59 protein-coding genes and 1 tRNA gene (2 of these 60 only partly in view) are annotated in these 56,872 nt (G+C 47.1%); 32 read left to right on the top strand and 28 right to left on the bottom strand.

The window, feature by feature from the left end; translation table 11 throughout:
* The 3 genes from ACKTRM_RS14685 to ACKTRM_RS14675 all read left to right on the top strand — a co-directional run.
* On the top strand, positions 1-231 hold the 3' portion of the coding sequence (locus ACKTRM_RS14685) for a histidine kinase (RefSeq protein ID WP_012118313.1). The gene continues 2,070 nt to the left of window position 1, outside the view; the window shows 231 of its 2,301 coding nt (coding positions 2,071-2,301); the start codon falls outside the window, past its left edge; its stop codon occupies positions 229-231.
* An 80-nt stretch (positions 232-311) separates the two neighbouring features.
* Positions 312-956, top strand: coding sequence for a response regulator transcription factor (locus ACKTRM_RS14680; protein WP_003152052.1), 645 nt, complete (start codon positions 312-314; stop codon positions 954-956).
* Positions 957-977: 21 nt separating this feature from the next.
* On the top strand, positions 978-1,361 hold the full coding sequence (locus ACKTRM_RS14675; protein ID WP_012118312.1) for a hotdog fold thioesterase: 384 nt from the start codon (positions 978-980) through the stop codon (positions 1,359-1,361).
* 39 nt (positions 1,362-1,400) lie between these two features.
* On the opposite strand, the gene mnhG is transcribed toward ACKTRM_RS14675, so the two are convergent.
* The 7 genes from mnhG to ACKTRM_RS14640 are packed head-to-tail and all read right to left on the bottom strand — an operon-like array spanning position 1,401 to position 7,170.
* On the bottom strand, positions 1,401-1,775 hold the full coding sequence (gene mnhG / locus ACKTRM_RS14670; RefSeq protein ID WP_003152056.1) for a monovalent cation/H(+) antiporter subunit G: 375 nt from the start codon (positions 1,773-1,775) through the stop codon (positions 1,401-1,403).
* The gene (locus ACKTRM_RS14665; protein WP_012118311.1) at positions 1,759-2,043 is read right to left on the bottom strand and encodes a Na(+)/H(+) antiporter subunit F1; all 285 of its coding nucleotides are present in this window, start codon (positions 2,041-2,043) and stop codon (positions 1,759-1,761) included. The genes mnhG and ACKTRM_RS14665 overlap by 17 nt, the downstream gene beginning before the upstream one ends.
* The gene (locus tag ACKTRM_RS14660) at positions 2,043-2,519 is read right to left on the bottom strand and encodes a Na+/H+ antiporter subunit E (protein ID WP_007408672.1); all 477 of its coding nucleotides are present in this window, start codon (positions 2,517-2,519) and stop codon (positions 2,043-2,045) included. The genes ACKTRM_RS14665 and ACKTRM_RS14660 overlap by 1 nt, the downstream gene beginning before the upstream one ends.
* Positions 2,520-2,524: 5 nt before the next feature.
* Positions 2,525-4,006 carry a Na+/H+ antiporter subunit D gene (locus ACKTRM_RS14655; protein ID WP_041482212.1) on the bottom strand — a complete coding sequence of 494 codons (1,482 nt, stop codon included), beginning with the start codon at positions 4,004-4,006 and terminating at the stop codon, positions 2,525-2,527.
* On the bottom strand, positions 3,999-4,340 hold the full coding sequence (locus ACKTRM_RS14650) for a Na(+)/H(+) antiporter subunit C (RefSeq protein WP_003152063.1): 342 nt from the start codon (positions 4,338-4,340) through the stop codon (positions 3,999-4,001). The genes ACKTRM_RS14655 and ACKTRM_RS14650 overlap by 8 nt, the downstream gene beginning before the upstream one ends.
* Positions 4,340-4,771 carry a Na(+)/H(+) antiporter subunit B gene (locus tag ACKTRM_RS14645; protein WP_007408670.1) on the bottom strand — a complete coding sequence of 144 codons (432 nt, stop codon included), beginning with the start codon at positions 4,769-4,771 and terminating at the stop codon, positions 4,340-4,342. The genes ACKTRM_RS14650 and ACKTRM_RS14645 overlap by 1 nt, the downstream gene beginning before the upstream one ends.
* The gene (locus ACKTRM_RS14640; RefSeq protein ID WP_012118309.1) at positions 4,768-7,170 is read right to left on the bottom strand and encodes a Na+/H+ antiporter subunit A; all 2,403 of its coding nucleotides are present in this window, start codon (positions 7,168-7,170) and stop codon (positions 4,768-4,770) included. The genes ACKTRM_RS14645 and ACKTRM_RS14640 overlap by 4 nt, the downstream gene beginning before the upstream one ends.
* Positions 7,171-7,413: 243 nt before the next feature.
* On the opposite strand from ACKTRM_RS14640, the gene ACKTRM_RS14635 reads away from it, so the two are divergent.
* Positions 7,414-7,632 (top strand): hypothetical protein, encoded by a 219-nt coding sequence (locus ACKTRM_RS14635; RefSeq protein WP_007408668.1) that lies wholly within the window; start codon positions 7,414-7,416, stop codon positions 7,630-7,632.
* A gap of 43 nt (positions 7,633-7,675) precedes the next feature.
* Here ACKTRM_RS14635 and nupQ read toward each other — a convergent pair whose 3' ends face one another.
* From nupQ to malK, 6 genes are all read right to left on the bottom strand, one after another.
* The gene (nupQ, locus tag ACKTRM_RS14630; RefSeq protein WP_003152071.1) at positions 7,676-8,635 is read right to left on the bottom strand and encodes a guanosine ABC transporter permease NupQ; all 960 of its coding nucleotides are present in this window, start codon (positions 8,633-8,635) and stop codon (positions 7,676-7,678) included.
* Entirely contained in the window at positions 8,636-9,682 is a 1,047-nt protein-coding gene (locus ACKTRM_RS14625; RefSeq protein ID WP_012118308.1) for an ABC transporter permease, read from the bottom strand.
* Positions 9,675-11,207, bottom strand: coding sequence for an ABC transporter ATP-binding protein (locus tag ACKTRM_RS14620; RefSeq protein WP_012118307.1), 1,533 nt, complete (start codon positions 11,205-11,207; stop codon positions 9,675-9,677). The genes ACKTRM_RS14625 and ACKTRM_RS14620 overlap by 8 nt, the downstream gene beginning before the upstream one ends.
* 141 nt (positions 11,208-11,348) lie before the next feature.
* Positions 11,349-12,422: a BMP family lipoprotein gene (locus ACKTRM_RS14615; RefSeq protein WP_012118306.1), complete on the bottom strand. Its 1,074-nt coding sequence runs from the start codon at positions 12,420-12,422 to the stop codon at positions 11,349-11,351.
* A 401-nt stretch (positions 12,423-12,823) separates the two neighbouring features.
* Positions 12,824-13,531, bottom strand: coding sequence for a response regulator (locus tag ACKTRM_RS14610; RefSeq protein ID WP_003152077.1), 708 nt, complete (start codon positions 13,529-13,531; stop codon positions 12,824-12,826).
* Complete coding sequence (malK, locus tag ACKTRM_RS14605) at positions 13,524-15,125, bottom strand: malate sensor histidine kinase MalK (protein WP_012118305.1); 1,602 nt, start codon at positions 15,123-15,125, stop codon at positions 13,524-13,526. The genes ACKTRM_RS14610 and malK overlap by 8 nt, the downstream gene beginning before the upstream one ends.
* A gap of 174 nt (positions 15,126-15,299) precedes the next feature.
* Between malK and ACKTRM_RS14600 the strand changes: the two genes are divergently transcribed.
* A complete protein-coding gene (locus ACKTRM_RS14600; RefSeq protein WP_007408662.1) occupies positions 15,300-15,857 on the top strand; it encodes a YufK family protein in 558 nt (185 codons plus the stop codon).
* A gap of 14 nt (positions 15,858-15,871) precedes the next feature.
* On the opposite strand, the gene ACKTRM_RS14595 is transcribed toward ACKTRM_RS14600, so the two are convergent.
* The 3 genes from ACKTRM_RS14595 to ACKTRM_RS14585 form a co-directional block, all read right to left on the bottom strand.
* Entirely contained in the window at positions 15,872-16,285 is a 414-nt protein-coding gene (locus tag ACKTRM_RS14595) for a thiol-disulfide oxidoreductase DCC family protein (protein ID WP_003152080.1), read from the bottom strand.
* Positions 16,286-16,306: 21 nt separating this feature from the next.
* Positions 16,307-18,181 carry a transglycosylase domain-containing protein gene (locus ACKTRM_RS14590; protein ID WP_012118304.1) on the bottom strand — a complete coding sequence of 625 codons (1,875 nt, stop codon included), beginning with the start codon at positions 18,179-18,181 and terminating at the stop codon, positions 16,307-16,309.
* Positions 18,182-18,270: 89 nt separating this feature from the next.
* A complete protein-coding gene (locus ACKTRM_RS14585; protein ID WP_007408659.1) occupies positions 18,271-19,515 on the bottom strand; it encodes a multidrug efflux MFS transporter in 1,245 nt (414 codons plus the stop codon).
* Positions 19,516-19,666: 151 nt separating this feature from the next.
* Between ACKTRM_RS14585 and kapD the strand changes: the two genes are divergently transcribed.
* Positions 19,667-20,284, top strand: coding sequence for a 3'-5' exonuclease KapD (kapD, locus tag ACKTRM_RS14580; protein ID WP_003152084.1), 618 nt, complete (start codon positions 19,667-19,669; stop codon positions 20,282-20,284).
* A 24-nt stretch (positions 20,285-20,308) separates the two neighbouring features.
* Here the strand turns inward: kapD and ACKTRM_RS14575 are convergent, their stop codons facing one another.
* The 3 genes from ACKTRM_RS14575 to ACKTRM_RS14565 all read right to left on the bottom strand — a co-directional run bounded on the left by ACKTRM_RS14575 (position 20,309) and on the right by ACKTRM_RS14565 (position 23,312).
* Positions 20,309-20,695 carry a kinase-associated lipoprotein B gene (locus tag ACKTRM_RS14575; RefSeq protein ID WP_012118302.1) on the bottom strand — a complete coding sequence of 129 codons (387 nt, stop codon included), beginning with the start codon at positions 20,693-20,695 and terminating at the stop codon, positions 20,309-20,311.
* Between the two features lie 47 nt (positions 20,696-20,742).
* Positions 20,743-22,026 carry a sensor histidine kinase gene (locus tag ACKTRM_RS14570; protein WP_012118301.1) on the bottom strand — a complete coding sequence of 428 codons (1,284 nt, stop codon included), beginning with the start codon at positions 22,024-22,026 and terminating at the stop codon, positions 20,743-20,745.
* 122 nt (positions 22,027-22,148) lie between these two features.
* Positions 22,149-23,312 (bottom strand): MalY/PatB family protein, encoded by a 1,164-nt coding sequence (locus ACKTRM_RS14565; RefSeq protein ID WP_012118300.1) that lies wholly within the window; start codon positions 23,310-23,312, stop codon positions 22,149-22,151.
* A gap of 86 nt (positions 23,313-23,398) precedes the next feature.
* Between ACKTRM_RS14565 and ACKTRM_RS14560 the strand changes: the two genes are divergently transcribed.
* Positions 23,399-23,659, top strand: a complete 261-nt coding sequence (locus ACKTRM_RS14560) for a DUF1871 family protein (RefSeq protein WP_003152094.1) — start codon at positions 23,399-23,401, stop codon at positions 23,657-23,659.
* Between the two features lie 24 nt (positions 23,660-23,683).
* Here ACKTRM_RS14560 and ACKTRM_RS14555 read toward each other — a convergent pair whose 3' ends face one another.
* Positions 23,684-24,505, bottom strand: coding sequence for an alpha/beta fold hydrolase (locus tag ACKTRM_RS14555; RefSeq protein WP_012118298.1), 822 nt, complete (start codon positions 24,503-24,505; stop codon positions 23,684-23,686).
* A gap of 152 nt (positions 24,506-24,657) precedes the next feature.
* Here ACKTRM_RS14555 and ACKTRM_RS14550 point away from each other — a divergent pair, with 152 nt between their 5' ends.
* From ACKTRM_RS14550 to yugI, 3 genes are all read left to right on the top strand, one after another.
* The gene (locus ACKTRM_RS14550; RefSeq protein WP_003152098.1) at positions 24,658-25,158 is read left to right on the top strand and encodes an Lrp/AsnC family transcriptional regulator; all 501 of its coding nucleotides are present in this window, start codon (positions 24,658-24,660) and stop codon (positions 25,156-25,158) included.
* Positions 25,159-26,328, top strand: coding sequence for an aminotransferase (locus tag ACKTRM_RS14545; RefSeq protein ID WP_023357106.1), 1,170 nt, complete (start codon positions 25,159-25,161; stop codon positions 26,326-26,328).
* Positions 26,329-26,524: 196 nt separating this feature from the next.
* The gene (gene yugI, locus ACKTRM_RS14540; RefSeq protein WP_007408653.1) at positions 26,525-26,917 is read left to right on the top strand and encodes a S1 domain-containing post-transcriptional regulator GSP13; all 393 of its coding nucleotides are present in this window, start codon (positions 26,525-26,527) and stop codon (positions 26,915-26,917) included.
* A 47-nt stretch (positions 26,918-26,964) separates the two neighbouring features.
* Here the strand turns inward: yugI and ACKTRM_RS14535 are convergent, their stop codons facing one another.
* Positions 26,965-27,201: a DUF378 domain-containing protein gene (locus ACKTRM_RS14535; protein WP_003152104.1), complete on the bottom strand. Its 237-nt coding sequence runs from the start codon at positions 27,199-27,201 to the stop codon at positions 26,965-26,967.
* Between the two features lie 230 nt (positions 27,202-27,431).
* On the opposite strand from ACKTRM_RS14535, the gene ACKTRM_RS14530 reads away from it, so the two are divergent.
* Entirely contained in the window at positions 27,432-28,595 is a 1,164-nt protein-coding gene (locus ACKTRM_RS14530; RefSeq protein WP_012118296.1) for an iron-containing alcohol dehydrogenase, read from the top strand.
* 86 nt (positions 28,596-28,681) lie between these two features.
* Positions 28,682-29,854 carry an iron-containing alcohol dehydrogenase gene (locus tag ACKTRM_RS14525; protein WP_003152109.1) on the top strand — a complete coding sequence of 391 codons (1,173 nt, stop codon included), beginning with the start codon at positions 28,682-28,684 and terminating at the stop codon, positions 29,852-29,854.
* Between the two features lie 296 nt (positions 29,855-30,150).
* Here the strand turns inward: ACKTRM_RS14525 and ycaC are convergent, their stop codons facing one another.
* Both ycaC and ACKTRM_RS14515 read right to left on the bottom strand, forming a co-directional pair.
* Positions 30,151-30,795, bottom strand: a complete 645-nt coding sequence (ycaC, locus tag ACKTRM_RS14520; protein WP_012118295.1) for an isochorismate family cysteine hydrolase YcaC — start codon at positions 30,793-30,795, stop codon at positions 30,151-30,153.
* 124 nt (positions 30,796-30,919) lie between these two features.
* Positions 30,920-31,486 carry an NADPH-dependent FMN reductase gene (locus ACKTRM_RS14515; RefSeq protein ID WP_012118294.1) on the bottom strand — a complete coding sequence of 189 codons (567 nt, stop codon included), beginning with the start codon at positions 31,484-31,486 and terminating at the stop codon, positions 30,920-30,922.
* A 397-nt stretch (positions 31,487-31,883) separates the two neighbouring features.
* Here ACKTRM_RS14515 and ACKTRM_RS14510 point away from each other — a divergent pair, with 397 nt between their 5' ends.
* The 3 genes from ACKTRM_RS14510 to ACKTRM_RS14500 are packed head-to-tail and all read left to right on the top strand — an operon-like array spanning position 31,884 to position 34,083.
* Positions 31,884-33,236, top strand: a complete 1,353-nt coding sequence (locus ACKTRM_RS14510) for a glucose-6-phosphate isomerase (RefSeq protein ID WP_007408647.1) — start codon at positions 31,884-31,886, stop codon at positions 33,234-33,236.
* Positions 33,237-33,257: 21 nt separating this feature from the next.
* The gene (locus ACKTRM_RS14505) at positions 33,258-33,656 is read left to right on the top strand and encodes a hypothetical protein (protein WP_012118293.1); all 399 of its coding nucleotides are present in this window, start codon (positions 33,258-33,260) and stop codon (positions 33,654-33,656) included.
* Between the two features lie 22 nt (positions 33,657-33,678).
* Positions 33,679-34,083, top strand: a complete 405-nt coding sequence (locus tag ACKTRM_RS14500; protein ID WP_012118292.1) for a YugN-like family protein — start codon at positions 33,679-33,681, stop codon at positions 34,081-34,083.
* Here ACKTRM_RS14500 and ACKTRM_RS14495 read toward each other — a convergent pair.
* Both ACKTRM_RS14495 and ACKTRM_RS14490 read right to left on the bottom strand, forming a co-directional pair.
* Positions 34,080-35,066: a potassium channel family protein gene (locus ACKTRM_RS14495; protein ID WP_012118291.1), complete on the bottom strand. Its 987-nt coding sequence runs from the start codon at positions 35,064-35,066 to the stop codon at positions 34,080-34,082. The two genes, ACKTRM_RS14500 and ACKTRM_RS14495, sit on opposite strands and share 4 nt — an antisense overlap.
* Complete coding sequence (locus ACKTRM_RS14490) at positions 35,063-35,317, bottom strand: atypical membrane-integrating protein (RefSeq protein WP_023357104.1); 255 nt, start codon at positions 35,315-35,317, stop codon at positions 35,063-35,065. The genes ACKTRM_RS14495 and ACKTRM_RS14490 overlap by 4 nt, the downstream gene beginning before the upstream one ends.
* Before the next feature lie 132 nt (positions 35,318-35,449).
* Between ACKTRM_RS14490 and ACKTRM_RS14485 the strand changes: the two genes are divergently transcribed.
* From ACKTRM_RS14485 to ACKTRM_RS14455, 7 genes are all read left to right on the top strand, one after another.
* Complete coding sequence (locus ACKTRM_RS14485) at positions 35,450-35,713, top strand: hypothetical protein (protein ID WP_015418085.1); 264 nt, start codon at positions 35,450-35,452, stop codon at positions 35,711-35,713.
* Positions 35,714-35,759: 46 nt separating this feature from the next.
* A complete protein-coding gene (locus ACKTRM_RS14480) occupies positions 35,760-36,437 on the top strand; it encodes a zinc metallopeptidase (protein ID WP_003152125.1) in 678 nt (225 codons plus the stop codon).
* 42 nt (positions 36,438-36,479) lie between these two features.
* Complete coding sequence (locus tag ACKTRM_RS14475; RefSeq protein ID WP_007408640.1) at positions 36,480-37,769, top strand: hemolysin family protein; 1,290 nt, start codon at positions 36,480-36,482, stop codon at positions 37,767-37,769.
* A gap of 89 nt (positions 37,770-37,858) precedes the next feature.
* Positions 37,859-39,517, top strand: a complete 1,659-nt coding sequence (locus ACKTRM_RS14470) for a glycoside hydrolase family 13 protein (RefSeq protein WP_012118290.1) — start codon at positions 37,859-37,861, stop codon at positions 39,515-39,517.
* A 121-nt stretch (positions 39,518-39,638) separates the two neighbouring features.
* Entirely contained in the window at positions 39,639-40,061 is a 423-nt protein-coding gene (locus ACKTRM_RS14465) for a secondary thiamine-phosphate synthase enzyme YjbQ (RefSeq protein WP_012118289.1), read from the top strand.
* Positions 40,054-41,085: a nitronate monooxygenase gene (locus tag ACKTRM_RS14460; protein WP_012118288.1), complete on the top strand. Its 1,032-nt coding sequence runs from the start codon at positions 40,054-40,056 to the stop codon at positions 41,083-41,085. The genes ACKTRM_RS14465 and ACKTRM_RS14460 overlap by 8 nt, the downstream gene beginning before the upstream one ends.
* A gap of 25 nt (positions 41,086-41,110) precedes the next feature.
* Positions 41,111-41,362 carry a hypothetical protein gene (locus tag ACKTRM_RS14455; protein ID WP_007408636.1) on the top strand — a complete coding sequence of 84 codons (252 nt, stop codon included), beginning with the start codon at positions 41,111-41,113 and terminating at the stop codon, positions 41,360-41,362.
* Positions 41,363-41,379: 17 nt separating this feature from the next.
* Here the strand turns inward: ACKTRM_RS14455 and ACKTRM_RS14450 are convergent, their stop codons facing one another.
* Complete coding sequence (locus tag ACKTRM_RS14450; protein ID WP_023357103.1) at positions 41,380-42,117, bottom strand: protein-glutamine gamma-glutamyltransferase; 738 nt, start codon at positions 42,115-42,117, stop codon at positions 41,380-41,382.
* Between the two features lie 145 nt (positions 42,118-42,262).
* Here ACKTRM_RS14450 and tlpB (ACKTRM_RS14445) point away from each other — a divergent pair, with 145 nt between their 5' ends.
* The 5 genes from tlpB (ACKTRM_RS14445) (at position 42,263) to ACKTRM_RS14425 (ending at position 51,246) form a co-directional block, all read left to right on the top strand.
* On the top strand, positions 42,263-44,248 hold the full coding sequence (tlpB, locus tag ACKTRM_RS14445; protein WP_012118286.1) for a methyl-accepting chemotaxis protein TlpB: 1,986 nt from the start codon (positions 42,263-42,265) through the stop codon (positions 44,246-44,248).
* 184 nt (positions 44,249-44,432) lie between these two features.
* The gene (gene tlpB, locus ACKTRM_RS14440; protein WP_012118285.1) at positions 44,433-46,421 is read left to right on the top strand and encodes a methyl-accepting chemotaxis protein TlpB; all 1,989 of its coding nucleotides are present in this window, start codon (positions 44,433-44,435) and stop codon (positions 46,419-46,421) included.
* Between the two features lie 127 nt (positions 46,422-46,548).
* Complete coding sequence (gene tlpB / locus ACKTRM_RS14435; protein WP_012118284.1) at positions 46,549-48,534, top strand: methyl-accepting chemotaxis protein TlpB; 1,986 nt, start codon at positions 46,549-46,551, stop codon at positions 48,532-48,534.
* A 19-nt stretch (positions 48,535-48,553) separates the two neighbouring features.
* On the top strand, positions 48,554-50,656 hold the full coding sequence (tlpB, locus tag ACKTRM_RS14430) for a methyl-accepting chemotaxis protein TlpB (protein WP_437339753.1): 2,103 nt from the start codon (positions 48,554-48,556) through the stop codon (positions 50,654-50,656).
* A gap of 65 nt (positions 50,657-50,721) precedes the next feature.
* Positions 50,722-51,246 carry a type 1 glutamine amidotransferase domain-containing protein gene (locus tag ACKTRM_RS14425; protein WP_003152143.1) on the top strand — a complete coding sequence of 175 codons (525 nt, stop codon included), beginning with the start codon at positions 50,722-50,724 and terminating at the stop codon, positions 51,244-51,246.
* A gap of 31 nt (positions 51,247-51,277) precedes the next feature.
* On the opposite strand, the gene ACKTRM_RS14420 is transcribed toward ACKTRM_RS14425, so the two are convergent.
* Complete coding sequence (locus ACKTRM_RS14420) at positions 51,278-52,264, bottom strand: Gfo/Idh/MocA family protein (RefSeq protein ID WP_012118282.1); 987 nt, start codon at positions 52,262-52,264, stop codon at positions 51,278-51,280.
* A 179-nt stretch (positions 52,265-52,443) separates the two neighbouring features.
* Here ACKTRM_RS14420 and ACKTRM_RS14415 point away from each other — a divergent pair, with 179 nt between their 5' ends.
* From ACKTRM_RS14415 to ACKTRM_RS14400, 4 genes are all read left to right on the top strand, one after another.
* Complete coding sequence (locus tag ACKTRM_RS14415) at positions 52,444-53,604, top strand: AI-2E family transporter (protein WP_007408629.1); 1,161 nt, start codon at positions 52,444-52,446, stop codon at positions 53,602-53,604.
* A gap of 91 nt (positions 53,605-53,695) precedes the next feature.
* The gene (locus ACKTRM_RS14410) at positions 53,696-54,526 is read left to right on the top strand and encodes an undecaprenyl-diphosphate phosphatase (RefSeq protein WP_007613337.1); all 831 of its coding nucleotides are present in this window, start codon (positions 53,696-53,698) and stop codon (positions 54,524-54,526) included.
* Between the two features lie 128 nt (positions 54,527-54,654).
* Positions 54,655-54,727 (top strand) — tRNA-Ala (locus tag ACKTRM_RS14405).
* Between the two features lie 112 nt (positions 54,728-54,839).
* The gene (locus ACKTRM_RS14400) at positions 54,840-55,160 is read left to right on the top strand and encodes a hypothetical protein (protein ID WP_012118281.1); all 321 of its coding nucleotides are present in this window, start codon (positions 54,840-54,842) and stop codon (positions 55,158-55,160) included.
* Between the two features lie 60 nt (positions 55,161-55,220).
* Here the strand turns inward: ACKTRM_RS14400 and ACKTRM_RS14395 are convergent, their stop codons facing one another.
* Entirely contained in the window at positions 55,221-55,862 is a 642-nt protein-coding gene (locus ACKTRM_RS14395) for a cupin domain-containing protein (RefSeq protein WP_012118280.1), read from the bottom strand.
* Between the two features lie 217 nt (positions 55,863-56,079).
* Between ACKTRM_RS14395 and hmpA the strand changes: the two genes are divergently transcribed.
* Positions 56,080-56,872: the 5' portion of an NO-inducible flavohemoprotein gene (gene hmpA / locus ACKTRM_RS14390; RefSeq protein WP_012118279.1), read on the top strand. Its footprint extends 383 nt past the window's final position; the window shows 793 of its 1,176 coding nt (coding positions 1-793); the start codon lies at positions 56,080-56,082; its stop codon lies beyond the right edge, outside the window.

Below are 56,872 nucleotides of genomic sequence, written 5' to 3'. Positions count from 1 at the left end.
AAGCATTCACAGGCGAATGAGGTGCTGATTATGCTGATCAGCATTCAAAATAAAGTGATTCTGCATTATGAAGACGACGGTGTCGGCTGCAATCAGGAAGAAGGCGGCGGGCAGTCGATGAGCATGGGTCTTTCGGGTATTAAGGAGCGCGTCCGTGCGCTTGACGGACGGATGAAAATCGACACAAGTGAAGGAAACGGTTTTAAAGCGGATATTGAAATGGAATTGTAACCAATTTATCACCAAATCGACTTGGCAGAAGCCAAGTCTTTTTAATAAAATGGAAATGAGTGAGTAAAAGGGAGGAAACCATGAAAAAGATACTAGTGATTGATGATCATCCGGCTGTCATGGAGGGCACCAAGACGATTCTGGAAACGGACACGAATCTTTCTGTCGATTGCCTCAGTCCTGATGCCAGTGAACAATTCGTTCTCCGGCATGATTTTTCAGCTTACGATCTCATATTAATGGATTTAAATCTGGGTGATGACATCAGCGGCATAGAGCTTTCCAAGAAAATCTTAAAAGAGAATCCTCTCTGTAAAATCATTGTCTACACAGGCTATGAGGTTGAAGATTATTTTGAAGAATCCATCCGCGCGGGCCTGCATGGCGCCATCAGCAAAACCGAATCTAAAGAGAAAATCATGCAATACATATATCACGTGCTCAACGGACAGATTTTAGTTGATTTCTCCTATTTCAAACAGCTGATGACCCAGCAAAAAACAAAAACGTCTTCTTCCCCTCAAAGTGAGCAGGATCGGTTAACCCCGAGAGAGCGCCATATTCTCCAAGAGGTCGAAAAAGGTTTGACCAATCAGGAAATCGCAGATGCGCTTCACTTAAGCAAGCGGTCGATTGAATACAGCCTGACGTCCATTTTTAACAAGCTGAATGTCGGCTCCCGAACTGAAGCGGTGCTGATCGCCAAGTCAGATAACGTACTATAAATCTTGAAGGGAGAATGACCTATGAATCTGAACAATACATTGCTCGGCGCACTCGGTATTGAAATCACTGAAAATACGCCGGAGAGATGCGTGGCGGTGATGCCGGTGGATAAGAGGACGGTGCAGCCTTTCGGATATCTGCATGGTGGCGCGTCAGCAGCTCTGGCGGAGACTGTTGCAAGTGTCGGGGCCCAGCATTTTATCGACCGGTCGAACCAGGCGTGTGTCGGGCTTGAGATTAATGCTAATCATTTAAAATCCGTGAAAGAGGGCGGGACGGTCACAGCGATTGCGAAACCCGTTCACACAGGCAGGGCAACCATTGTGTACGAGATTAACATTTTCGATGAACGGGAAAGGCTGATCTGTGTTTCCCGCTGCACACTGGCTGTTATAACAAAATAAACAAACAGCCGGAACCCTGAATCGTCCGGCTGTTTGTTTTTACAAATATGAATCTTCTTTTCGTTTGATCACAAAGTTTCTGATTCCTTTGTAATCATCCTGTACGCTTCTTTTATCAAGCGCCGCTCCCGAATTGTACGCGGCCCTGCATATGAGGTGCGCTCCGACCGGCGCCGTCAGCAGGATAAAAATGATGCCGAGCAGTATTTTTACAGAAATTTCTCCGGTCAGCATCCACAAGTAGCCTAACACCCCGAGCAATACCAAATTAACGCCGAGTGTCGAGCCTTTTGAAGAGGCGTGGGCGCGCGTATACACATCAGGAAGCCTGAGTGTGCCGAAAGACGCGACCAGGCAGATCAGCGATCCCATCAGAATACAAACGGCGACGGCCCATTTAACGATTTCGATCATTTTCGATAATCTCTCCTTTCTCCAAAAACTTAGCAAAGGCAATCGTGCCGATAAACGATAAAATGCCGAGCAGCAGAATGATGTCCAAAAAGGCCGATGTGTTTAAGAGAATGGATACAAGCGCGGTCATGGCAATCAGATTAATGCCGATCCCATCAAGCGCGACGACCCGGTCCGGTATCGTAGGCCCTTTTATGACGCGAATGACGTACAGAAGAGTCGAAACCGCCATAATGCCGAGTGATAATTGCAGAATAAACGTAAACATCAGCGGCTCACCTCCTGAATGGCTTTCTCAAAAGAGACGCGGATGTCATGGATCGCTTTCTCCGCATCTTCAATGTCCATGGCGTGTATATAGAGAATCGACCGGTCATCGGAGATATCCATCACGAGCGTACCCGGTGTTAAAGTGATTAACAGCGAGAGCAGCGTGATCTCCCAATCCTCCGTCAATTCCGTCTTAAACGCGAAAATGCCCGGGCGGATGTTCAGTTTCGGCGATATAACGGTTTTCAGCACGCTGACATTGGCCAAATATAATTCCTTTATAAAGATCAGCGCCAGTTTGATGACTGACCATATTTTCCAAATGTAAAACGGCCGCGAGAAGAAGCGCCGGAAAAAAAACAGCGCCGCCAAGCCCGCGATAAATCCGGTCATAAAACCCGCCGCGCTGAGGCTGTTTGTGAGAAACATCCAGCAAACAGCGAGAAGAACATTTAATAATAGTTGAAAAGCCATGCCATCTACTCCTTCAAAACAGCTTCAATGTATTTTTCCGGATTCAGCAGATTCTCAGCCGTCTGATTGACATACGGTGAAACCCATTCGGTTCCGAGCCCGAACAGAAGCGACAAAAGGAGAAAAGCGGCTGCCGGATAAAGAAGTCCTTTTGCGGACCGTCCGCCTGCGCCGGGGATTTCTTTTTCTTCCCCCCAAAAAGCCGTCGTAAAAACCTTCAGCACGGAATAGAGCACAAGCAGGCTTGATAAGAGAATCAATACGGAAAACAAAGTTTCCCCCTTATCGAACCCGCCTTCCGCGATCTTCAGCTTGCCCACAAATCCGCTGAACGGCGGGATGCCGGCCAGAGATATGGCTGAGATAAAGAACATCCATCCCAAAACGGGATAACGGGTGATCAGTCCGCCCATTTTATGCAGGCTGGCAGTGCCTGTCAAAGCGATAAGCGTGCCGGCGAGCATAAACAGCGCTCCTTTAATCAGCATATCGTGAATCAAGTAATAAACCGCTCCTTGAATGGAGGCCGGCGTGTTCATGGCAATGCCGAACAAAATCACGCCGACGGCTGTAATAATATTGTAGATGACGATTTTCATGACATCCGAAAAGGCGATAGATCCGATTACGCCGAATAACACCGTCAGCATCGCAAGCCACATCATCAATTGGTGGGTAAAGCCCGTATCGTGAATAAAGATCAGGGTGAATACTCTTAAAATGGCGTACAGGCCGACTTTCGTCAAAAGAGACCCGAATAAGGCCGAAATCGCAGCCGGCGGGGCGTAATAAGAGCCCGGCATCCAGAAATACAGCGGGAATATCCCGCCCTTTAAACCGAAAACGACGAGAAGAAGGACGCCGATGACGGTTATCAGCCCGGTCTGGCCCGATTCGCTTATTTTTACGCTTAGGTCAGCCATATTCAGCGTGCCCGTCACCGCATATAAGTAACCGACGCCGATGACAAAAAACGCGGATGACACAATGTTAAACACGATATACTTCAATGATTCTCTTAATTGAATTTTCGTTCCGCCAAGCACGATCAGCATGTAGGACGCGATAAGCAGAAGCTCAAAAAAGACGTACATGTTGAACAGGTCACCCGTCAAAAACGCTCCGCTTACGCCGGCCAGAAGAAACTGCACCCCTGAATAATAGAAAGCGCGCTCCCTTTTTTCTCCGATGGAGCGGAAGGAGTACAGGGTGACGAGCAGCCCGATTATGGCGGTTGTCAAAACAAGCAGTGCGGCAAGCTGATCCGCGGCGAGCACAATGCCGTACGGCGCTTTCCAGCCGCCGAGTGTCAGCGTCTGAATCCCGTGTGTGAAAACCGTCTGAACGAGAGCGGCGCTGATGACGATGGAGACACAGGAAGCGGCAGTGCTGAATACCCGCATCAGCATCACGTGCCTGTTCATAAAAATCAGCAGCACTGCGGCAAGCAGCGGCACCAGAATAGGCAATATCACAAAGTTATTCATGTTGATCATTTCCCCTCATTCGATCCATATCGTCCGTTTTCAGTTCCTGATAGGCGCGAAACGCCATCACAAGCAGGAAGGACGTGACGCCGAACGAAATAACGATCGCCGTCAGTATGAGTGCCTGCGGCAGCGGATCGACAAACGACGTGCTTTTTCCGCCCAGTATGGGAGGGGCGCCTTTTTTCAGTCCGCCCATGGTCAGAAGCAGCAAATGGACGCCGTGGCTTAAAAGCGCGGTGCCGATAATCACGCGCAGCAGACTTTTAGAAAGCAGCAGGTAGGTTGCCGCCATAAACAAAATACCGGCAATGACAGACATTAAGATTTCCACTATTCTTCCTCTCCAATCGTTTGAATAATGGTCATCGTCACGCCGACAACAACGAGATACACACCTAAATCAAACAAAGTGGCCGTCGCAAGCTCCGTATTCCCAAGCACCGGGAGATGAAAATGGCCGAATGTATGGGTGAGAAAGGGTGCTCCGAATAAGAACGAACCTGCACCCGTTGCAATCGCGATAAGCAGACCCGCGCCCGCCACATAAATAAAATTGACGGGCAAAATCGATTTGACGGTTTTTAAATCAAAGGCCAAAAGCAACAGCACGATGGCCGAAGACGTAATCAGTCCGCCGACAAATCCTCCGCCGGGAGCGTTATGCCCCGATAAAAATAAATAGAAAGAGAAAAGCAGAATGATAAAAGATACAAGCTTCGTTGCCGTCTGAAGGATGATGTCGTTTGTGTTTTGCTGTCTCAACGCTCTTCTCCCTCCTCTTTTACTTTCGTTCTGATCATGCCGTAAATCCCGAGTGCGGCAATCGACAGCACCGTGATTTCAAACATCGTATCAAATCCCCTGAAATCAACGAGGATGACGTTGACGATATTGTTTCCTCCCCCGAGCTTATGGCTGTAAGCGGTGAAAAAGGAGGAGATGCTGTCTTTTGTTTTTTCGCTGGAAGACGCGATTCCGAGCATTGTCACGATGACGCCGACACCGAGAGAAATGATAAAATTCGTCATCCGGAATGTTCTTGTCTTCTTTTTTCGCCGCATTTTCGGCAGATGGTAAAAACAAAGAAGAAACAAGGCGACGGATATCGTCTCAATGACGAGCTGCGTGAGCGCCAGATCGGGCGCTCTGAAAATCACGAAAAACAGCGCGAGTGTGTACCCGACAACACCGAGTGAGATAATGGCCGTCAGCCGCGATTTGGCGAACACAGTCGCAATCGTTGCGCTCACCATAACGAGGGACAGCACGATTTCATACAGGCCGATTTCAGCCATGCCTTTCGCTGTCATGGAAAAGCCGCCTTTTGTGACGAACGCCGTTCCGATGAGAATGATAAACGCCGCAAAGATATACAGCAGATAATCCCGCAAAAATCCGGTCATATACGATGACGTCAGCTGGTAAGATCTTTTTTCCATACTGCCCGTCACCGCATCGTAAAGCTTGTTCAGCGTCAGTTTTTTCGGAAACAGACCGTACAAACGCTCCCATTTAGACAGCGTTACGTAACCGATCGTGCCGACAATGATGATACCGAGGGTCATCATTAGCTCAGCCGTCACCCCGTGCCACTGGGAAATATGAACATGGAATGTATCTCCGCCGGTTAACAGAGCCGGATAAATGGAGTTCATCGCCGGTTCAATCAGGCTGTAAGACAAAACGTTCGGTGCAAAAAACAGACTGACGGCGCAAGCGGCAAGAATGACCGGCGAAATCAGCATGCCGAGCGGAGCTTCATGCGGCGTCTTTTCAAGCTGATCAGGTTTGCGCGCGCCGCTGAACGTTCTGAAAAACAGCTTCATGCTGTAGATGAAAGTGAAGACGCTCCCGATCCATGCGAGAACGGGGAACAGCACGCCCCACGTATCCAGACTGAAAATATCTGCATGAGCAATCCGCAGCATACTTGTAAAGAACATTTCTTTACTTAAAAAGCCGTTAAACGGAGGGAGGCCCGCCATGGAAAACGTTCCGATCAGTGAAACGGTGAACGTTACCGGCATAAGCGCCATCAGGCCGCCGAGCCTGCGGATGTCCCGTGTTCCCGTTTCATGGTCGATAATGCCGACCGCCATAAATAAACTTCCTTTAAAAGTAGCATGGTTAATTAAGTGAAACACAGCCGCGGTGACAGCCGCCGTAAAATACTCTGAATGCTGGTAATGAAGCGCGGCGGCTCCTGCGCCGAGCATCGATACAATCATACCGAGCTGGCTGACTGTGGAAAATGCCAGAATCGCTTTTAAATCGGTTTGTTTCATCGCATTAAAGGAAGCCCATACCATCGTGATCAGACCGACTGAGGCAACCGTCCAAAACCAGACGGGTGAAAATGCAAAAACCGGACTGAATCTGGCAATCACATAAATGCCCGCTTTCACCATTGTAGCCGAGTGCAGATAGGCGCTGACAGGAGTCGGCGCCTCCATGGCATCAGGCAGCCAGATATAAAACGGAAACTGCGCTGATTTCGTAAAAGCCCCCAATAACAGGAGAACCATCGCCGGAATAAAGAACGGATGGCCTGCGATAATATGCACCTGGTTGACCATTTCCCTAATACTGAAAGAATCCGTCATCAGATACAGCAGGATAAAGCCGCCGAGCATGCACAGCCCGCCGCCGACGGTAATCAGCAGTGACTTTTCCGCCCCGTAGCGTGATTTCTTCCGCTTATGCCAATACCCGATTAATAAGAAGGATGACAGGCTTGTCAGCTCCCAGAACATATAAAGCACGATGACGTTATCGACGAGCACAACGCCGAGCATCGCGCCCATAAACATCAGCAGGTACACATAAAAGGGGCCGAGCTTTTCTTTGTCCTTCGATAAGTAAAAAATACTGTAAAGCGTCACTAAAGAGCCGATGCCCGTAATCAATAAAGCGAATAACAGCCCGAGTCCGTCAAGATAAACGGTATAGTTAATACCGAGGGACGGAATCCATTCGGCCGCATACCGGACGGTTTCCCCAGCCATTGTTACAGGGAGCTTGCTGATAAAGTAAACAAACAGCACAACGGGCACTATCAGCACAAACCAGCCTGTATGGACTTGTTTTACCCGTTTATAAAGAAAGGGAACGATAAATGTAAATAAAAAAGGCGCCAAAATCGCGAAATGTAACAGCTGCAACAGAAGACCTCCTTTGCTTGTTTTTTCATCAAGCAACTGCTTTATGTAAGAGTGAATCAATCAATTCACGGTCATAGGACCCAGTACAAATTATATCGCACTTTTTTTTACCCTGCTACGGCATAATGTATTCCTTTCTGTGTTTTTGTGGTCTTTTGAACCTAAAATAAATTTATCAAATATCCTGATCTTTGTATATACATTTATCTTTCAGATCAAGCTTTTAAAAAAGGAGCTGGTCAGATGAAGAGAAAGGCGGCGGCCTGTATTGGAATATTTTGTTCTATTATTGCAGGAACATTCATAGCGGACGATTTCTGCAAAACGCGGCAGCAGACGGAGGCAGATAATTGGGAGCGTTTTTTTCTCGGTGCGGAATACGCAGAAGACAAGCTGAGTGCGGCTGAATCAATGCAAACACCGTTTCAGCCGCGTGAGTATATCAGAATCGTATATAGGTGAAAAGAGTTCCGGCACCAGGGTGCGGAACTCTTTTTTGTGGCAATCAGCGTTTTCCTTTAATGTAAGGGATGCCGTTGGCTTTAGGCGCATCCGCGCGGCCGATGAAGCCGGCAAGCGCGAGAATGGTCAGAATGTAAGGAGCCATCAGCATGTATACATTCGGAATGTCTTTGAACAGGGGCAAAAGCGAGCCGATAATGCTCAAACTCTGCGCAAATCCGAAGAACAGCGCAGCCCCGAGCGCGCCGATCGGATGCCATTTGCCGAAAACCAGCGCGGCAAGAGCGATAAAGCCTTGCCCGGAAATGGTGGAGTGCGTGAAATCAAGCGCGATCGTGGAAGCATATACACCGCCGCCGAGCCCGCCGAACAGCCCGCTGATCATGACGCCGATATAGCGCATGCCGAACACGTTGATTCCCATCGTATCGGCCGCCATCGGATGTTCCCCGACAGAACGGATGCGGAGGCCGAACGGCGTTTTGAATAAAATAAACCAGGAAACAAAGGCCAGTACGATGGCTAAAATCGACGTATAATATACGTCGGAAAAGAAAATCTTTCCTAAAACCGGAATATCGCTTAACCCGGGAATGTTCGTTTTGTAAAAGGGCTCCGGGATTTTATCAGTCTGGGCCTTTCCGTAGATCAGCTTGACGATAAACAGTGTCGCTCCTAACGCGAGCATATTGATCGCCACACCGGTTACCGTCTGATCGGCGCGGAAAGAAACCGCGGCGGCCGCGTGGATCAGTGAGAACAGTCCGCCGGCAATCATAGCCGCAGCCAAGGCGAGCCACGGAGCGGCGGCGCCAAGCTCGCGTCCGAAAAATAAGTTGAACATGACGCTTGTAAAGGCGCCGATAATCATCAGTCCTTCAAGACCGATGTTGACAACTCCCGATCTTTCAGAAAACACGCCGCCGAGAGCGGTTAAAATAAGCGGAGCCGCATATACGAGTGTTGCCGGGACAATAATGGATAAAATCTGCAGGAAGTCCACTTACTTCGCCCCCTTTTTCTTCAATTTATCAAGGATGAGACGGATGGCGTAGCTTGATGCCACAAACAAAATAATAATGGCGATGACGATGTCAACGACTTCAGAAGGCACCCCGGATTCAATCGGCATATTTAATGCCCCGACTTTAAGGCCGCCGAGAAGACATGCCGCCAGAACAACGCCGATTGCCGTGCTGCCGCCGAGAAGCGCAACTGCAATGCCGTCGAAGCCGACGCCGGTAAAGGCGCCCTTAACCGCCGCGTATTGAAAGGTTCCGAGTCCTTCCATCGCGCCGGCAAGCCCCGCGAAGGCGCCGGAAATCATCATGGCGTACATCATATTTTTTCTGACGCTCATTCCGGCGTATTGTGCGGCGTGCTGGTTAAAGCCGACAGCCCGGAATTCAAATCCGCTTTTTGTTTTATGAATGATAAACCACATGAGGACTGCCGCAAACAGAGCAATCAGAATGCCCCAGTGAAGGCGGGAGTAATCTGTCAGCTGTTCTAAAAACGGCGAGCGGAGCGACGCGCTTTCATGAATTTTGTCTGTTTTGTCCCGGTGGTCCGTCATGACATCGGAAATGAGATAATTGGTTAAATGAAGAGCGATATAATTCATCATGATCGTGACAATCACTTCGTGGACAAAAAAACGGGCTTTTAAAAATCCGGGAATCAGGCCCCAAATGCCGCCCGCAGCCGCAGCCGCCAATAACGAAAGCGGAAGGTGGATGTAAGCGGGGGCGTCAAAGGAAGCGCCGACCCACACCGCGGCGGTCCAGCCGACAAGGAGCTGTCCTTCAACCCCGATATTAAACAGGCCGGTCCGAAATGCGAATGCCACGGCCAATCCGGATAAAATATATGGCGTAATCTGCCGGATCGATTCCCCGATGTAATACACTTCACCGAAAATGCCGCTCCAAAGAGCCGAATACCCGCTTACGACATTGTAGCCGCTGGCGAGCATGATGACCGCACCCGCAGCTAATCCAAGGATGATCGCAATCAGCGGCACAGCCAGATGAGAAAGTCGATTAATCATGTGTTTTCCCCGCCTCCATTTGCTTACTTCCCGCCATTAAAAGTCCGAGCTCCTGCTCGTTTGTTTCAAGCGGATTGACGTTTGCGATGATGCTGCCTTCAAAGATGACGGCGATGCGATCGCTGAGATTCATTATTTCATCAAGTTCAAAAGATAACAGAAGCACCGCTTTACCGGCGTCACGCTGCTCAATGAGCTTTTTATGGACGAATTCAATCGCGCCGACATCGAGTCCCCGCGTCGGCTGGGCCGCAATTAAAAGATCCGGATTTCTGTCCACTTCCCGGCCGATAATGGCCTTTTGCTGATTCCCTCCGGAGAGAGCGCGCGCAGGCGTATATTCATCAGGTGTTCTGACATCGTATTCTTTAATCAGGTTTCGCGCTTTGTCATAAATCGTGTGTTTATTTAATATGCCGAAAGAAGAGTAGGGCTTTTGGTAATAACTTTGCAGCACGATATTTTCTCCGATCGGAAAATCAAGGACGAGCCCGTGTTTATGCCTGTCCTGCGGAATATGCCCGATGCCGGCTTCAGTGACTTTCCTGGGCGGCATGTTTTGCAGCTGTTTGCCGTTTAACGTGATCGTGCCGGCATTCGTTTTTCTGAGACCTGTAATGGCTTCAATTAATTCAGACTGGCCGTTTCCGTCAACGCCCGCAATGCCGACGATTTCACCGGCTCTGACTGAGAGGGAGAGCTGTTTGACCGCCTCAACGCCGCGCGCGTCTTTAACCGTTACATCAGAAAGTGAAAGCACTTCTTGTTTCGGATCGGCCGCTTGTTTATCCGTCTTGAATGACACTTCGCGTCCGACCATAAGGCTTGCCAGTTCATCTTGATCCGTATGTGCGACATCGAGTGTTGTAATGCCTTTTCCTTTCCGGATGATGGTGACACGGTCGCAGACTTCCATAATCTCTTTTAATTTGTGGGTGATGAGAATGATTGATTTTCCTTCATTTACAAGATTTTTCATAATCTGAATCAGTTCTTGAATTTCGTGCGGAGTCAGCACCGCGGTCGGCTCGTCAAAAATGAGAATGTCGGCGCCCCTGTAGAGGGTCTTTAATATTTCCGCCCGCTGCTGCATACCGACGGAAATATCGGCAACTTTGGCTTCAGGATCAATGTGCAGGCCGTAACGGTCGGAAATATCGCGCACGTCCCGGGCGGCGCGCTGTCTGTCAATTCGGCCGAAAGTTTTCGGCTCTTTTCCGAGAATGATATTTTCTGAGACGGTAAAGGTATCCACAAGCATAAAATGCTGGTGCACCATCCCGATGCCGAGATCGTTGGCTTTGTTCGGGCTGTTGATGTGAACGCGTTCGCCCCGCACCCGGATCTCGCCTTTTTCCGGCTGATACAGGCCGAATAAAACGTTCATGAGTGTCGATTTTCCGGCGCCGTTTTCACCGAGAAGGGCGTGTATTTCGCCTTTTTTCACTTGAAGCGTGACGTCATCATTGGCGACGATTCCGGGAAACTCCTTGCGTATATTAAGCATTTCAATGATATAATCCACCGATTTGACGCTCCTTTTCAGAGATACTTTGATGAGAAAGAGCTTGGCAAAAGAAAAGCTGCAAGAGATGCAGCTTTTCCTTCACCGCTCTTTTCATAAAAGAGAGGGGATCAGCACGGAAGTCTCCTTATCCCCTGGTTCTTACTCAGCCTTGAAGGATTTCAATTCTTTTTCAGTTGAAGGGATCTCGAGTCCGTCCGCGATTTTCTTCTTCCAATCGTCTGTTGCTTTGATGACGTCGTCAGAAAGGTTCTCCTTGTGTTCCGAGATGCCGACTGCATCTTGCGCCAAACCGTATGTTAATGTTTTGCCGCCCGGGAATTTGCCGTCACTCGCTTTTTTCGTTAAGTCCTCTACGGCTGTATCCACTTTTTTGACCATTGATGTGAGAGTGACATTGTCTTTTGTGCCTTTGACTTGACCTTCCGCGTACTGGTCTTTATCAACTCCGATGACCCATACGTTCCGCTTCGGATCTTCTTTTTTCAGATTTTTCGCTTCTGTGAAGACGCCCGTTCCCGTTGCGCCGGCCGCGTGATAAATGACGTCAACGCCTGATTTGTACATGCTTTCAGCCGTCGCCTTACCGACATCGGCTTTGTCAAATCCGCCCGCATATTTCACTTCGACGGTCGCTTTCGGATTTGCGGCTTGTACACCCGCGCGGAAGCCGATTTCGAATTTTTTGATCAATTCAGACTCCATTCCGCCCACGAATCCGACTTTTCCCGTTTTGCTCGATAGCGCAGCGGCCGCTCCCACGAGGAATGAACCTTCCTGCTCTTTAAATGTAAGGCTCGCCACGTTGTCTTTTTTGACAACGGCGTCAATGATCGCAAAATTGGTGTCTTTGCGCTGATCGGCGATTTCGCTGATGGAATCCTGCATCAGATACCCGACGCCGTAAATCAGGTCAAAGTGTTCCCGCGCTAATTTATTTAAGTTCGTTGTATAATCTGCATCTGATTTTGATTGAAGATAGTCAAAACCGCTTTTGCCTTTTGTAAGCCCGTTGTCTTTTCCGAATGCCTGAATACCTTCCCAGGCGGACTGGTTAAATGATTTGTCATCGACGCCGCCGATATCCGTTACCATGCCGACGGTAAAGTTTTTACTGCCGGAGCCGTTTGCTTTGTCACTTGAACCGCATGCGCTTAATATGGTTCCGGCCGCCGCGATGAGCGCCATCGCCATTCCGATTTTGCGTTTTTTCAAAGATATAACCCCCCTGTAAAATATGGCTGTGCCGTTCAATTCAGACTTGAGTCCCCGTACCGGATGCAGAATCGAAAAAACTTTCTGATAATAATGATGAGACGTCTCTCTTTTTCCCGCCTTGAGCGGCTGTCTCTTTCGGGTTCGGGACTTATGACTTATCTGAAAAGATCTGCTAACCAATCATAATTTATCATTTTACCCGCCATAAATAAATAGAAATTTGCTTATTTTTTAAAAAATATCAATTTTATGAATCGGCTTCCTCATCTGGATAAAACAGAGGAGGATCAGCCGGGTCATTATCCTTATATAGCATACAAAAAAGGAATCTCAAGCCTTTTGTCACGGGATATGACAGTAAAAAAGCACCGTTCACAGCGGAACGGCGCTTTTTGACATTATAAATATTGTTTGATGCTGCTGACATTGCCGGTGTTGATATGATATTGGAAGACGGGTCTGCCGATCGTGCCGTACGCCATCTCTACATTCAGCACTTGTATGTCTTCCAGAAATTTAAGGTATTTCCGGATGGAGACTTGCGAGATTTCAGTATGCTTGGCGAGATCTTCCGTGGTAAAAGAGCCGTCACCGAAAGACTCAATGCTCGCCCAGATGAGTTTAAGCGTGCTTTTTGTCAATCCCTTCGGAAGGTGAACCTTTTCCGCCGCTTCTTTCTTTTGAAAAAGCTCGGCATCCAATTCTTTCTGTGTCATGCTTCTGTGTGATTGATAAACTTTCTGCTTGCGTCTGTAGTCGGAAAGAGCGGTTTGAAAGCGGTCAAATTCAAATGGTTTGATTAAATAATCGACGGCGCCGTACCGAAGCGTTTTTTTGATGACGTCCAGCTCGCTTGCGGCCGAAATGACGATGACATCAACCGATTCATTTTGTTTGCGGATTTCCGTTAATAGCTCAAGCCCGTTTTTTCCCGGCATGTAAATGTCAAGAAGGATGAGATCGATATGATGCTCGCTCAGCACGTGCAGCGCGCTTTGAAAGGATGATGCGATCCCTTTCAGCTGAAATCCTTCAATCTGGCTGAGATAGCGTTTATTTAATTCACCCACCATGGGGTCGTCTTCAACTATGAGTACATTAATCATCATTTTCCTCCTTCGGTTCATACGGAATGCGAAGACTGAAAGTCGTTCCTTCATTCTTTTCACTTGTCACAATCATATGGCCTTTTAAATTTTCTGTTGCCTGCTGGGTGAAATAGAGGCCGAACCCCCGGTTTGTCCCTTTCGTGGAATAACCTTGTTCAAAAATACGGGCTTGGTCTGCCGCAGACATTCCGGCTCCCGTGTCCGTAATCTCTATATCAAGCTGGCGATCCTGAAACCGCATCGAGCACGTAATGTTTTTTTTCGGCATCTGCGCCACCGCGTCGAGCGCGTTGTTTAACAGGTTTCCGATAATCGTAATAAGCTCATGGATGACGGCCGGATCTGCCGCATTCGGGATCAGGCTGCCGAGCTGAATGTCCAGATCAGCGCCCTGTTCGCGTATGTAGCTTTGTTTTCCTAGAAGAAACCCTGCGAGAACCGGACTTTTGACATCACTTATAATCTCGCTTGTTTCCGTCTTCTGCTGAATGGCAATGTCTTTAATGTAAGTGCCGAGATCATCGTATTCTTTTAACTGGACAAGCCCTAAAATAACATGAAGCTTATTCATGAATTCATGAGACTGGGCTCTTAATGCGTTTGCATACATTTTAACACCGGACAGCTGTTCTGCTAAATGTTTGACCTCCGTTTTGTCCCTGAACGTGGCGATCGCTCCGACGGTTTGTCCTTTCAGATGAATCGGAACCTCATTAAAGACCAGCTCAAGCCCGTTAATGCGGATATCCCTGTCCTGAAGCGGTTTTTTCGTTTCAATCACTTGTTTCAGCCGGCTTTTCGGGAGAATATCGTTCACATCTTGATCGACCGGATTAGTCGGAATACCCATTTTAATAAAAAGCCGTTTCGCTTCCGCATTGGCGAGCTTGATTTTTCCCCGCGCGTCAACCGCCAGAATGCCTTCCTTCGTTGATTCGAGCATGGCGCTCCGCTCTTCGAGGAGGGTGGCGATCTCATAAGGCTCAAGACCGTACATAATGTTTTTGACGGTGCGGGCGACAATGACGGCTCCGATGACGCCGACAAAAATACTTACGCAGATGATGAAATAAAGCGGTCTCAAACTGTGGCTGACGACATCCTGTATTTTGTTAAGCGAAATTCCGACCGAAACGACGCCCACTTGTTTTTTATCTTTTCCATAGATCGGTACGAAGGCTCTCATGGATTTTCCGAGAGTTCCCGCTGATGTGCTCGTTTTGATATGCCCGTGCATCGCCGGCTGTTCATCTCCGCCGGTGAATTTCTTCCCGATTTTATTTGCGTCGGGGTGGGTGAGGCGGATGCTGTTCATATCCATCACCACGACAAATTCGGTTCCTGTCGTATGCTGGACGTCTAATGTATAATCCCGGAGCTCTTTCAGCCCTTTTCTTGTTTGCAATGCCCGCGCGACACTCGGTGTTTCCGCGACCAGCTTTGCGGTGCGCAGCGCGGTCGTCCGTTCTTCTTCTTTCACGCGGTCTGCTGTTTGGACGCTGATCGTGAAAAAGGTGATACAAAGTGCGATAAGGACGACAATACAGACGAAAATCGTTAATCGGGTTTGCAATTTTAATGTTTTTTTCATAACAGCCTTCCTTACGTTTATCATTCCCGCGTTCTACTTTACTCCGAAAAAGCCGGTTTGTGAAGATCAGGCCCTTATTTCGTAAAAGTGAGGAAAAATGGTATTTTTTATCTTGTCAATGTGTTTTAAGTCCTCCATAATAAGTGAGGTAGATTACAGAAAGGGACTTTTTATATGAAAAATACTTATTGGACGGGTTATTTTCCGCTCGTTGCGATTCTGCTTTTTAGTTCGTCATTATCCATTTCTACCTCGCTTTATGTCATGAAGATACTTCAGACGCTCGGCATGTATCAGGGGATGCTGGATTATTTCTCTGAGAAAGGGATCAGACTGGCGCTTTTTGCAGCGTTCGCCCTTGTGTATTTTATGCTCTTTTCGGCTTTGAAGCTGATTGCAAACACAGTGACAGAGCTGTCTCTTTTGTTTTTCACAAATGACCCTGAAGGGGACAATCTGAAAAAAATCAGATTAGGCTCTTTAATTTATGTAGGCGGAGGAATTCTTTCCTTTGCGCTCGTGCAGAATGGTTTTTGGATTGCGGCGTTATTTGCTGTTGTTACGCTCGTTTATTTGATTTTCATGGTGTACAGAATCTATTCGACACTCTCTATCGTTTCGCTGATCGGTTTTATATTGCTTGAGATTCTGTTTTGGTTTACTTTTGTTATCGGTATTTTGTACATCTTTATCAAGCTTTATAATAGCATAATGGCTAGCTTACCTGTGTAAGCTAGCCATTTTTGTTAAGACAGAAATCTGTTTTTGATCTCAGGGGAGGGGAGCATGCATGCTTCCCTTTTTCCGAACCATTTGTAACGGCGCCGGGCGATGAAAGAATAGGCTCTGTCCCTGAGGGGGCGGGGCACTGCGAAAAAAATCGCTGACAGCCGCCAGGCTCCGCGGAGATGACGGGAAACCTTTAACACGGCTGCGGATTTTTTGTATATCCGCCCGTTTTCGATAAAAATCATGCTGTCAAATTGTTCTGTCGGAAGTCCTTCTGATGCCAAAAGCTCCCGGGCGGTATCTGATTGCAATGAAGCAAATGAGATTTTGCCGGCCGGATCGCGTTTAATGATGAATTGAACGGCGCCGCTGCATAAGTTGCAGACGCCGTCAAACAAAAGCACGCGGTCCGGAAGCTGAGCTGGTTTCAAAGCGGATCCCCTCCGTTATCTTTAATAAGCTGCCTGCAGCGTGTTTTTCCAGATCGAAAGCTGAGGGCTTGCGTCATGAAGGTATTCGACGCTTGACGGTGTATCCTTGCCGACCCATACCCCCATCGTATAAGCGTCCGTCAGGCCGACAAACCACATATCGTGATAGTCATTTGACGTTCCTGATTTTCCGCCGACGTACGGAGCTTTAAAGTTCGCTTTCTTTCCTGTACCGCTCTTGACGACGGCTTTCATCATTTCTTTGATCTGCATGTTGGTCCGCACGCTGAATACCTGCGTCGGCTCATCTTTCCATTTTAATATCGTTTTTCCTTTTAAATCAGTCACTTTTGTAATCGCGTGACTCGGCGTATAAACGCCGTTGTTGCCGAACGTGGTGTACGCATTGGTCATTTCAAGCGGAGTCATGCCGTTTGTAAAACCGCCAAGCGCCGCAGGCAGACGGTAATCCGCGCTGACCAGCTTCGCGAAATGAAACGGTTCAAGGTAGCTGAACGCCTTATTGACGCCGACGCGGTCCATGATTCTGATGGCCGGTGTGTTGTACGAGTATTTAAACGCCGTTTCCAGCGTGACCGTACCGTACGTGCGGTTATTGTAGTTTTGCGGGCAGTAATCCGCACTGCAGAATTTGCTTGCGTCAATCTTGCTGTGTGGCGTTGCGCCGGTCTTTTCAATGTAAGGTCCGTAATCAAGCAGCGGCTTAATGGATGAACCGGGCTGTCTGTATGCCTGATAGGCACGGTTGAAATCATATTTATGGTAATCTTTCCCGCCTGAAAGCGCGATAATCTGATGTGTCTGATGATTAATCACGGCCGCTCCGCCCTGGACGCCTGCATACGGCAGATTTTGATTCACTTGGGCGACGACCTGGTTTTGCATATACGGATTCAGCGCCGTATAAATCTTCACGCCGTCTTTTAACAATGTGCTGACTCTGTCTGAAAGCTCACTCTGTATTTTTTGTTTCGCCTTTCCGGAAGCTTTTTCAAGACGTTTGTCATAGCCTTCGGATGATGAAACAAGCTGTGTGAATTCATCATTTACATAGGAAACATAGTCAGGATATTTATTTGTTTTTTCGTTTATATCAAGCTTGATCTTTTCCTTTTCGGCTTTTTTCAGCTGTTTCCCGGATATAACACCTGCTTTTTTTAATCCGTTAAGCAATCTGACTTGTCGTTTTTTCGTATAATCAAAATGCTTGAGAGGATCATATAATGTAGGGTTATTAGGGATGGCGCAGATAAAGGCCATTTCTCCCAAAGTGAGAGATTTCAGCGGCTTGCTGAAATAAAATTGTGCCGCCGAACCGACACCGTATACGCCGTTATTAAAATAAATCGTATTTAAGTAGCCTTCTAAAATCTCATCTTTGCTGTATTTTTTCTCAAGCTGATAGGAATAGGCCAGCTCCGTCAGTTTTCGGCTGAAGGTGCGTTCATGGCTTAAATACACATTCCTTGCCAGCTGCTGGGTGATGGTGCTGGCGCCCTGATCAATTTTATGATCTTTGAAATTGGAGGCGGCCGCCCTGACCATCCCCATAAAGTCAAACCCTTTATGCTCATAAAAATGACGGTCTTCAGAGGTTAAAAACAGTTGTTTTACCTCATTCGGTATTTTATTAAAGGGCACGATCACGCGGTTCTCATGATCGCTGACAATCTCAGAAACAAGGCTTCCGTCCCTGTCATACATGTAACTGTTTTGAACCAGGTTGATCGCTTTTAAATCAATATGTTTATCGAGCACCTGATCAAAAGGCTTGATTTGTTTTACCTCTTTGCCGGAAGCAATAACTGTAAATGCACACAACGGGATAATGCCGAGCAGCAAAATCCATCCGATTATTTTACGTACCATGGTCACTCTCTTTTCTCCTGATTTCTAGCCATATCGTATCATTCTTTTAAGAATACGAGAAGGTTAAATTTAGAAGAAATCGTGATCGCTGCCGGTCAGCCCGCATTTGACGCTGTATCCTTTTGCAGATGTCCCGCCATCCATAAAAGCCCCGCGCCTATTAAAAAGAGAAAGGCGGTGACGTAGAAAGCAGCCGAAATGGAAAAACCGCTTGAGACCGCACCTCCGAGCAGAGGGCCGAGCACATTTCCGAGAAAACGAAAGCTGACGTTATAGCCGAGCACCTCTCCCTGGATGCTGCCCGGCGCCCTGACGCGGATTGCGGCCGTAATGCAGGGGAGCGTGCCGCCCATGACCATGCCGAACAGAAATCTGAAGACTAACAGAATGGAGAGGGAGGAGGCGAGCGCCTGCGGAATGAAAAACACCGCTGAGGCAATCAAAAGCACGATTAAGATCCGGCTGTGGCCGAAGCGGTCGCCGAAGTCCCCCCATTTCCGGGCAAGCAGTAAGCTTCCGAGTCCGGTCGCTGAAAACGCCATTCCGGAGAAAAAGGCTAAATTAACAGGTCCGTGCAGCTCATTGACATATAAAGCGAGCAGCGGCTGGATGCTGAAATTGCCGGTCTGCACGATCATAGTAAGCACCATCATCGCCCAAAGCGCGGGCTGGTGAAAAATATAAGAGAGCACCTGTTTTCTGGAATAGGTTTTCCGCTTGTTTTGTTTCTCGCCGAGCGGCTGCTCATTGACCTGAAATAAAACGAGAAGCACGGATGCGAAAATGACAAAAGACGTAATAAAAAATGTGTACGTAAACCCGAAGCTGTCAGCGAGCAGCCCGCCCAGCATCGGTCCGAATAAAGTGCCTGACACCTGACCCATCTGCAGCGTGCCGAGCGTCTTCCCGGCAGTCTCTTTCGGCGTCTGCGCCGAAATCATGGCAAGCGATGTCGGAACAAAGCCTGTTACTAGACCCATAAGCAGCCGCAGGACAAACAGCTGATAAACGGATGTCACAAACCCCATCAATAAAATGCTGACGGCAATGCCGGTTCCTGTAATCAAGAGAATTTTTTTGTAGCCGCGCTTATCGCCGAATCTGCCCCAAAACGGGGAAATCACAAACGCCATTAAAAACGTGACGCCGAACACATACCCGCTCCATCTCTGCACATACCCGCCCGAATGGGGGCTGATCGTTTCGATATATAACGAAAGAAACGGAACAATCATGGTCATGCTGGCGGAAATAAAGAAATTTGTAATCCAAATGACGACGAAGTTCTTCTTACGGACAGAAATAACATCACCTTCTTTACTTTTCGTGTATCTAATCATTAGTATATAGGAATGAATCCGGTATTTGTATTTTCGATGCGGATATAGGAAAATTCATTATTTTTAGAAAATGAAGAAAGTTTCAGAGGGGAAACTGATATACTATCATAAAATATCATTTTTGATCGGAGGAAAGGCAGGTGTAAAAAAAGTGGATCAGCGCAGTCTGCTCATTATTGATTTTGAATTTACGATGCCTGACGGAAAATACAGCCCGCAAAATTTCTTTCCCGAGATTATTGAAGCGGGGATTGTCAAGACGGTGAATGATGAAGTGACTGAAACGTTTTCGAGTTATATCAAACCGAAAAAATTTCCGAAGCTGACGAAACGATGCAAAACCTTTCTGAATATCACCCAAAAAGACGTGGACGGCGGAATCACGTTTAATGAATTCATCCGCAAATTAAATGAGCTTGATCCTGATAAAAACTGTACGATCGTCACCTGGGGCAATATGGATATGAAAGTGTTAAAGCAAAATTGCATGTTTAACCACATCCCTTTTCCGTTCAAAGGAGAACTTCGGGATCTGTCCCTTGAATACAAAAACTTCTTCGGCGACAGAACATTGACCGGCCTTTGGAAAGCGGCAGAAGAGTATGGCGATAAAGGGACGGGCACGCATCATAAAGCGCTGGATGATGCGCGGACGACATACAAATTATTCAAGCTTGTCGAGCGGGATAAACAATATCTTGAAAAACCGAAACCTCCGACGATCGGTGATCGCGTCGATCTGACTGAACTGTTTCGCCGGGCCACATAAAAAAACCCAATCATGCCGACTGGGTCAAGTTCTTTTAAAATAGTCACGCTCTAACGCGGCCAAGTTGTCGAGCGAACGTTCCGCCCATTCTGAGCCGTCCGCTGTAAGCTGATCTTTCAGCCGGGCAGACGCCGCTTGTAAGGAAGCCGTATAATCAGGCACCTCGCCACCAAACGGTTTGACCATCTGATGCGGTATGTTTGTCTGTTCCCCGAATGCAAGCGCTCTTCTTTCATGAAAAAACGGAACATCCGCCTGCTTCGGATGATGAAGATCTCCTTGAGCGGGATGCGTCAGAACGGCTTTAATTTTCACTAAATAGTGATTGGGCCTGACGTCTGTCACTTCCCCTATGTATGCTCCTGTTTTATAAAACCCTTTTACGATTGTGCCGATTTCAAACGTATTCATAGCGTTCACCTCTCTCTAGTTATTCTATAAAAGATCAACGCGGTTGGCTAGTGAACAGCTGCCGGAAGCCTGACTGAGGCCGTTGTGCCCGAGTGCTCGCCGCTGGTGAAACAGACGGAGCCTTCATGATGCTGAATAATCGAGAATGTCACGGTAAGCCCGAGCCCGGTGCCGTTCGTTTTCAGCGTATAATACGGTTTGCCGAGTTTCTGCAGTTCTTCATCGGACATGCCGATTCCGTTATCCGTAATCTGAATGAGAATCATCTCTTCCTGTTTTTGGACGGAGACCTCGATTCGGCCGTTTTCAGAGGGCACGGCTTCAATACTGTTTTTAATCAGATTAATGAAGGCCTGTTTCAGTTTTTTTACATCGCCGAACACATATAAATCAGGCTCGCTTCGAACCGTAACGGTCACCGATTTAAAATTGGCATAAGACTCCATTAAGGAACCTGTTTCCTTTACGAGCAGAGAAATATCAAACTTTTCTTTTTCATAGTCATCCTGCTTCGCCATATCGAGATAATTCGTAATGATCGTCTGAGCCCGGTCGAGTTCGGACAGCACAAGTTTCTGATATCCGGAGTGGGATTTGTCCTGAAGCTGCTCGCCGCTGAACAGCAGCTGCACAAAACCTCTGACGACCGTAAGCGGATTGCGGACTTCATGGGCGACGCTTGCCGCAAGCTCGCTGACGACGGCCATTTTTTCTGAGTGAATCAGCCTTGCCCGCATGGACGCATTCTCATCAATGATCTCAATCAAATAAATGCACAGCAAAAGGGCGCTGACTTGAAAAAAAACAGATACTGCCGCCTCATAATAAACGGAAGATAGAGTTTGAAAATTGAAAATATTGGTCGCGGAATAGATGAAGACAGATGCGGTTAATAAGGCGGTTTCAGTGCAGCCGATGAGAAGAGCGAAAAGCAGTTTCTTCCGCTTTGAAAAAAAAGGCCATTTCGTTTGGAGCTGGATAGGGATGATGATTAAAAAAGGAATTAAGGATAAGAAAAAAAGAGCGGAAGGTTCAAACCATATGAGCTGAAAAAAAACGGATGCCGCCCCTGCGGCAAGTCCTGCGGCGGTACCGGAATAAAGCAGGCAGACGATAATGGGAATCAGCTGCAAACCGTAACGGACGGAATGAAGCTCCTGGATGGGAAAAGCCGTACATAATAAGGAAGATGACGCTGCAAATACGGCGACCAGCAGGCGGTTCGCTCTCGGCACAAGCAAATCGGGCTTGCTGAGCCAGAAGACTTGATAAAGAAAAATAGGGAATAAAATAAAAGAGAAGTGAAGCAGGTAATCCTTTACAATCTCCATTTATGCGAAATCCTTTCCTATGTAAATATGAATCTATTATAACATCTTTACCGGAAAAAAAAGTATATATTTCTCTAAAGCGAACGCCCTTATCTCATCTGATAAAGGCGTTCTTTCCGCTGCTAAGCGAGCGCTGCTTTCATTCTCTTAAGCCCTTCTTTTACGGCGGCGGCTGAACAGCCGACATTAAGTCTCATAAATCCTTCGCCGCCCGGTCCGTATTTTGTTCCCGGCTCTAATATGATTTTCCCTTTTTTGAGCATTCTTTCTTTGAGCTCGGCATCCGAAAATCCGTATTCGCTGAAATCCATCCAGATCAAATAGGAAGCGTCAGGCTTCATCATGCGGACTTTCGGCAATTCTTTTCTTAAAAAGTCCTCAGCCAATTTCATATTCCCTTCAATGTAAGGAATCAGCGCGTCAAGCCAAGGGCCTCCCTTTGTATAGGCCGCTTCGATTGCTGCAACCGCAAATGTGTTGAGGCTGGAAATTCCGTTCTGATGCAATGCGGCGGAGAATTTCGCCCGCTTATACCGATCGGGAATGATAATGGCGGATGCCTGAATGCCGGCAATATTAAACGTCTTGCTCGGCGCGACACAAGTAACGGAAATCCGCGCAAACTCCTCAGACAGAGAAGCGAAAGGCGTATGCGGCTTTCCGTACAGCATCAAGTCGGAATGTATCTCGTCAGAAACGACGGTGACGTTATGGGCGGCGCACAGCGATCCGAGCTTCATAAGCTCATCCCGGCTCCACGCTCTGCCGGACGGATTGTGGGGATTACAAAGAATCATCAGCTTGACCTCAGAATCGTTCAGCTTTTTCTCAAGATCCTCAAAATCCATACAGTAGACGCCGTTTTCTTCCCGTAACGGGTTATGTAAAACCTGCCGTTTGTTTTCCTTGATCATCTGATAAAAAGGCGTATACACCGGTGATTGAATCAACACCGGATCGCCCGGTTCGGTAAAGGCTTGTACGGCCATGCTGATTGCCGTGACAACACCGGGACTGAACGCGATGCTTGCGGGATCGGGCCGGTAGCCGTGCCGCGTCTCAAGCCATGAAGCGACGGCTTCTCTTGTGTTTTCGTCAGGAGACGTGTAACCGAATATGCCGTGGTCAAGGCGGGCTTTTAAGGCGTCAGTGACCGCTTCGGGAGCGCGGAAATCCATATCGGCAACCCACATCGGAAGCGCATCCGATACGCCGAATAACGCTTCCGCCTTGTCCCATTTCACCGATTGTGTGCCAAGACGGTTTTCTCGAAGATCAAAGTTCATGTATGTCACTCCTGTAGTATCATTATTTTGCACAGCGTATCTATGATAAAATAGAATTGCAAACTTTATTATAAGCGGTGATGAAAATGGAAGAAAGCCAAGCGGTCATGGAAATGATGAAAATCATTGCCAAGTGGGACCCGTTTAAATATGGAGAAGATTTTTATGAGACAGAAGCCGTCGACATCGTTCAGGCCGTCTACAGTGAAGACCGCGCCGACAAGCTGGCAGCAGCCATTCAGGATATCTTTGAAGCTTCATTTGAGCAAAAGCTTCCGATCGAAGGATGCCAAAAGGCCGCTGAGCAGCTTCTGTTTATAAAAGAAAGCAGCTCCTGCACCCCTTAAAAACCGGCGGTTCCGCCGGTTTTTTTATTGAATAAATTCAAAAATCCGCTCCGAAACAAACTCCGGGCGCTCTTCGGGTACGAGGTGCCCCGTATCCTTGAGTGAATACAGAATGGAATCCGGCAGGTCGTCATGAAGCCGTTTTCCGACTGAGACCGGAACGACCCGGTCTTCTTCTCCCCAGATTAAAAGAGCGGGGTTTTGCACTTTCTTCAAATCCTCGGGCTCTAAATCGCCCTCCCTATGTCTGATAAACCTTGTCATCGCTTTGAAAATCCGGCGGTCTGTAAATGGTTTTTCGTAACCGTCAATCATTTCCTGATCGATAAGCGTCCGGTCGTGAACGACATTTAACAGGTTGTTCAGCACGCCGTCTTTTGAAAGCCAATACTTAAGATACAGGTCAAAACAAGGGAGATGCGTCCCGAATATAATCGACGGGTGCGAGCGCTTTAAATACCCCGAGCTGCACAGCAGGACGATTTTAGAAAAAAGCTCGGGTCTGAGAAGAGACGCGGATAAGGAAATCTGGCCGCCCATTGAATGGCCGATGAGTGCGGCCCGGCTGATACCGAGCTTTTCCAGAAGTCCGATCAGAAGCTTGGCGAGGTTTGCGTAAGTATATACGAAAGTCCGTGACTTTTCCGATTGCCCGAAAGGAGGCAGGTCAACGGCGATAATATCATAATGGTTTCTGAGCAGCGGGATCAGTTTTCTGAAGCTGAATGCCGAAGATAAAAAACCGTGTACGCAGACGAGTGTCTGTCTGCCGGGATTTTCATAATGCTCGTAATACAGCTCAACTCCGTCTATCGCGGCCCGTTTAATCGGTGAAACAGCTTCCATGAGAGCCTTCGCCGTCCTTTCTTTGTTGTAATGTAAAGGCTTTTTTGATTGTCAGATTTTAGCTCTAGTTTCTTTCGGGTTTTTCTTAGCATTTGTCGAAAATCGTGATATAATGTCATGAAGATTTTTGATAATGCAAAGGTGTGAAACGTATGAAGCTGACCGAAAAAGAAACAGAAATATTAGAAATTTTAGACGAAAACAGCCGCGTTGATGCGGAAACGATTGCGAAAATGGCAAACATTCCCGCTGAAGAAGTCAAAAGCATCATTGAAAAGCTTGAAAAGGAAAAAGTCATCATTGATTATGCGGCGATGATCGACTGGCGCAAAGTCGACGGTTTGGAAGGCGTCACGGCGATGATTGACGTAAAAGTCACTCCGAAACGAAATGTCGGCTTTGATGAAGTCGCTGAGCGGATATACAGATTCCAGGAAGTTGAATCAGTGTACCTGATGTCAGGGGTGTATGACTTATCCGTCGTTATTCGCGGCAACACGATGTCAGACGTGGCAAGCTTCGTGTCTGAAAAATTGTCCACCCTTGAGTCTGTCGTTTCCACGACAACGCACTTCATCCTGAAAAAATATAAGCATGACGGCAAAGTCTTTGAAAGCGGAGACGATGACAAAAGAATCGTGGTGTCTCCGTAAATGGAAACGAAGACTTCTTATTTATCTGACTACGTGCAGCAGATTAAACCGTCAGGCATCCGCAAATTCTTTGATCTGGCCGCTACGATGGAAGGCGTCATTTCACTGGGAGTGGGAGAGCCTGACTTTGTGACGGCTTGGAACGTGAGGGAAGCGAGTATTCTTTCTTTAGAACAGGGTTATACGGCTTATACCGCAAATGCGGGTCTTTATGAACTGAGAGAAGAAATCAGCAGTTATTTAGATCAGCGGTTCGGCCTGAGTTATTCGCCTGACAGTGAACTGATCGTTACTGTAGGGGCAAGCCAGGCGCTTGATCTCGCTGTCCGCGCCATTATGAATCCTGGAGAGGAAATGTTAATTCCCGAACCGTGTTTTGTCGCATATGAATCACTCGTGACCCTGACGGGGGCGAAGCCGGTGCCGATTCAGACTGTCGCTGCAAAAGGTTTCAAAGCATCCCCAGCCGATTTTGAAGCGGCCCTGACGGACAAAACAAAAGCGCTGCTTCTATGCTCGCCGTCAAATCCGACAGGTTCCGTCTATTCGAAAGAAGAGCTTGAATCCATCGCTGCTTTCGCTGAAAAACACGACTTGATCGTGCTTGCCGATGAAATTTATGCCGAGCTGACGTATGATGAGCCATTCACGAGCATGGGGGCCATCCGCGGCATGAAGGAACGCACGGTTCTCATTTCCGGCTTCTCCAAAGCATTTGCCATGACGGGATGGAGACTCGGATTTACGGCGGCGCCTCCCGTGATCAGGGATGCCATGCTCAAAATTCATCAGCACGCGATGATGTGCGCGCCTTCCATGGCTCAGTACGCGGCGCTTGAAGGGCTGAAAAACGGCCAGGAAGACGTCGAAAGAATGAAGAAAAGCTATCGGAGACGCCGAAACCTGATTGTGGAGACATTGAACGAAATCGGACTCGGCTGCCACCACCCCGGCGGAGCATTTTACGCCTTTCCTTCCATTCAGTCGACCGGCATGAGTTCAGAAGAATTCGCGGAACAGCTGCTCATTGAAGAAAAAGTAGCCGTCGTTCCGGGGAATGTATTCGGCCCGAGCGGCGAAGGCTACATCAGATGTTCCTATGCGACATCCATTGAGCAGATTCAGGAAGCGCTCGTCAGAATTAAACGGTTTGTTGAAAAAGGGGCATAAAAAAAGATACGAACCCGGTTCGCATCCAAATAAAAGGGGGGAATACTAGAAAGCCTTCGTAATCATAGTATACCCCCCTTTATCTGTGCCTAAACATGATCATGTAAAAAAGTTCTCTTTGCGAAAAACAAACTTGTATGATATAATTTTAAATTGCGTATAATCTGTATTTAATTTAACTTAGGAGTTGTTATGAATGGCAGCAAAATTTGAAGTGGGCAGTGTTTACACTGGTAAAGTAACAGGATTACAAGCGTATGGTGCGTTTGTTGCATTAGATGAAGAAACTCAAGGACTTGTTCACATTTCTGAAGTCACTCACGGTTTCGTAAAAGACATTAACGAACACCTTTCTATCGGTGACGAAGTACAAGTAAAAGTACTTGCGGTTGACGAAGAAAAAGGCAAAATCAGCCTTTCTATCCGTGCGACTCAAGCGGCGCCTGAAAGAAAAGAAAGCAAACCAAGAAAACCGAAAGCGGCTCAAGCTTCTGAAGAAACATCTGCTCCGCAAGGTTTCAACACATTGAAAGATAAGCTTGAAGAGTGGATTGAACAGTCCAACCGCAAAGACCTTATCAAAAAATAATCATTAAAAAAAGCACCGGATATGTATGTTCGGTGCTTTTTTTATGTTTATCTGACTTCCGGATTTGCCGCTTCCTCGCGGGATGTTTCTTCGTTCGGCTTAAACAGCAGGCCGAGATTGATCAGACCGGCGATGCCGACAAGGCCGTAAATAATCCGCGACAGAGCTGATCCTTGGCCGCCGAAGATGGCTGCTACTAAATCAAATTGGAAAAACCCGATCAGTCCCCAGTTAATAGCGCCGATAATCGTTAATACGAGACAGATACGCTGAATAACACTCATGTAAACAACCTCCTCTATGAATTCGTGAAACAGTTATAGATTGTGACAAAGCAAAGAATCTATGCATACTACATTCTCCGCCGTGTAAATCACACACTGTTTCAAGCTGTACAAGTGCCTTTCCCGGGAAGCCGCTGTCTGTAAACCGTGTGATGTGCCGTCAAAAAAGCGGATTGCTTTACATTGAACGTCATCTTTCTGCATAATATAAATCCAAAGGAGGAGATGTCATGCAAAACTTTACATATTGGAATCCGACAAAATTGATTTTCGGAAAGGGAGAGGTTGAAAAACTTCCTGAAGAAATCAAACCGTACGGAAAAAACGTGCTGCTCGTATACGGAGGAGGCAGCATTAAGCGCAGCGGTCTTTATGATCAAGTAACCGAACTGCTGAAAAAAGCGGGAGTTACCGTACATGAATTGGCTGGCGTAGAGCCGAATCCGCGTGTCTCAACGGTGAACAAAGGTGTTGCGCTCTGTAAAGAAAACAGCATCGATTTCTTATTGGCCGTTGGCGGCGGAAGTGTCATTGACTGCACGAAAGCCATCGCGGCGGGCGCTAAATATGACGGCGACGCGTGGGATATCGTCACGAAAAAACACCAGCCGAAAGAAGCGCTGCCTTTCGGAACAGTGCTGACACTTGCGGCAACCGGTTCAGAGATGAACTCCGGATCAGTCATCACAAACTGGGAGACACAAGAGAAATACGGATGGGGGAGCCCGCTCGTTTACCCTAAATTCTCTATTCTCGATCCGGTAAACACATTTACCGTTCCGAAAGACCACACCATTTACGGCATGGTCGATATGATGAGCCATGTGTTTGAACAATATTTCCACCACACGCCAAACACGCCGTATCAGGACCGGATGTGTGAATCGCTTCTGCGCACGGTGATTGAAACAGCGCCGAAGCTGATCAATGATCTGGAGAACTACGAGCTTCGTGAGACGATTTTATATACAGGCACGATCGCATTAAACGGAATGCTGTCAATGGGCGCAAGAGGGGATTGGGCCACACACAACATCGAGCATGCGGTATCAGCGGTTTACGATATACCGCACGCCGGAGGTTTAGCGATTCTGTTCCCGAACTGGATGAGACATGTGCTCAAAGAAAATCCGGCCCGCTTTAAACAGCTTGCCGTCCGTGTCTTCGATATTGACGAGACAGGCAAATCAGATGAAGAGATCGCACTTGAAGGAATCAGCAGGCTGTCTGATTTCTGGACGAGCCTCGGTGCTCCGAACAGACTCGCTGATTATGATATTTCTGATGAGAAGCTGGATACGATTGCAGATAAAGCGATGGCAAACGGAGCATTCGGACAGTTCAAGTCACTGCAGAAAGAAGACGTGCTTGCGATACTGAAAGCATCATTGTAATAACATAAAGGGGGCGGCCGGATTGGCAGCTCCTTTTTTTCTGTGTTATAGTAATTCCCTTACGATTTTTTTGGAGGTTATGATAAATGGAGAACTTTACGTACTACAATCCGACGAAACTGATTTTCGGAAAAGGTCAAATCGACCAATTGAAAAAAGAGCTGAAGCAATACGGGAAAAACGTGCTGCTTGTATACGGAGGCGGCAGCATTAAGCGAAACGGCCTGTATGACCAAGTAACAGGCATCTTAAAAGAAGAAGGCGCAACCGTTCATGAGCTTGCGGGCGTTGAACCGAACCCGCGTCTGGAAACGGTAAATAAAGGAATTGAGCTGTGCAGACAGCATGAGATTGATTTCCTTCTCGCAGTCGGCGGCGGAAGTGTCATCGACTGTACAAAAGCGATTGCGGCCGGTGCGAAATATGACGGCGACGCATGGGACATTTACAGCAAAAAAGTAACGGCGCAGGACGCGCTCCCGTTCGGCACGGTGCTGACGCTTGCGGCGACAGGCTCTGAAATGAACCCTGATTCCGTTATCACAAATTGGGAAACAAACGAAAAATTCGTATGGGGCAGCAATGTCACTCATCCGCGTTTCTCCATTTTAGATCCTGAGAATACTTTCAGCGTTCCGGAAAACCAAACCGTATACGGCATGGTTGATATGATGAGCCACGTATTTGAACAATACTTCCACAATGTTGAAAACACGCCGCTTCAGGACAGAATGTGTTTTGCGGTCCTTCAGACGGTAATTGAAACAGCGCCGAAACTTTTGGAAGACCTTGAGAACTATAAGCATCGTGAAACGATTTTATACGCGGGTACGATCGCATTAAACGGCACGCTGCAAATGGGCTATTTCGGCGATTGGGCTTCCCATACGATGGAGCACGCCGTATCAGCGGTTTATGACATCCCTCACGCGGGAGGACTTGCAATTCTGTTCCCGAACTGGATGAGATACACGCTGGATACAAATGTAGACCGTTTTAAAAACCTGATGCTCAACATGTTTGACATTGATACTGAAGGCAAAACGGATAAAGAAATTGCGCTTGAAGGGATCGATAAATTGTCCGCGTTCTGGACAAGCCTCGGCGCACCGTCCCGCCTTGCGGATTATGACATCGGTGAAGACAAGCTTGAGCTGATCGCAGACATCGCTGCAAAAGAAATGGAATACGGCGGATTCGGCAATTTCCAAAAACTGAACAAAGATGACGTACTTGCCATCTTAAAGGCGTCGCTGTAAGATACATTCCCGGCCGGGGTGAAGATGAAATAGATTTTCAAGCTGCAGATGTAACCGTTTTGGGAGTCCCTTCATTAGTGCATCAAGAGCAAGTGAAACACCCCTTGCCATGAGACAACTATGGAAATCTCACATGATGCGGATTTGACTCCCTGTTTCTGTACATTTAGCAGAAAAGGATCAATTAACTTTGCGATTGCCGATCATCTATTTTCGCAAAATCTAAATCATGAAGATGAAGAGCCTTGCTATACTTCGAATTTAAAAAAGGGGCGCTGATTCAATCAGCGCTCCTTTTATGCATTTTGTGTACTAAGGTCCCGCTGAGCCCCCAAATAGCTTCCCATTAAGTTTTGATAACCGGGAAGATGACTGGAGATTAATGCGCCAAAACCTTCAACGTCGTTGCGCCAATCACGCTGTAACTCGCATGCTACGCTGAACCAGTTCATAAGCTGCGCGCCGCCATGAGCCATACGGGTTAATGATGCATCTGCTACTTGCTTATTAAACGTCCCCGAAGCATCTGTCACAACAAACACTTCGTAGCCTGCTTTAATGGCAGAAAGCGCAGGAAAAGCAACGCAGACGTCTGTTACCACCCCCGCGATAATCAGCTGTTTTTTGCCAGTTGCTTCAATGGCTTTAACAAAGTCTTCATTGTCCCATGCATTAATTTGTCCGGGACGGGCTATTTTTGGCGCATCAGGAAAGAGATCAACGAGTTCTTGCATGAGCGGTCCGTTGGGTCCGTTTTCAAAACTCGTTGTTAAAATAACCGGTAAATCAAAGAATTTAGCCGTATCACCGAGAGCCAATACATTGTTTTTAAATTCATCAACGCCATAGTCACGCACGAGACCGGAAATAAGGCCGGTTTGATGGTCAACTAAAAGCACGGCAGCATCATCTTTTGAAAGACGGGAATAAAGATCAGACATTTTATCATCCTCCTTGAATTAAGGCAAGTAAGTTTGTGAATTGAAAACGGTAAATCTATTCATATGCTGTATAGAAAGAAAGTTATGTCTGAGGTGACTTTTCGTGAGGGGGATGATCCTTCAATTAATTTGGAACGGGAACCGGAGCATGATCAATCCAATGGATGAACTGTTGTAAATAGCGTTGAAGATAACGTTTTGTTTGTTCATCCGTCAGTATGTTTTGAGCGGAATCAATTTTCTCATGGACTTGCGAAATCAGCATTTTTTGAAAGGGCAAAACATTGACTTGCATAGCTTCGAGTACTTCTCTCAATTGCGTTTGACCAAAGGCAGTGCCGAACCCTCCGGGGGTTGCTCCGATTAAGCCAACCGGTTTTCTGTTTAAAACAGAAGAGGTCCGCGGTCTCGATGCCCAGTCCAATGCATTTTTTAATACCCCCGGAATTCCGGAATTGTACTCTGGACTTACAATGATGACGCCGTCAACGTCTTGTATATCAGCTCTAAAGGATGTTACGGAGTCTGGTGCTCCGGCAATTTCTAAATCTTCGTTAAAAAAAGGAAGACTGTCTATTTCAACCCAGCGAAATTGAGCCGCATTATCGAAGTCAATCAATGATTGAGCAATTGCTCGATTATACGAGTTTTTTCGTAAACTTCCACAAATAAGACCAATGGTTTTAGTCATAAAATCACCTCCCGGTTTAAAATCACTTTCATCTTAACACGATACCCCAAATATAGACACTATTTTTAAAAATGTACATTTATGCCTTAATATGCCTGCATGACATCCTCTCAAGAGGAGTACTATATAAAAAGAACCGGCCCATCGGGATTGGCGATGGATGCCATCCTGCTCCAAAGTAAAGGTGATACGTTCCTGGATCACCAACATTCGATTCGTTATCCCTCTCACGATTATTACAAATATAACCATATCGAATCCGGGATATTGTATAAAAAATGAACGCATCTTTAGCGCAAATCCCGTATTCATCATGCCTTCTTCATGACTTGATTTAGCGGGTGAGTTCATATAAAGTGAAAGAGAAAACAATTCACCGTGATGGAGGGACAAGCAAATGACGCATGTACGCTTTGATTACTCAAGAGCGTTACCTTTTTTCAATGAACATGAACTTACATACGCACGTGATTTCGTAAAAACGGCACACCACAATATCCATGAAAAAACAGGCGCCGGAAGCGACTTTTTAGGATGGGTGGACCTCCCTGAAAACTACGATAAAGAAGAATTCGCGCGCATTAAAAAAAGCGCTGAAAAAATCAAATCAGATTCAGACGTGCTTCTCGTCGTGGGTATCGGCGGTTCATACTTAGGCGCCCGCGCGGCGATTGAAGCGCTCAATCATTCTTTCTATAACGTTCTGCCGAAAGACAAGCGCAAAAACCCTCAAGTTATCTTTATCGGCAACAATATCAGCTCAACTTATATGAAAGATGTTATGGATCTTTTGGAAGACGCTGATTTCTCTATCAATGTCATTTCTAAATCAGGCACGACGACGGAACCTGCAATCGCTTTCCGGATTTTCCGCAAACTTCTTGAAGAAAAATACGGAAAAGAAGAAGCGAAAGCGCGGATTTACGCGACGACAGATAAAGAGCGCGGCGCTTTAAAAACGCTTTCTAATGAAGAAGGCTTCGAATCATTCGTTATTCCTGATGATGTCGGCGGACGTTTCTCCGTTCTGACTGCGGTAGGTCTTCTGCCGATTGCGGTAAGCGGGGCTGATATCGATGAAATGATGAAAGGCGCTCTTGATGCAAGCAAAGACTTTTCCAGCTCGGAATTAGAAGAGAACGCGGCTTACCAATACGCCGTCGTCCGCAACGTTCTGTATAATAAAGGCAGAACCATTGAAATGCTTATCAACTATGAGCCTGCGCTGCAATACTTTGCGGAATGGTGGAAGCAGCTCTTCGGCGAAAGTGAAGGAAAAGATGAAAAAGGCATCTATCCTTCTTCCGCTAACTTCTCAACAGACCTTCACTCTCTCGGTCAATACGTGCAGGAAGGCAGACGCGATCTGTTTGAAACTGTATTAAACGTTGAAAAACCGAAGCATGAGCTGACAATTGAAGAAGCGGAAAATGATCTCGACGGCTTAAATTACTTAGCCGGCAAAACGGTCGATTTCGTCAACAAAAAAGCGTTCGAAGGCACGATGCTTGCTCATACAGACGGAAAAGTGCCGAACTTAATTGTCAATATTCCAGAGCTTAATGCATATACATTTGGATATCTCGTCTATTTCTTTGAAAAAGCGGTGGCGATGAGCGGTTATCTGCTCGGAGTCAACCCGTTTGATCAGCCGGGTGTTGAAGCCTATAAGGTGAATATGTTCGCGCTTCTCGGCAAACCGGGCTTTGAAGAGAAAAAAGCAGAGCTTGAAAAACGCCTTGAAAAATAAAAAGAAGGGCTGGCCCTCAGCATGATGGGTCAGCCTTTTTTAAACCGTGAAAGGTGTGATGATGAATTGATGCGACTCTTATGTAAGCATGCCGTCATTTCCGTCTGTTCCGCCGCTATTGTCTATTCGGCACTAAAACTGTCTCCTGAATCCCTCTTACAAACCATCCTGTTTTTCGCTTTCCCTCTCGGCTTGTTTACGGACATGGTCCGGCTGAAACTGAAGATTGGCCGGATGCAGTCGCTGATCACGAAGTGCTGTCTCTATGCCGCCGTTTTCTATATTTCAACGGAAGCCGTTCTCTCCGCAATTGTGACGTATGTTCTGATTGAATGCGCCGTTACCTCTTTCCAGCGTCTGTCTGCCGCTCCCGATTCTTCCCGGGCGCCGTATGAAGATGCCGCAGAGCGGGGACGCTAAAGACAAAAAGGAGCATATGCACATGATCAGCATACCATCTTCACTTGAGGGGCAATCGTTTTTACTCCGCGAACTGGAACAGGTGCTGAAACCGATCGGTTATACCATCGGAGGCGGCTGGGAGTATGACCGCGGGTTCTTTGATTACAAAATTTCCGATCAGGACGGCTATTTATTTCTCCGCATCCCTGTTGAAGCAAATAAGGGACACCTGGATGAACGGGGGGCCGCCGTTACAATCGGCACACCCTTTTTGCTGAGGCACGTCTATCAGGAGGAAACGGATGATCACGCAGGCGGCGGTGTTTTTGAGTCATTATTCAACCAATTCTCCGAGCCGAAACGGCGGGATGCAGCAATTGACCGCTCATATACAGATATCGGCATCTCGCTTGTGAAAGAGCTGGAAGACGTCCTGCTGCATTAAAGAGCCAAAAACAGATCAGTATCGAGCACCTGGTATGACAGGGGAGGGGTCAGCATCGGCCCCTCTTCTTTTTGTATGCCGATGATCGTGGTATTCCGTTTGAGATAATAGAGCGCACAGTCATGATAAGATGAGCCCTTTAATTCCTCGGGGACGGGAATGATGCGCACCTTTTTCTCCAGCGTCAGATCTGACAGCGTTTGCGGTTTGGCAAGCTGCAGCTTGACCCGGTAATGCTCAAACATCACCCGGCTCGACAGGCGTGATGTGCACAGAATCTTATTGGCTCCTGCGCGCTCGGCGTTTTTGACATACCGTTCCGTTAAAATTTCCACGATACAATAAACGGACGGATGCAGCCCTTTGATGGCGAGAAGCGTTAATACCGACAGCATATCAGCTTCGGATTCATTTTTCTGCTGGTCTGCTGTCAAAATGACGGTATCGGCTTCCGTAATATTCGCCTTATTGAGCGTACTGTCATCAGCGGCATGTCCGCGGATGAAATGGACGTTTTCAATAAGCGGCCCTTCCCTTAATGAATCATCAATCAGGACGACAGTTTTTGACGGCGCGATGTGCTGCAGTTCTTTCAGCAACATATGCGACTTCTCATTCCATCCGATAAGAATGACGTGCCCCTTGCCTTTAAAGGCGACCTTCCCTTCGACATAGCGATGCTGTTTGCTGAACACGGCTGAAGAAAGCGTGGCGAAATAGGCGGTCACAAAACTCGCTCCGCTTAATACAAGCACCATGCCGGCAATCTGCCCGAGCGGCGTCTGGGGAACGTAATCGCCGTAGCCGACTGTGGCCACCGTAATAACCGCCCACCAAATCCCTTCAAACACAGACGTGAATTGCTTCGGCTCAAGCATGTAAATGAGTTGGCCGAACAATAAAATCAAGGCGATAATGATCAGTCCGATCCGAACATATAACGGCCATCTCAGCCAGGAAATAAAAATACGGTTTGATTTCATTCGCCCGGCTCTTCTTTCGACAGAGAGATGGATAAAATCTGCTTAATAATGGTGTTTAGTTTTTCGTCCAGCTGTTCCTGGCCGTATGAGTCACGCGCATGTCTGATTAAATCGGCCGTCTCATCTTCAAACTGAATGAGAGGCTCGTCGTTTTCCGCTTCATTATAGAGCTGGATGAAGGCGTCAAGCCCTTCGTTCATTCTGTCTATCGCATTGCTCAGCTGTTCTTTCTCGCCATTTGTCACTTTCATGTCGATCACACCTGTATCTTTTTTTATACAGTATGTCCCAGTTCGTTTGATGTCTTTCAAAAATCGCCGAAAACATATTCACCCTTATTTTTTCATATGATAAAGAAAGCGGACCGAAAAAGGGTGAGTCAAATGACAGTCATTCAAAAATTGCTGGCAGCGCTGGCCGGAGCGCAGCTGCTCGCTTCGGCGGCCGTATTGCTTATTTTCGATTTGAATGGATACAATCATATGTCCGGCGGATTTTCATGGCTTGTTTTTGCAAAAGAGACCGCAGGCACGTTTCCGTTTTACATCGGATTGGCCGGGTGTATCCTCATCATGCTCGGAGGATTGATTCCTGTCAGAAAAAAGAAGCGGATTTCTGTACAGGAAAGCGGACAATCATTAAAATAATATATAAGCAAATCGTACGATATAAGAGAAAAAGGAAGAGGATAATATGCTGTTTATCTTTTTAACAATTGCTGCATTGGGATTGTCGTTTTGGGCACAATTTAAAGTGAAAAGCAATTTTCAGAAATACTCAGACGTAGAAGCTTCCAGTCAGCGGACGGGGGCGGAAACGGCAAGACGGATTCTTGATATTAACGGTTTATATGATGTGCCGGTAGAACCGGTAAGAGGCACTTTAACAGACCATTACGACCCGACGGAGCGGGTGGTGCGTTTATCTGAGCCGGTATATTACGGCCGCTCCATTTCCGCCATTTCCGTCGCTTCCCATGAAGTCGGACATGCTTTGCAGCATCAGGAATCATACGGCGCGCTTGTGCTGAGGCACAAAATTTTTCCGGTCGTCAATTTTGCCTCCGGGGTCGCCCCTCTGCTTTTCTTGGGCGGGATGCTCCTGGGCAGCTTGAACTTAATCGGACTCGGCATTATTTTGTTTTCGGCCGCTGTTTTTTTCCAGCTTGTCACACTGCCTGTCGAGTTTAATGCCAGCGCGAGGGCGAAGCGGATTATCGTGTCGGAAGGATTCATTCGCAACAGTGAAGAACACGGCGTGAATAAAGTGCTGAACGCCGCCGCGCTGACGTATGTGGCTGCGGCGCTCGTTTCATTATTCGAGCTGCTTCGTTTTGTGATGATTTTCTTAAATGGTCGTGATGAGAATTAACACGAAGGAGGTGGCCCCTTACCGTTTGCGGTAGGGGTTTTTTTGCTTATATTAAAACTGATTCTCATTATGCTGTTAATCGGATTAACGGCCATCTTTGTCGCTGCGGAATTTGCGATTGTCAAAATCCGCGGTTCAAAAATCGCGGAGCTGGTTGAAACCGGAGACAGCCGGGCGCTCGCGGCGCACAGGGTGATTTCAAATCTCGATGAATATTTATCAGCGTGCCAGCTCGGCATTACGATTACGGCGCTCGGACTCGGCTGGCTCGGTGAACCGACGATTCAGCGGCTTCTTCATCCTGTTTTCAGCCTGATCGGAATGCCGTCATCTATTACGCACGTCGTCACGTTTATTGCGGCGTTTATCGCCGTCACGTATCTGCACGTTGTTATCGGAGAGCTTGCGCCGAAAACGATATCCATTCAAAAAGCCGAAGCCGTCAGTCTGTGGACGGCAAAACCGCTCATTCTGTTTTATAAAGTGATGTATCCGTTTATTAAACTGTTAAACGGCTCAGCCGGATTTTTGGTCAAGCTGTTCGGTTTTCATTCGGTGAAAGAACATGAGGTCGTGGTCAGTGAAGAAGAATTGCGGCTGATTTTGTCCGAAAGCTATAAAAAAGGTCAAATCAATCAATCTGAATTCCGTTACGTCAATAAAATATTTGAATTCGATAACCGGGTCGCCAGAGAAATCATGGTGCCGCGCACCGAAATCGCCGCCATCTCGCTTGAACAGTCAGTTGATGAAGCCATACATTTGATCATCAACGAACGGTATACGCGATATCCGGTTATTAAGGAAGACAAAGATCACATTCTCGGCATTATTAACAATAAGGATTTATTTAAAGCGTATTTTCTCGGCCGCTCCATTGAATTAAAAGAAATTATGCGTCCGGTCATCAGAGTCATTGAAAGCATCCCCGTTCAGGAGCTTTTGATCCGCATGCAGAAGGAGCGGATTCATATGGCGATTCTCGTTGACGAATACGGCGGCACGGCGGGACTTGTGACCGTCGAAGACATATTGGAGGAAATCGTCGGGGAAATCCGTGATGAATATGACCAGGATGAAATGCCCCACATCGTCAAAAAAGGCGAACACCATTATGTGATGGACGGCAAGGCGCTTATAGAAGAGGTGAATGATCTCCTTGATATCGCCATTGAAAATGAAGACATTGACACGATTGCCGGCTGGCTCTTAACACAAAAAATGGAGCTGAAAAATGGTGATGTGTTTCATGCCGAAGGGTGTGAATTTAAGGTGCTGGAAGCGGAAGACCATCATATCCGCTTCGTTGAAATTAAAAAAACTGATTTCTGAGCCTCCTGCTTTTGCAATGAGGCTTTTTTTATGGAAAAAATGCTTCTTCGTCCCGCTCCTTCATATGATGTAAAGAAAGGAGTGTCGGTATGAAAACGGATTGGTGGAAAACGGCGGCCGTCTATCAAATTTATCCCCGAAGCTTTATGGATTCAAACGGGGACGGAATCGGCGACATGAACGGCATCAGAGCAAAGCTTCATTACATAAAAGAGTTGGGGGCGGATGTGATCTGGCTTTGTCCCGTTTTTGACTCGCCGGGCGCGGACAACGGCTACGATATTCGGAATTATAAACAAATTGCCGGCGAATTCGGGACGATGGAGGATTTTGACCGGCTCCTTGCGGATGTCCATGCGCTCGGCATGAAGCTGATTATAGACCTCGTCATCAACCATACAAGCGATGAGCACCCTTGGTTTATCGAATCACGCTCAGCGAAAGATTCCGAAAAACGGGACTGGTACATCTGGAGAGACGGAAAAAACGGCAAAGAGCCGAACAATTGGGAAAGCATTTTCGGCGGATCAGCGTGGGAATATGATCAAGAGACCGGCCAGTATTACCTGCACCTGTTTGACAAAAAACAGCCTGATTTAAATTGGGAAAACGAAGCGATGAGGCAGTCCGTTTATGAGATGGTCCGCTGGTGGCTTGATAAAGGCATAGACGGCTTCCGGGTGGATGCCATTTCTCACATTAAGAAAAAAGAAGGGCTCCCTGACATGCCGAATCCGGACGGTCTCCCGTACGTCCCGTCTTTCCCGTATCATATGAATGGGGAAGGCATAATGGATCTCTTAAGAGAGCTGAAACGGGAAACATTTTCGCGCTATCCGATCATGACGGTCGGCGAGGCGAACGGAGTGGCGGCTTGGGAGGCGGCTGATTGGGCCGGTGAAGAACACGGCGTCTTTCAAATGATTTTTCAATTTGAACATCTCGGCCTCTGGGATACGGAAGATGATCAAAGCATCTCCATTCCGGCGCTTAAGCGCGTCTTGTCCGGCTGGCAGAACAGTCTTGAAGGAAAGGGCTGGAACGCGTTATTTATGGAGAACCACGATCAGCCCCGCTCCGTCTCGGTATGGGGTGACGAACGGTTTTTGACAGAAAGCGCCAAGGCACTCGCCGCGATGTATATGCTGATGAAAGGCACGCCGTTTATTTACCAGGGGCAGGAGCTCGGGATGACCAATGTTTCGTTTCCATCCATTGAAGATTATGATGACGCCGCAATGAAATATCTGTATGAAAAAGAGACGTCCCGCGGCGTTCCGCATGAAAAAGTGATGAAGATCATCTGGAAGAAGGGCCGGGATAATTCACGGACACCGATGCAATGGAGCGATGAGGCGAACGGCGGGTTTTCTGATGCTTCTCCGTGGCTCGGAGTGAATCCGAACCACACATGGCTGAATGCTGCATCACAAATGGAGGATGAAACATCCGTATACCATTTCTACAGACGGCTGCTCGCCCTCAGAAAAGAACACAGCGTATTGATCAGCGGCACATATGAATTGCTGCTTCCGAATGACCGGCAGATTTATGCCTATCTAAGAAAAAACGGAACAAAAACCGCCCTGATCATCACAAATCTGTCCCGAACCCCCGCTTTATACAGGCATCCCGGTTATCCGCTTGACTCCGATTCTCTCGTGCTTGCAAACGTGGAAACAGAAGCGCACCGCCATGTGACATCCTTTCTTTTAAAGCCTTATGAGGCCCGCGTATATATATGGTGAAAAACTTCAGTCCCGAGGCTGAAGTTTTTTGTGATCTGCGTTTATCATCGCGATCCGACAGGAAAAGACAAATACAGAAACGAATATGGGAAAGGAAGAGAAAAAGAAAGGAGGCATCTATATGCTGAAAAAATTGCAGATTCAAACAAACAGACGGGATGAAATGATCGACATCACACATGAAGCCGAAGCGTTTCTCCGCAAAACAGGCGTGAAAAACGGTTTGGCGCTCATATACTGTCCCCATACAACCGCCGGCATTACCATAAATGAAAATGCCGATCCGGATGTGAAGAGGGATATGCTCAGAAGGTTTGATGAAATGTATCCGTGGGAGCACGAACTGGACCGGCATATGGAGGGAAATACGGCGGCACATATGAAAGCGAGTACAACCGGCGCCTCCCAGCATGTCATCATAGAAGACGGGCGCCTGATACTCGGAACATGGCAGGGCGTTTATTTTTGCGAATTTGACGGTCCGCGAAACAGAACCTGTTATATCAAAATACAGGCTGAACCGGAGGAAAACACAAATGAGTGAGTGGATGAGTGCATTATCATTAACAAAGCCCGTCATTCAGGCGCCGATGGCCGGCGGGCTGGTCACGCCGCGTCTGGCTTCGGCGGTATCAAATGAAGGGGCGCTCGGAAGCCTCGCTTCAGGATACGTCAGCCCGCAAGCGCTTGAAAAACAGCTTATCGAGATGAAAGAGCTGACGGACCGCTCCTTTCAAGTAAATCTTTTCGTCCCGGAGGAAAGACAGATGCCTGAGGCGGAACTTGTTGAAAAATGGAAAGCCCGCATTCCGAGGGCAAAAGACGCCAAGCCGTTCTCTGATCTGAAAGAAGAATGGAATGATTTCGAGGAAAAAGCGGAGCTTCTGATCCGTTACGGAGTCAAAGCGTGTTCATTCACCTTCGGCCTGCCGCCGGAAGAAACGGCGGAAAAGCTGAAGAAAAGCGGTTGTTTCCTTTTCGGCACGGCGACAACGCCGGAGGAAGCGAAGGCCTTTGAGGAACGGGGGATGGACGCCGTTATTCTTCAGGGAATAGAAGCCGGCGGACATCGCGGGTCGTTTCTGCCGGTTAAAGGAGAACCGGCTCTCGGCCTTATGGCGCTGATTCCGCAGGCTAAAGACGCGCTGAATATCCCGGTGATTGCGGCAGGCGGCATTTTTGACCGCCGCGGCGTGCAGGCGGCCCGATGTTTGGGTGCGGACGGCGTTCAAGTAGGAACACCGTTTCTCCTTTGTGAAGAAAGCAGCGCCTCACCGGCATATCAAAAAGCCATTGCCGAATCAAAAGGAGCCGACACGCGGCTGACCACCCTGTTTTCGGGAAAACAGGCGCGGGGAATCGTGAATCAGTTCATGAAAACATATGAAGCTGACGAGGGAAAAACGCTGCCTTATCCGCTGCATAATACGCTGACAAAGCCGATGCGCGGGCACGCGGCTCAATCAGGAGACGCGGAGTATATGTCTTTATGGGCCGGCCAGTCCGCCGCGAAACTTGAAGGGCCGACAGACGTGAAAACCGTTTTGGAAGAATTGTGCGAATCATAATCCAGAAATCGTGAGGTGATGGATGATGAAGATTCTTCAAATGTCCTATAAAAAAAGAGGAACTATTGAGTTTGTCTTTGAAGATTTTCCGCATTCCAAAGTCACCATGGCGCCGATTAAAGGGTATTACTTTGTCCGCGCCATTAAATGGAGCCGACGGGACAGAGCCGTCACCCGACATGATTTAGAGAAGTTTGAATGGGCTGCAAACCAAGCGCTCGGCACGACGGCTTTTTACCGAAAAAGAAAAGCATTTCGCATCCCATCGTCACAATGACAGACGATGGGATTGTTTTAATGCATGATCTGATAAAGCGCGGGTGCATCAAGCCTTGTTGCCTGGTTAAGCAGATAAGCCGGCTGCATGGCATTTTTTTTTCTTAAAGAATTCAATCTCTGGATGATTTGTTCAGCGGTCAGAATCCCGAGACCGTGGGCGAAATATTGATCATTCCCCATCACAATGACATTCTCTCCCCGCCACTGAGCCTTTGCAGGATTAAAATCAGGATTTTTAAAATATAAACAATCTCCCCGTAAAAAGTGGCGGCCGGTTTCCGTGTAGATCGGCAGATGCTCATAGTGCCAGTCATACAAAGTGATATCCCGGAAACGCCGGTTAAACCGTTCTTCACCGATTGTCTTTAAGACGGCCAGATAATAAATCACAACAATGGCGGTAGCGCATTCAAATGCGTAAAACGCCCCATTTTCAATAATGTCCCGAATCGCTTTTGAAGCGGGGATTCTGTACTTCAGCTCCAAGGCTCCTTCCGGCGTCACTCTCCAATAAGCCGTATTTCCGTATGTTTTGGCGAAAGTTGCAAATTTCACACCTGATCCGTGCAGTTCTCTTGCGGCTTCCACAATATGGCGGCGCAGCCGCACCTCGAACATCAGTTCAGCAATCGACCCGTAATCGAATTGTACGGGAGAATTGAGCAGTTCATTTATATACGGAACAAGGCTTTCTTCCGTCTGCCAGTTCGCGATGTCCTGAGGCCGAAGCACTTGGCCGGATATGATAATCATCTTCACGCCCCCCCCTTCTCTTTTTTTATAAGATATGCAGGAAGCTTGGGCAATGAAAATCAAGTCATAAAAAAGGAGGAAATGTTAACAAAATGTGAAGGCTGAGCCGATATATAAGGTATCACACTTGAGGGAGCAGCTTAATATGAAAAAATTCATCAATTGGTGCACAAAGGCATCGATTTCACGTAAATTAATCATTTCATTTATCGTGATCTTAATCATACCGATTCTCGTGTTAGAATTCAGTTCATACCATACGGCGAGCAATTCGCTGGATGATCAGATTTCAGGCAACGCGAAAAATAACATCGAATCTTTTAACACAACCATTACAAATGATATCGGCGCAAAAGCAAAGGCGATTGAATTTTTCAGTGAAACGTTAAAAGGGTCATCCTTCTCAAAGAAAAACATATCTGCTCTAGAAGAAAAGTTCGGGCAATACACGTCTATTCATAAGGACGTAGCCCGCATTTACGGAGGAACGGAAGACGGCGGCTACGCACAGGCGCCGAAGGAGAATACTCCGGCCGATTACGATCCGAGAACACGCACTTGGTATAAAGACGCTGTGAAGGCCGGCGGCACGCTCGTTGTCACCGACCCTTACACCGCGGCAAGCGACGGCAGCATGGTCGTCACCGTGGCAAAGCAGATGCAGGACGGAACAGGCGTAGTGGCCATGGATATTACGATTGACCAGCTGCTGAAGCAGATGCAGGGAATCAAAATCGGGCAAAAAGGATTCGTGTTTATCACGTCTAAAAATAAAACCTATGTCGCGCATAAAGACCACAAACCGGGCGATAAAGTTTCAACCCCGTGGCTGAATGAGGTATACAGCAAAGACAGCGGCATTATTTCATACACGCTCGATGATCAAAATAAAAAAATGGCGTTTACGACAAATAAACTGACCGGATGGAAAATAGAGGGGAGCATGGAGCTCAACGAAATTAAAGACGCCTCACAACCGGTGCTGACGATGGGAATGATCGTCCTTGCAGCATCCATTATCATCGGGGGAATTTTAATTCTGTTGATTGTCAGATCCATTACGTCACCGCTGAAACGGCTTGTCCGCTCTTCTAAACAAATCAGCGGCGGAGACTTGACTGAAACCATTGATATCCGCTCGAAAGATGAATTGGGCGAACTCGGCGCGAGCTTTAATGAAATGGGAGAATCTCTGCGCGGACTGATCAGCGCGATCCAAAACTCTGTCGACAACGTGGCCGCGTCATCGGAAGAGCTGACCGCTTCAGCTTCGCAGACAAGCAAAGCGACGGAACATATTACAATGGCCATTGAGCAGTTTTCAAACGGAAACGAAGAGCAAAGCGAAAAAGTCGATTCAAGCTCAGTCAAGCTGAATCATATAAATGACGGACTCGCCGCCGTTTCCCGCACATCATCATCCATTACGGAAGCATCTAAACAATCGAAGGAAGCTGCCGGCACCGGGGAAGAATATGTGCAGCAAACCGTCGGGCAGATGAATCTCATCAATCAATCGGTCCAGCAGGCGGAAGCGGTTGTAAAAGGCCTTGAGGCCAAATCAAAAGACATCACTCATATTTTAAGAGTCATCAACGGTATTGCCGATCAGACAAACCTGCTTGCGTTAAATGCAGCCATTGAAGCGGCAAGAGCCGGTGAATACGGCCGGGGCTTCTCAGTGGTAGCCGAAGAAGTGCGCAAGCTGGCCGTCCAATCCGCCGGTTCTGCCAAAGAGATTGAAAAACTCATTCAGGAAATCACGGCTGAGATTAATACATCGCTTCACATGTTCACATCCGTTAATGAAGAAGTTCAATCCGGACTTGCCGTAACGGACCGCACGAAGGAAAGCTTCCAGAATATCTTCGGCATGACAAACGACATCGCCGAGAAGCTTCAATCGATGAACGGCACGGTTGAACAGCTGTCAGACAGCTCTCAGCACGTTTCAGCCGCAGTGACCGATATTGCGGACGTATCTAGGGAAAGCGCAGCAAGCATTCAGGATATTGCCGCATCCGCAGAAGAACAGCTTGCATCAATGGAAGAAATCAGCACATCCGCCGATACTTTGGCGCAAATGGCCGAAGAACTGCGGGAATTAACGAAACAATTTAAAATCAACTAGTAAAAAAGGACGCTTTCCGGATGGAAGGCGTCCTTTTTTATAGTGACAGCCGGATAATTGAATAAAAAGTCTTGCATACAAAGGGAGTATATAGAACTATTTTTCATTTGTGACTTAATTTCCAATGTAATAAAAAGGGAGTCGGCCGATATAAACAGTAAATGATTGAAAGAGGTTTACAAAATTGAAAAAAACAGCAAAAAAAATCGCCAGAAAATCAATAGCCAAAAAACTGATCATTTCATTTTTACTGATCTTACTCATTCCGGTAGCAGTATTGGCTGCCGGCGCCTACCGTTCGGCGGCTTCATCCGTTGAAAAGCAAATGATGGAAAGCGCCGAAGGAAATGTGCAAATCTTAAACAATATGATTGATGACCGGATCGGAATGTTTACAAAAAGCTCAGCATATTTCAGCGAATGGGCGACAAGCGCCAAATTTAAAGAAAAAAACCAAACGGAAATGCAAGAAAGGTTCAAGCAGTTTATTGAAAGCAATGATAAAGCGTCCGCCGTATTTTCAAGCAGCAAGGAAGGAACGTTTACCCGTTATCCGCATGCCGATATGCCGGCCGATTTCAACCCGCTTGAAAGAAGCTGGTATCAGGAAGCCATGGAGAATAAAGGCCAAACCATCATCACAGACCCTTATGAGTCCATCTCAAACAAAAAGATGGTCGTCACCATGGCCCGCGCGGCGCAAGACGGATCAGGCGTCGTCGCCATTGATATAAAAATCGACGATCTCATCACGATGACAAAAGAAGTGAACATCGGAAAAGAAGGATACGCCTTTATCCTCAGCAAAAATAAAAAAGCCGTTGCCTACAGTGATGAAAAAGCCGGCGCGGCGGTATCGGGAAAATGGGTTGATACATTATTCAGCGGGCAAAAAGGCAACTTTGAATATACGCTGAACGGAAAAGCGAAAAAAATGGCGTACGTGACCAATGAAGCGACGGGCTGGAAGATCAGCGGAACCATGTCCGTGGAAGAAATCAAGGATGCGGCAAGACCGGTTCTGACTCTGGCCGTTATCATATTGGCGATAGCCATTGCCGCAGGGATGATTTTCATTTATTTTGTCATCCGCTCAATTACCAAACCGTTAAAACGTCTCGTAGCTTCAGCGGAAAAAATCAGCAGCGGAGATCTGACGGAAACCATTGATGTCAGCTCTCAAGATGAGCTGGGCGTGCTCGGTAAAAGTTTTAATCATATGACAGATTCACTCCGTTCGCTTATTCAGGGAATTCAGGACTCTGTTGAACATGTCGCTTCTTCCTCAGAGGAGCTGACGGCTTCGGCTGAGCAGACGAGCAAAGCAACGGAACATATCACCCTTGCGATTGAACAGTTTTCTAATGGAACGGAAGACCAAAGTGAGAGTATTGATAAAGCGACAGCCCAAGTGAATGAGATGAAAGACGGGCTCAGTGATCTGGCGGAAGCGGCAGCCGTGGTGACGGAAACGTCAATTGAATCGGCGGAGATATCCGGCGCCGGTGAGCGGCTTGTCAAGAAAACAGCCGGCCAGATGGGCGCCATTGACCAATCCGTAAGTAAAGCGGAGCAAGTCGTACAAGGGCTTGAACTCAAATCGCAGGACATCACCAGCATTTTGCGCGTCATTAACGGCATTGCCGATCAAACGAATCTCCTTGCTTTAAATGCAGCCATTGAAGCGGCAAGAGCGGGAGAATACGGACGCGGTTTTTCAGTCGTTGCCGAAGAAGTGAGAAAGCTTGCCGTCCAATCCGCCGATTCAGCGAAAGAAATCGAATCCTTAATTCATGAAATCGTCAAAGAAATTCATACTTCGCTCGGAATGCTGGAATCCGTCAATCACGAGGTGAAAAGCGGACTTCAGTTAACGGACGAAACGGAAAAAAGCTTCCGGGACATTTCCGTTAAAACAAATCAGATTGCCGGTGAACTGCAAAATATGAATGCAACCGTGGAACAACTTTCTGCCGGGTCTCAGGAAGTATCAAACGCTTCAGAGGATATCGCGGCCGTCTCCAGACAAAGCGCGGCCGGCATTCAGGACATCGCGGCTTCAGCTGAAGAGCAGCTTGCGTCCATGGAGGAAATCAGTTCCTCCGCCGTCACGCTGGAAAAAATGGCGGAAGAATTACGCGAACTGACAAAGCGTTTTAAGATAAACTCTTAATTAAGTCTAAAAGACTAATTTTAAGATAGGTAAAAAGTATGTTTCGTTATATTTCTTCTTTTTGGATGTGTATATTTACCCATAATTGCCGATATGAAGGGTAAACACGCAAGAGGAGATATAGCAGATGAAAAAAATTGTGCAAATCATCAAGCAGAGATCGCTTACAAGAAAACTGCTCATTTCTTTTTTGGCCATTCTCATTCTTCCTATTTCAACGTTGGCTTTTATCGCCTATCAATCGGCGGTAAGCACGCTTGACAGGCAGATGATGGGAAGCGCACTAGATAATGTGCAGCAGATTAACGATATGATCAACACAAGCATCAGCCAAAAGGAAGACGGAACGGCATATTTCAGCGACTGGCTCACCAAGGATCGATACAAGCCGAAAAACCAATCGCAAATTACCGATAAATTCACAGAGTACATGAAGATCAATAAAGACGTGGAATCCATTTATACGAGTGACACGGAAGGACATTTCACACGGTATCCGGATCTGCAGATGCCTAAAGGATATAATCCGATTGAAAGAGACTGGTATAAAAAGGCCGTGGAAAATAAGGGGAAAGTTGTTGTAACAGATCCTTACCGCACGGCTTCCACCAATACGATGGTCGTGACGGTCGTTCAGCAGACAAAAGACGGCTCAGGAGTCGTCGCCATCAATATGAAAATCGATGAGCTTCTGAAAACGACAAAGAAAGTGAACATCGGAAAATCAGGCTATGCTTTTATCCTGACGAAAGACAAAAAAGTGGTCGCCCACCCGAACCGCACATCAGGCACAGTATTAAACGGGGAGTGGGCTGAACAGCTGTTCAGCAGCAAAAAAGGTGATTTTCAATACAAATACGACGGCCAGGAAAAGAAAATGGCTTATGATACAAACGGGCTGACAGGCTGGAAGATTACCGGAACAATGTATCTGGACGAAATTCATGAAGCGGCCCTGCCGATCCTTCATCTGTCCCTGCTCGTTCTCGTATTAGCGATTGTGATCGGAACCATCGTCATGGTGCTGATTATCCGTTCAATCACAAAACCGCTCAAGCAGCTTGTGACATCATCGAAACAGATCAGTGAAGGCGACTTAACAGAAACGATCGAGATTCAGTCAAAAGATGAATTAGGCGAGCTTGGCAAAAGCTTTAACAATATGGCCGCTTCGCTCAGGTCTCTCATCCATGCCATCCAGGATTCCGTGAATAACGTCGCATCTTCCTCAGAGGAGCTGACGGCTTCAGCGGAGCAGACAAGCAAGGCAACCGAACATATCACACTGGCGATCGAACAATTTTCTAACGGAAATGAAAGCCAAAGTGAAAATATTGAAAGCGCGGCGGAACATATTTACCAAATGAACAGCGGGCTTAAAGATATGGCGAAAGCATCTGCCGTCATTACCGAATCCTCTGCCACATCAGCGGAAGTCGCCAATTCAGGCGGAAAGCTCGTCCACCAGACGGTCGGCCAAATGAACGTCATTGACCGGTCAGTGAAAGAAGCTGAACAAGTGGTGCGCGGACTTGAAACAAAATCAAAAGACATTACAAACATTCTCCGTGTCATTAACGGAATCGCTGATCAGACAAACCTTCTTGCGCTGAACGCGGCAATTGAAGCCGCGCGTGCGGGTGAATACGGCCGGGGCTTCTCAGTCGTCGCCGAAGAGGTCAGAAAACTTGCGGTCCAGTCTGCCGATTCAGCGAAAGAAATCGAAAGCTTAATTATAGAAATCGTCAACGAAATCAATACATCTCTCGGCATGTTCCAATCCGTCAACAAAGAGGTGGAGAGCGGACTGGATATTACGAATCAGACCGAAACGAGCTTCAAACGGATTTCTGAAATGACGAACCAGATCGCCGGAGAAATTCAAAATATGAATGCGACGGTAGAACAGCTGACAGCAGGATCTCAGCAGATTTCAGGAGCTTCTGAGCAAATCGCGTCCATCGCAAAAGAAAGCTCCGCCAGCATTCAGGATATTGCGGCCTCTGCCGAAGAACAACTGGCTTCAATGGAAGAAATCAGTTCGTCTTCGGAAACGTTATCCCAAATGGCGGAAGAATTACGTGATATGACGAAACGATTTAAAATAGATTAATAGGTCATAGAACACCCAAATGTGCTGTTTGGGTGTTTTTTTTAGTTTTTTTAATAAATCTTTTGTCCTATCTGACGATATTAGATTTAGCTTTTCAAAGAAGGAGACTGAAAAAATGAAACAACTGATACATTGGATCAAACAGCCATCCATCAGCAAACCGCTGATCGCGGCATTTTTAGCCGTATTGGTGCTTCCGGTCGGCATACTCGCCTACTTCAGCTACCAAACGGCGGGGAATTCACTAGAAAGCGAACTGACCCACAGCGCCCAGGGAAATGTCAGCGAACTGAACAGCGTGCTGGAAAACATGCTTGAGGGTAAGCTGAAAGCAATTGACTACTACAGCGAATCAATCACAAAGGAAAAACTGGAGACGAAAAATAAATCGGTACTGCTTGACAAAATGAAGCAGTATGTCACCGTAAATGACGATGTCGCGTCAATTTACGCCGCGTCTCGCGACAAAGCGTTCGTGAAATATCCGTCCGTTGACATGCCGTCCGATTATAATCCGCTCACGCGCGAGTGGTATACAAAAGCGGTTGAAAAAAGCGGACAGCCAGTGTTTACCGAGCCTTATAAAGACGCTGCAACCGGACAGACGGTCGTTACGATTGCCCAGCAGACAAAAGACGGATCAGGCGTTGTGGCGCTTGATATTAATCTGGGCGACCTGCTGAATGCCTCCCAACGCGTCCAGATCGGTCATAAAGGATTTGCCTTCATTACAACGGGAGATAAAAAATACATCGCGCATCCGACTATAAAAGCGGGAACGGAAGGCTCCGGAGAGTGGACGGAAGAAGTATTTTCCAAATCAAGCGGATCGTTTGAATACATGTTTGAAGGACAGCAGAAGAAAATGGCCTTCACGACAAACAAACTGACGGGTTGGAAAATCGCCGGCACATTTTTTGTCAGTGAGATCCATGACGCAGCCTCGCCTGTCATGAAAATGGCGCTGATCATCCTGGCGGTTTCTCTTATCGTCGGCGGTATTTTAATCGTTTTTATCATTCGCTCGATTGCAAAACCGCTCAAAAAACTTGTTTCGACATCAGCTAAAATCAGTGACGGCGATTTAACGGAAGTCATTGACATCAAGTCAAAAAATGAATTCGGGCAGCTCAGCCAAAGCTTCAATGAGATGTCGGCATCACTCCGGTCTGTCATCGGCGTCATCCAGTCATCCGTCGAACATGTCGCTTCTTCATCCGAAGAGCTGACGGCATCCGCCGGACAGACAAGCAAGGCGACAGAGCATATTACACTGGCGATTGAACAATTCTCAAACGGAAACGAATCACAAAGCGAGAAATTGGAAGAAAGTGCTGATCACCTTTCCCAAATGAATGCGGGCATTGCCGAGACGGCGAATGTATCGGCGGAAATCACTGAATCCGCCATCCAAACCTCTGAAACGGCCGGAAGCGGAGAAGAATTAGTGGCGAAAACGGTCGGCCAGATGAAAACAATTGATCGTTCCGTACAGCAGGCGGAAGCGGTTGTAAAAGGGCTGGAAACGAAGTCGCACGACATTAAGAGCATTCTCAACGTCATTAACGGCATTGCCGATCAAACAAATCTGCTTGCCTTAAACGCTGCCATTGAAGCGGCCAGAGCAGGCGAATACGGGCGGGGCTTCTCCGTCGTTGCGGAAGAAGTGAGAAAGCTTGCCGTACAATCAGCCGGCTCCGCGAAGGAAATCGAAACGCTGATTCAGGAAATCGTCAAAGAAATCGCCACATCGCTTTCCGTATTCCAAGCGGTGAATCAAGATGTGAAGGAAGGCCTCGATATTACGGATCAAACGGCCGAAAGCTTCAAAAAAATCTCAGAAATGACGACTCAGATTTCAGGCGCCTTGCAGCATATGAACGGAACGCTTGAGAAGCTTGCAGCCGGGTCGCAAAATGTGACAAACGCGGTGGAGGACATTACCTCAGTCGCCAAAGAAGGGTCCGCCGGCATTCAAGACATCGCCGCCTCAGCTGAAGAGCAGCTGGCCTCCATGGAAGAAATCAGTTCATCCGCCGAAACGCTTGCGCATATGGCTGAAGAACTGCAGCAGGTCACACGGAAATTTACGATTCAGTCTGAAGACGAAGAACAGCTGTAGCGAGCTGTTTCTTTTCCTCATTTTAAAAAAGCGATACACTAGTATAAAAGAAGGGAGTGGCAGTGATGAGATTAGAAGGCAAAAAAGTCATAGCGCTTGTCAGTGACGATTTTGAAGACTTAGAGCTTTGGTATCCCGTCTACCGGCTGAGAGAGGAAGGCGCGATCGTTCATTTAATAGGAGAAGAAGCGGGCCGTTCATACAAAGGAAAATACGGCGTGCCTGCGACGGCGGATTACGATTTTAAGAGCCTGATTATTCAGGAGTATGATGCCGTGCTCGTGCCCGGCGGCTGGGCTCCTGACAAACTGCGAAGATATCCCGAAGTTTTGGACATCATCCGTACGATGAACGAGCAGAAAAAGCCGATCGGCCAGATCTGCCATGCGGGCTGGGTGCTCATATCTGCGGGAATTCTCGCAGGAAAAAAAGTAACGAGCACGCCCGGCATCAAAGACGACATGACAAATGCAGGGGCACAGTGGCTGGATGAAGCTGTCGTAACTGACGGCCACATTGTATCAAGCCGCCGCCCGCCCGACCTTCCGCAGTATGCAAAAGCGTTTGCTGACCTGTTAGCGTCCAAATGAAAAACATCCGCCCGAATCCGGGCGGATGTTTTTAGTTTTGATCGGCGGGAAAGACAATTCCGATTTGTTTTCTCGCTTCTTCCATAATGCTTGCCGTAATGAAAGAACGTTCAAATGTATTTTCGGAAGACTCCCGCTGTCCGTTTCGAAGAAGATTGATGAATTCAGCCGTTTCGTAGTACATCGACGGTTTCAGATCAGGGACTGAAATGTCTTCCGTCCGGCCGTCACGATAGCGGATTTCCGCCCGTTCCGGTCCGTGAATGCTGTCCAGAACGATCGTGCCGTCTTCACCCTGAATTTCCGCCGGGGCAAACGAATTTGAGATTTTCGAATGCATCAGCACCGCTTCAAATCCGTCGTATGACAGAATGACCGTGCCTTCGCCGTCAACGCCGGATACTAGTTTATGACCGGTCGCAATGACGTTTTTCGGTTTGCCGAACAGGACGACGGCCGGATAAATGCAGTACACGCCGATGTCCATTAACGAACCGTTCGATAATTCAGGATTAAACGCGTTTAGCACCGTACCGTTTTTATATGCATCATATCGTGATGAATATTGGCAGTAGCTTGCCGTGAATCTCCTGACGGGTCCGATTTTATGTAAGTGGTTTTGAAGCATGCTGAAGTTCGGCAGGAACGTTGTTTTCATGGCTTCCATCAAGAGAACGCCGTTCGTTTTGGCTGCGTGAATCATTTCATCCGTTTCCCTTGCGTTAGACGCAAACGGTTTTTCGCACAGTACATGCTTGCCGTGTTCCATAAAAAGGACCGCCTGCTCTTTGTGAAATGCATTCGGGCTGGCGAGATACACCGCGTCATAGGCTTTGCTTTCCGCCATTTCTTTCAGGCTGGTGAAATAATGAGCAGCGCCGTGTTTGCCGGCGAATTCCGCCGCGCGTTCCTCAGTTCTGGAATAAACCGCCGTTAATTGAAAATCATCAATAGCAGAAGCCGCCTCCAGAAATCGTTCTGTAATCCAATTCGTTCCGACTGTTGCAAATCGAATCATTGCTATCGCTCCTTCTATGTATTGGCTTACATTATAGCTTTTTTTCTGAGAAACATAAATGGAAAAAAGGCTGCCAGCTAAAGGGATAGGAAAAATTCCCATAGAGACCGGTTATTATTTTTCATTACAGGAACGATAGTGTACAATTTAAGTAAAATACATATGATGGAGGAACAATAGTGGAAACATTGCAAACATGGGGCGGCAGATTTAAACAGTTTTTCTTAGACAATAAATTTGTCTTGTTTTTGCTTGTATTGCTGCTCATCGGTCTCAATATCCTTGTCTTTATGAAGACATCATTTATTTTCACACCTATTATCGTCCTGCTCAAAACGATTGCGCTCCCCGTCATTTTGACAGGAATTGTTTATTATCTGCTTAATCCGATCGTAGATATATTGGAAAAAATAAGAGTGAAAAGAGTCTATTCCATCCTGCTCCTTTACCTCATTATTATAGGGCTGATTACGATTACGGTCGTTTCAATTATTCCGTTTTTAAAGGAACAGATCATGAGCCTGATCGACAATCTGCCGAAATATGTGGATATTGTTGAAGATCAGACGAAAAGCCTGATCGGAAGCGATTTTGTAAATCAGGCGCAAAAGACGATGAATATCAACATTTCCGATCTTGCTAATAAAGTATCGGCGCAGGCGGCGACAATTGCAAACAGCACATTTACCGGAGTCGGGAATTTTATCGGCGCGCTGACGGAAGTGATTATTTCAATTGTGACCGTGCCGTTTATTCTGTTCTATTTGCTGAAAGACGGCAAAAAACTGCCGATTTATATCTTAAAGTTTGTGCCCACCCGTCTGAAAGAACAAACGTATACGATGCTTAGTGAAATGAACCACAGATTAAGCTCGTATATCAGAGGACAGGTCATCGTCAGCTTCTGCATCGGGTTTTTATTATTTATCGGCTATCTGATTATCGGACTTGATTATGCGTCACTGCTTGCGGTCATTGCCGCTTGTACGAGCGTTGTTCCGTATTTAGGGCCGACCATTGCTATCACGCCGGCGATTATTATCGCGTTGGTCACTTCGCCCCTTATGCTGCTGAAGCTTGCGATTGTATGGACCGTTGTCCAGCTCGTGGAAGGGAAATTAATTTCGCCGCAGATCATGGGGAAAAATCTTCACATTCACCCGATTACCATCATCTTTGTTCTGTTAACCGCCGGAAAGCTGTTCGGGGTTGTCGGCATTATTTTAGCCATCCCGGGGTATGCGGTCATCAAAGTGGTCACGACCCATCTGTTTGATTGGTTCAAAATGCGTTCGCATTTATATGAAGAAGAAAAAAATGATGCTGGATCGAAGTCATAAAATCGGAACGGACATGATATTTATTATAAGACAGGCTTTCCTTCAGAGGAGAGCTTCTCTTTTGTAAATGATGAATGAAGGGAAGAATGGGATGACACTATGGGAGATGTTCACAGCAGCCGTTTTGGGAATCGTGGAAGGGCTGACGGAGTACGCGCCGGTTTCTTCCACGGGACATATGATCATAGCGGATGACATCTGGCTGAAATCCGGAAGCCTGATGAATCCGGAAGCCGCCAATTCCTTCAAAGTGGTGATTCAGCTCGGTTCGATTCTGGCGGTGGCCATTGTGTTTAAGGATCGGATATTACATTTACTCGGCCTCAAAAAAAACGTCACGCGCGATCAGCAGAAGGGATACAGGCTGACCATCGCGCAAATCGCCGTCGGTCTTGTTCCGGCGGCGGTGCTCGGCTTTTTATTTGAGGATTTCATTGACCGCTATTTATTCTCCGTCAGAACGGTCGCTTACGGATTAATTGCCGGAGCCGTGCTTATGCTTATAGCGGACTGGATCAATAAAAGGAAAGAAACGATCGATACGGTAGACAGAATCACCTACAAACAGGCTTTCTGTGTCGGATTATTCCAGTGTCTCGCCTTATGGCCCGGATTTTCCCGCTCAGGCTCAACGATTGCCGGAGGTGTCATTGTCGGCTTGAATCACCGGGCAGCCGCAGACTTCACCTTTATTATGGCTATTCCGATTATGGCGGGCGCAAGCCTTCTGAAGCTGGTGAAATACTGGAGCAGTCTTTCTTATGACATGATTCCGTTTTTTCTAGTCGGCTTTATCTGCGCCTTTGTCGTCGCCCTCTTAGTCGTCAAATTTTTTCTTCGGCTCATTAACCGGATTAAGCTTGTCCCGTTCGCCATTTACCGTGTCATCCTCGGCATCATTTTAATCATGCTCGTGCGATAAACGAAGAGGCCCCTCGGAGGGTCTTCTTTTTATGTTCGAAAAGCGTCTCAGGAAAATATGAGCAAACTGAATTTTCTGCTTGAAATTCATAGAAGAGTCGTCTATAATAAAACATGACGTTACAGCACGGGGCCATAGCTCAGCTGGGAGAGCGCTACGCTGGCAGCGTAGAGGTCAGGGGTTCGAGCCCCCTTGGCTCCATACCTTTAAACCCTTATTCTATAAATAAGGGTTTTTTTGTTTTTTCATCTTCTGCGGCAGCCTCTATGTTCTGCTTCATTTCTAACAATTCAAAATAAAGGAAAGAGAGAAAATGAAAAAGAAAATCTATCTTCTACTAACTCTTTCAGCGGCACTGGCACTTCTTTTAACAGCGCTCCCGGCTCTTTCTCCCATCGTCTTCACGTCTGCTTCAGAAAAAGGAGCCATCAGGCATGACATTTATAAAAAAGGATATCCGTATCAAAGCTACTTTGCGATTCTTCGAAAAGAAGAAGGCGGCGGAGAGGCCGGGAACCTTTATTATGTAAATTGGTTCAATTGGAAAGATGATACCGGACAGACGCCGCACGTATGTTATTCAAAAAAATCGTCCGAAGGCGAGTACAAAGTAAGCTGCGGAACCGGACCGTAATGATCAAGAGCCCCTCTCCAATGAGGGGCTCTTTCTGTCGATGCCGCTCTGGCTCTCCGTTTAATATCCCCAATATAACGGCGTATCATAATGCCGATACGGATCATTCGGATAATGCGTATTTGGCTGATAAGGCGTATTCATATCATGAATCCCCGTGTTTTCAGTCTGTCCGCAGTATTTATCGGGACCTATCACAGTTGATTGCCGGATCGGTGAAACGGCTTTTTCCCACTCATGCTCATTCAGACAGTACGTATGCGCCATGATCTCAGGCGGCGTCAGACGGAGAATATCCGAGCCGTATATCACTTCAGGCGAAGGGGCGTCAAATATGGCCAAAAGGTGGGTTTTGTCTGAAGTGGCGACTTCATAATGCCACCACCCCTGCGGAACATTCGCCACTTGTCCTGAAGAGATCGGATAATTCCGTATTTTCTGGGTGAACGGATTCAGCATCGACACCACCGCGGAACCCGAAATACAGTACACCAATTCAGCGGCGTTTTGATGGGTATGCGGTTCAATCACATTTGTTTTGCTCAGAAAGATATCTAATAATGAAATATTTTCAAGCGTGTTTAACTGTTTAATCCCCAATACATTGATAAAGTTCCGAGCATCTTTCGTAAAAAAACGGCTCTCATTCACATTATAAGTGAACTGTGTATTCGGAGACGTGTAATCGATATCGGAAACCATGCACTCCCCCGCTTTCATCTTTAAACGTATATTCCCAAATATATGTGTCCCTGTTTCACCGGGTGATAAAAAAGGAGGTAAAATCCATAAATTCCAAATCCAACACAATATTGTGACGACTTTTTTAAAGATTCATTTTAAATATATCTTTTATTCAAAATATCTCTTACTATAAAGATATATTGAAAATACATCTTTAGAAGGGTTGAGGATTAACATGCTGGATGAGAGAACAATAGACATCATCAAAAGCACAGTACCCGTATTGCAAACACATGGAGAAAACATCACCGGACGCTTTTATAACCTGATGTTTCAAGATCATCCCGAACTGTTAAATATGTTTAACCAAACGAACCAAAAGAAACAGACTCAGCGCGCAGCATTGGCAAATGCAGTCATTGCGGCTGCGGCGAATATTGATCAATTAGAACAAATCATTCCGGCGGTCAGACAGATCGGCCATAAACACACAAGCATCGGTGTAAAACCGGAACATTATCCGATTGTCGGAAAGTATCTGCTTCTGGCAATTAAGGATGTGCTGCAGGATGCCGCAACTCCTGAGATTATGCAGGCATGGGAAAAAGCTTACGGTGTTATTGCGGAGGCTTTCATCGGCATTGAAAAAGACATGTACAATGAAGCCGGATGGCAGGGGTATAAAGAATTTACGGTTATACAGAAAACGAAAGAAAGCAAAGATATCACATCATTTTATATCAAACCGAGCGACGGCTCTTCGCTTCCTGGATTTGAAGCGGGACAATATATCAGCATTAAAGTGCGGATTGCGGATTCTCCTTATACGCACATTCGCCAGTACAGCCTGTCTGATGCTTCTCAAAAAGGGGCATATCGGATTTCTGTGAAAAAGGACGGAGCGGTTTCTTCTCATCTCCACAATGAAGTTCAAGAGGGAGATAAACTTGAAGTCAGCGCACCCGCCGGGGATTTCAAGCTGTCTTCTGCCGAAAAACCGGTTGTTCTTATCAGTGCCGGTTCCGGAA

It is taken from the genome of Bacillus sp. D7-8 (assembly GCF_052055895.1).
In the GTDB taxonomy this organism is placed as follows: Bacteria; Bacillota; Bacilli; order Bacillales; family Bacillaceae; genus Bacillus; species Bacillus velezensis.
This window is presented reverse-complemented; position numbering and strand designations above follow the sequence as displayed.

Excerpts from the sequence above, each read along its gene's own strand:
- yugI (WP_007408653.1), top strand. The coding sequence starts at position 26,525 with ATGGCAGCAAAATTTGAAGTGGGCAGTGTTTACACTGGTAAAGTAACA.
- ACKTRM_RS14675 (WP_012118312.1), top strand. The coding sequence starts at position 978 with ATGAATCTGAACAATACATTGCTCGGCGCACTCGGTATTGAAATCACT.
- ACKTRM_RS14500 (WP_012118292.1), top strand. The coding sequence starts at position 33,679 with ATGATCAGCATACCATCTTCACTTGAGGGGCAATCGTTTTTACTCCGC.
- ACKTRM_RS14420 (WP_012118282.1), bottom strand. The coding sequence starts at position 52,264 with ATGATTCGATTTGCAACAGTCGGAACGAATTGGATTACAGAACGATTT.
- ACKTRM_RS14625 (WP_012118308.1), bottom strand. The coding sequence starts at position 9,682 with ATGATTAATCGACTTTCTCATCTGGCTGTGCCGCTGATTGCGATCATC.
- ACKTRM_RS14600 (WP_007408662.1), top strand. The coding sequence starts at position 15,300 with ATGAAAAATACTTATTGGACGGGTTATTTTCCGCTCGTTGCGATTCTG.
- tlpB (WP_012118286.1), top strand. The coding sequence starts at position 42,263 with ATGAAAAAATTCATCAATTGGTGCACAAAGGCATCGATTTCACGTAAA.
- ACKTRM_RS14490 (WP_023357104.1), bottom strand. The coding sequence starts at position 35,317 with ATGAAAGTGACAAATGGCGAGAAAGAACAGCTGAGCAATGCGATAGAC.
- ACKTRM_RS14570 (WP_012118301.1), bottom strand. The coding sequence starts at position 22,026 with ATGGAGATTGTAAAGGATTACCTGCTTCACTTCTCTTTTATTTTATTC.
- ACKTRM_RS14545 (WP_023357106.1), top strand. The coding sequence starts at position 25,159 with ATGGAAACGAAGACTTCTTATTTATCTGACTACGTGCAGCAGATTAAA.
- ACKTRM_RS14585 (WP_007408659.1), bottom strand. The coding sequence starts at position 19,515 with ATGATTAGATACACGAAAAGTAAAGAAGGTGATGTTATTTCTGTCCGT.
- ACKTRM_RS14510 (WP_007408647.1), top strand. The coding sequence starts at position 31,884 with ATGACGCATGTACGCTTTGATTACTCAAGAGCGTTACCTTTTTTCAAT.
- ACKTRM_RS14660 (WP_007408672.1), bottom strand. The coding sequence starts at position 2,519 with ATGGCTTTTCAACTATTATTAAATGTTCTTCTCGCTGTTTGCTGGATG.
- ACKTRM_RS14535 (WP_003152104.1), bottom strand. The coding sequence starts at position 27,201 with ATGAGTGTTATTCAGCGTATCTGTCTCGTATTAACGATTATCGGCGCT.
- ACKTRM_RS14665 (WP_012118311.1), bottom strand. The coding sequence starts at position 2,043 with ATGTTTACGTTTATTCTGCAATTATCACTCGGCATTATGGCGGTTTCG.
- ACKTRM_RS14465 (WP_012118289.1), top strand. The coding sequence starts at position 39,639 with ATGCTGAAAAAATTGCAGATTCAAACAAACAGACGGGATGAAATGATC.
- ACKTRM_RS14395 (WP_012118280.1), bottom strand. The coding sequence starts at position 55,862 with ATGGTTTCCGATATCGATTACACGTCTCCGAATACACAGTTCACTTAT.
- ACKTRM_RS14460 (WP_012118288.1), top strand. The coding sequence starts at position 40,054 with ATGAGTGAGTGGATGAGTGCATTATCATTAACAAAGCCCGTCATTCAG.
- tlpB (WP_012118284.1), top strand. The coding sequence starts at position 46,549 with ATGAAAAAAATTGTGCAAATCATCAAGCAGAGATCGCTTACAAGAAAA.
- ACKTRM_RS14505 (WP_012118293.1), top strand. The coding sequence starts at position 33,258 with ATGATGGGTCAGCCTTTTTTAAACCGTGAAAGGTGTGATGATGAATTG.
- ACKTRM_RS14530 (WP_012118296.1), top strand. The coding sequence starts at position 27,432 with ATGCAAAACTTTACATATTGGAATCCGACAAAATTGATTTTCGGAAAG.
- ACKTRM_RS14525 (WP_003152109.1), top strand. The coding sequence starts at position 28,682 with ATGGAGAACTTTACGTACTACAATCCGACGAAACTGATTTTCGGAAAA.
- ACKTRM_RS14680 (WP_003152052.1), top strand. The coding sequence starts at position 312 with ATGAAAAAGATACTAGTGATTGATGATCATCCGGCTGTCATGGAGGGC.
- ACKTRM_RS14485 (WP_015418085.1), top strand. The coding sequence starts at position 35,450 with ATGACAGTCATTCAAAAATTGCTGGCAGCGCTGGCCGGAGCGCAGCTG.
- ACKTRM_RS14610 (WP_003152077.1), bottom strand. The coding sequence starts at position 13,531 with ATGATTAATGTACTCATAGTTGAAGACGACCCCATGGTGGGTGAATTA.
- tlpB (WP_437339753.1), top strand. The coding sequence starts at position 48,554 with ATGTGCTGTTTGGGTGTTTTTTTTAGTTTTTTTAATAAATCTTTTGTC.
- ACKTRM_RS14575 (WP_012118302.1), bottom strand. The coding sequence starts at position 20,695 with ATGAATACGTTTGAAATCGGCACAATCGTAAAAGGGTTTTATAAAACA.
- ycaC (WP_012118295.1), bottom strand. The coding sequence starts at position 30,795 with ATGTCTGATCTTTATTCCCGTCTTTCAAAAGATGATGCTGCCGTGCTT.
- ACKTRM_RS14550 (WP_003152098.1), top strand. The coding sequence starts at position 24,658 with ATGAAGCTGACCGAAAAAGAAACAGAAATATTAGAAATTTTAGACGAA.
- ACKTRM_RS14470 (WP_012118290.1), top strand. The coding sequence starts at position 37,859 with ATGAAAACGGATTGGTGGAAAACGGCGGCCGTCTATCAAATTTATCCC.
- malK (WP_012118305.1), bottom strand. The coding sequence starts at position 15,125 with ATGAAAAAAACATTAAAATTGCAAACCCGATTAACGATTTTCGTCTGT.
- ACKTRM_RS14480 (WP_003152125.1), top strand. The coding sequence starts at position 35,760 with ATGCTGTTTATCTTTTTAACAATTGCTGCATTGGGATTGTCGTTTTGG.
- ACKTRM_RS14635 (WP_007408668.1), top strand. The coding sequence starts at position 7,414 with ATGAAGAGAAAGGCGGCGGCCTGTATTGGAATATTTTGTTCTATTATT.
- ACKTRM_RS14555 (WP_012118298.1), bottom strand. The coding sequence starts at position 24,505 with ATGGAAGCTGTTTCACCGATTAAACGGGCCGCGATAGACGGAGTTGAG.
- ACKTRM_RS14410 (WP_007613337.1), top strand. The coding sequence starts at position 53,696 with ATGACACTATGGGAGATGTTCACAGCAGCCGTTTTGGGAATCGTGGAA.
- ACKTRM_RS14450 (WP_023357103.1), bottom strand. The coding sequence starts at position 42,117 with ATGATTATCATATCCGGCCAAGTGCTTCGGCCTCAGGACATCGCGAAC.
- ACKTRM_RS14565 (WP_012118300.1), bottom strand. The coding sequence starts at position 23,312 with ATGAACTTTGATCTTCGAGAAAACCGTCTTGGCACACAATCGGTGAAA.
- ACKTRM_RS14560 (WP_003152094.1), top strand. The coding sequence starts at position 23,399 with ATGGAAGAAAGCCAAGCGGTCATGGAAATGATGAAAATCATTGCCAAG.
- ACKTRM_RS14425 (WP_003152143.1), top strand. The coding sequence starts at position 50,722 with ATGAGATTAGAAGGCAAAAAAGTCATAGCGCTTGTCAGTGACGATTTT.
- ACKTRM_RS14495 (WP_012118291.1), bottom strand. The coding sequence starts at position 35,066 with ATGAAATCAAACCGTATTTTTATTTCCTGGCTGAGATGGCCGTTATAT.
- ACKTRM_RS14400 (WP_012118281.1), top strand. The coding sequence starts at position 54,840 with ATGAAAAAGAAAATCTATCTTCTACTAACTCTTTCAGCGGCACTGGCA.
- mnhG (WP_003152056.1), bottom strand. The coding sequence starts at position 1,775 with ATGATCGAAATCGTTAAATGGGCCGTCGCCGTTTGTATTCTGATGGGA.
- ACKTRM_RS14455 (WP_007408636.1), top strand. The coding sequence starts at position 41,111 with ATGAAGATTCTTCAAATGTCCTATAAAAAAAGAGGAACTATTGAGTTT.
- ACKTRM_RS14655 (WP_041482212.1), bottom strand. The coding sequence starts at position 4,006 with ATGAATAACTTTGTGATATTGCCTATTCTGGTGCCGCTGCTTGCCGCA.
- ACKTRM_RS14515 (WP_012118294.1), bottom strand. The coding sequence starts at position 31,486 with ATGACTAAAACCATTGGTCTTATTTGTGGAAGTTTACGAAAAAACTCG.